The organism is Vibrio cincinnatiensis DSM 19608 (assembly GCF_900167345.1).
GTDB classification, from domain to species: Bacteria; Pseudomonadota; Gammaproteobacteria; order Enterobacterales; family Vibrionaceae; genus Vibrio; species Vibrio cincinnatiensis.
On record NZ_FUXB01000003.1, the window covers coordinates 173,014 to 230,684 of the forward strand.

At 43.2% G+C, this 57,671-nt stretch carries 48 protein-coding genes, 1 pseudogene and 1 riboswitch (2 of these 50 only partly in view); of the genes and pseudogenes, 16 read left to right on the forward strand and 33 right to left on the reverse strand.

What is annotated here, in order from left to right; translation table 11 throughout:
- From B5D54_RS03655 to B5D54_RS03680, 6 genes are all read right to left on the reverse strand, one after another.
- A protein-coding gene (locus B5D54_RS03655) for an NAD-glutamate dehydrogenase (RefSeq protein ID WP_078925123.1) crosses the window boundary here: on the reverse strand, positions 1 to 2,772 show its 5' portion. It extends 2,070 nt beyond the left edge of the window; the window shows 2,772 of its 4,842 coding nt (coding positions 1-2,772); the start codon lies at positions 2,770 to 2,772; its stop codon lies off the left edge, out of view.
- 188 nt (positions 2,773 to 2,960) lie between these two features.
- Positions 2,961 to 3,179 (reverse strand): DUF2835 domain-containing protein, encoded by a 219-nt coding sequence (locus tag B5D54_RS03660; RefSeq protein WP_078925124.1) that lies wholly within the window; start codon positions 3,177 to 3,179, stop codon positions 2,961 to 2,963.
- Positions 3,180 to 3,245: 66 nt separating this feature from the next.
- Positions 3,246 to 5,852 (reverse strand): aminopeptidase N, encoded by a 2,607-nt coding sequence (pepN, locus tag B5D54_RS03665; protein WP_078925125.1) that lies wholly within the window; start codon positions 5,850 to 5,852, stop codon positions 3,246 to 3,248.
- Positions 5,853 to 6,102: 250 nt separating this feature from the next.
- Positions 6,103 to 8,100 carry a carboxy terminal-processing peptidase gene (gene prc / locus B5D54_RS03670; protein WP_078925126.1) on the reverse strand — a complete coding sequence of 666 codons (1,998 nt, stop codon included), beginning with the start codon at positions 8,098 to 8,100 and terminating at the stop codon, positions 6,103 to 6,105.
- 17 nt (positions 8,101 to 8,117) lie between these two features.
- A complete protein-coding gene (gene proQ / locus B5D54_RS03675) occupies positions 8,118 to 8,741 on the reverse strand; it encodes an RNA chaperone ProQ (RefSeq protein ID WP_078925127.1) in 624 nt (207 codons plus the stop codon).
- A gap of 99 nt (positions 8,742 to 8,840) precedes the next feature.
- A complete protein-coding gene (locus B5D54_RS03680; protein ID WP_078925128.1) occupies positions 8,841 to 9,314 on the reverse strand; it encodes a GAF domain-containing protein in 474 nt (157 codons plus the stop codon).
- Positions 9,315 to 9,681: 367 nt separating this feature from the next.
- Here B5D54_RS03680 and B5D54_RS03685 point away from each other — a divergent pair, with 367 nt between their 5' ends.
- The 3 genes from B5D54_RS03685 to rsmF all read left to right on the forward strand — a co-directional run bounded on the left by B5D54_RS03685 (position 9,682) and on the right by rsmF (position 15,082).
- Complete coding sequence (locus tag B5D54_RS03685) at positions 9,682 to 10,935, forward strand: paraquat-inducible protein A (RefSeq protein WP_422398710.1); 1,254 nt, start codon at positions 9,682 to 9,684, stop codon at positions 10,933 to 10,935.
- Positions 10,928 to 13,570 carry a PqiB family protein gene (locus B5D54_RS03690; RefSeq protein ID WP_078925130.1) on the forward strand — a complete coding sequence of 881 codons (2,643 nt, stop codon included), beginning with the start codon at positions 10,928 to 10,930 and terminating at the stop codon, positions 13,568 to 13,570. The genes B5D54_RS03685 and B5D54_RS03690 overlap by 8 nt, the downstream gene beginning before the upstream one ends.
- Before the next feature lie 87 nt (positions 13,571 to 13,657).
- Positions 13,658 to 15,082, forward strand: coding sequence for a 16S rRNA (cytosine(1407)-C(5))-methyltransferase RsmF (gene rsmF / locus B5D54_RS03695; protein ID WP_078925131.1), 1,425 nt, complete (start codon positions 13,658 to 13,660; stop codon positions 15,080 to 15,082).
- Between the two features lie 214 nt (positions 15,083 to 15,296).
- Here the strand turns inward: rsmF and B5D54_RS03700 are convergent, their stop codons facing one another.
- Positions 15,297 to 16,130, reverse strand: a complete 834-nt coding sequence (locus B5D54_RS03700; protein ID WP_078925218.1) for a CvfB family protein — start codon at positions 16,128 to 16,130, stop codon at positions 15,297 to 15,299.
- A 101-nt stretch (positions 16,131 to 16,231) separates the two neighbouring features.
- Between B5D54_RS03700 and B5D54_RS03705 the strand changes: the two genes are divergently transcribed.
- Entirely contained in the window at positions 16,232 to 17,581 is a 1,350-nt protein-coding gene (locus B5D54_RS03705; protein ID WP_078925132.1) for a hypothetical protein, read from the forward strand.
- On the opposite strand, the gene B5D54_RS03710 is transcribed toward B5D54_RS03705, so the two are convergent.
- Positions 17,578 to 18,057 (reverse strand): PaaI family thioesterase, encoded by a 480-nt coding sequence (locus tag B5D54_RS03710; RefSeq protein WP_078925133.1) that lies wholly within the window; start codon positions 18,055 to 18,057, stop codon positions 17,578 to 17,580. The genes B5D54_RS03705 and B5D54_RS03710 overlap by 4 nt on opposite strands.
- A 190-nt stretch (positions 18,058 to 18,247) precedes the next feature.
- Complete coding sequence (locus B5D54_RS03715; RefSeq protein WP_078925134.1) at positions 18,248 to 19,135, reverse strand: putative PEP-binding protein; 888 nt, start codon at positions 19,133 to 19,135, stop codon at positions 18,248 to 18,250.
- Positions 19,136 to 19,341: 206 nt separating this feature from the next.
- On the opposite strand from B5D54_RS03715, the gene B5D54_RS03720 reads away from it, so the two are divergent.
- On the forward strand, positions 19,342 to 20,403 hold the full coding sequence (locus tag B5D54_RS03720; RefSeq protein ID WP_078925135.1) for a 3-deoxy-7-phosphoheptulonate synthase: 1,062 nt from the start codon (positions 19,342 to 19,344) through the stop codon (positions 20,401 to 20,403).
- A gap of 15 nt (positions 20,404 to 20,418) precedes the next feature.
- The gene (locus B5D54_RS03725) at positions 20,419 to 20,901 is read left to right on the forward strand and encodes a YajQ family cyclic di-GMP-binding protein (RefSeq protein WP_078925136.1); all 483 of its coding nucleotides are present in this window, start codon (positions 20,419 to 20,421) and stop codon (positions 20,899 to 20,901) included.
- Between the two features lie 73 nt (positions 20,902 to 20,974).
- Here B5D54_RS03725 and B5D54_RS03730 read toward each other — a convergent pair whose 3' ends face one another.
- Together B5D54_RS03730 and B5D54_RS17195 are read right to left on the reverse strand one after the other, a co-directional pair.
- Positions 20,975 to 21,706 (reverse strand): chromosome partitioning protein ParA, encoded by a 732-nt coding sequence (locus B5D54_RS03730; protein WP_078925137.1) that lies wholly within the window; start codon positions 21,704 to 21,706, stop codon positions 20,975 to 20,977.
- 19 nt (positions 21,707 to 21,725) lie between these two features.
- Entirely contained in the window at positions 21,726 to 21,884 is a 159-nt protein-coding gene (locus B5D54_RS17195) for a hypothetical protein (protein ID WP_167514854.1), read from the reverse strand.
- 506 nt (positions 21,885 to 22,390) lie between these two features.
- Positions 22,391 to 22,496: riboswitch (glycine riboswitch) on the forward strand.
- A 97-nt stretch (positions 22,497 to 22,593) separates the two neighbouring features.
- Between B5D54_RS17195 and B5D54_RS03735 the strand changes: the two genes are divergently transcribed.
- Positions 22,594 to 23,967, forward strand: a complete 1,374-nt coding sequence (locus B5D54_RS03735) for an alanine/glycine:cation symporter family protein (protein WP_078925138.1) — start codon at positions 22,594 to 22,596, stop codon at positions 23,965 to 23,967.
- Between the two features lie 44 nt (positions 23,968 to 24,011).
- On the opposite strand, the gene B5D54_RS03740 is transcribed toward B5D54_RS03735, so the two are convergent.
- The 4 genes from B5D54_RS03740 to B5D54_RS03755 form a co-directional block, all read right to left on the reverse strand.
- On the reverse strand, positions 24,012 to 24,647 hold the full coding sequence (locus tag B5D54_RS03740; protein ID WP_078925139.1) for a LysE family translocator: 636 nt from the start codon (positions 24,645 to 24,647) through the stop codon (positions 24,012 to 24,014).
- Positions 24,648 to 24,825: 178 nt separating this feature from the next.
- Positions 24,826 to 25,836, reverse strand: a complete 1,011-nt coding sequence (locus tag B5D54_RS03745; RefSeq protein WP_078925140.1) for an ArsA family ATPase — start codon at positions 25,834 to 25,836, stop codon at positions 24,826 to 24,828.
- Between the two features lie 36 nt (positions 25,837 to 25,872).
- Complete coding sequence (locus B5D54_RS03750) at positions 25,873 to 26,145, reverse strand: cory-CC-star protein (protein WP_078925141.1); 273 nt, start codon at positions 26,143 to 26,145, stop codon at positions 25,873 to 25,875.
- Positions 26,132 to 27,817 (reverse strand): carbon starvation CstA family protein, encoded by a 1,686-nt coding sequence (locus tag B5D54_RS03755; protein ID WP_078925142.1) that lies wholly within the window; start codon positions 27,815 to 27,817, stop codon positions 26,132 to 26,134. The genes B5D54_RS03750 and B5D54_RS03755 overlap by 14 nt, the downstream gene beginning before the upstream one ends.
- 325 nt (positions 27,818 to 28,142) lie before the next feature.
- Between B5D54_RS03755 and B5D54_RS03760 the strand changes: the two genes are divergently transcribed.
- Entirely contained in the window at positions 28,143 to 29,357 is a 1,215-nt protein-coding gene (locus B5D54_RS03760; protein ID WP_078925143.1) for a GGDEF domain-containing response regulator, read from the forward strand.
- Between the two features lie 146 nt (positions 29,358 to 29,503).
- Here the strand turns inward: B5D54_RS03760 and B5D54_RS17490 are convergent, their stop codons facing one another.
- Positions 29,504 to 29,929, reverse strand: a complete 426-nt coding sequence (locus B5D54_RS17490) for a methyl-accepting chemotaxis protein (RefSeq protein WP_407835075.1) — start codon at positions 29,927 to 29,929, stop codon at positions 29,504 to 29,506.
- 108 nt (positions 29,930 to 30,037) lie between these two features.
- Positions 30,038 to 30,820, reverse strand: a pseudogene (locus B5D54_RS17495) (PAS domain-containing protein); the annotation flags it as partial.
- Between the two features lie 145 nt (positions 30,821 to 30,965).
- On the opposite strand from B5D54_RS17495, the gene B5D54_RS03770 reads away from it, so the two are divergent.
- On the forward strand, positions 30,966 to 31,352 hold the full coding sequence (locus B5D54_RS03770; RefSeq protein WP_139364771.1) for a hypothetical protein: 387 nt from the start codon (positions 30,966 to 30,968) through the stop codon (positions 31,350 to 31,352).
- Between the two features lie 53 nt (positions 31,353 to 31,405).
- The gene (locus B5D54_RS03775) at positions 31,406 to 32,089 is read left to right on the forward strand and encodes a DedA family protein (RefSeq protein ID WP_115173916.1); all 684 of its coding nucleotides are present in this window, start codon (positions 31,406 to 31,408) and stop codon (positions 32,087 to 32,089) included.
- 77 nt (positions 32,090 to 32,166) lie between these two features.
- Here B5D54_RS03775 and B5D54_RS03780 read toward each other — a convergent pair whose 3' ends face one another.
- The 6 genes from B5D54_RS03780 to B5D54_RS03805 all read right to left on the reverse strand — a co-directional run bounded on the left by B5D54_RS03780 (position 32,167) and on the right by B5D54_RS03805 (position 40,782).
- On the reverse strand, positions 32,167 to 34,044 hold the full coding sequence (locus B5D54_RS03780) for a propionyl-CoA synthetase (RefSeq protein ID WP_078925147.1): 1,878 nt from the start codon (positions 34,042 to 34,044) through the stop codon (positions 32,167 to 32,169).
- 11 nt (positions 34,045 to 34,055) lie between these two features.
- Positions 34,056 to 35,252, reverse strand: a complete 1,197-nt coding sequence (gene prpF, locus B5D54_RS03785; protein ID WP_078925148.1) for a 2-methylaconitate cis-trans isomerase PrpF — start codon at positions 35,250 to 35,252, stop codon at positions 34,056 to 34,058.
- 11 nt (positions 35,253 to 35,263) lie between these two features.
- On the reverse strand, positions 35,264 to 37,846 hold the full coding sequence (gene acnD / locus B5D54_RS03790) for a Fe/S-dependent 2-methylisocitrate dehydratase AcnD (RefSeq protein ID WP_078925149.1): 2,583 nt from the start codon (positions 37,844 to 37,846) through the stop codon (positions 35,264 to 35,266).
- 59 nt (positions 37,847 to 37,905) lie between these two features.
- The gene (gene prpC, locus B5D54_RS03795) at positions 37,906 to 39,036 is read right to left on the reverse strand and encodes a bifunctional 2-methylcitrate synthase/citrate synthase (protein WP_078925150.1); all 1,131 of its coding nucleotides are present in this window, start codon (positions 39,034 to 39,036) and stop codon (positions 37,906 to 37,908) included.
- 140 nt (positions 39,037 to 39,176) lie between these two features.
- Positions 39,177 to 40,076 carry a methylisocitrate lyase gene (gene prpB / locus B5D54_RS03800; protein ID WP_078925151.1) on the reverse strand — a complete coding sequence of 300 codons (900 nt, stop codon included), beginning with the start codon at positions 40,074 to 40,076 and terminating at the stop codon, positions 39,177 to 39,179.
- Between the two features lie 16 nt (positions 40,077 to 40,092).
- On the reverse strand, positions 40,093 to 40,782 hold the full coding sequence (locus B5D54_RS03805; protein ID WP_078925152.1) for a GntR family transcriptional regulator: 690 nt from the start codon (positions 40,780 to 40,782) through the stop codon (positions 40,093 to 40,095).
- 393 nt (positions 40,783 to 41,175) lie between these two features.
- Between B5D54_RS03805 and B5D54_RS03810 the strand changes: the two genes are divergently transcribed.
- Both B5D54_RS03810 and nqrM read left to right on the forward strand, forming a co-directional pair.
- Positions 41,176 to 41,643, forward strand: a complete 468-nt coding sequence (locus tag B5D54_RS03810; protein ID WP_078925153.1) for a NifB/NifX family molybdenum-iron cluster-binding protein — start codon at positions 41,176 to 41,178, stop codon at positions 41,641 to 41,643.
- 14 nt (positions 41,644 to 41,657) lie between these two features.
- Positions 41,658 to 41,870 (forward strand): (Na+)-NQR maturation NqrM, encoded by a 213-nt coding sequence (gene nqrM / locus B5D54_RS03815; RefSeq protein WP_078925219.1) that lies wholly within the window; start codon positions 41,658 to 41,660, stop codon positions 41,868 to 41,870.
- A 49-nt stretch (positions 41,871 to 41,919) separates the two neighbouring features.
- Here the strand turns inward: nqrM and B5D54_RS03820 are convergent, their stop codons facing one another.
- The 3 genes from B5D54_RS03820 to B5D54_RS03830 are packed head-to-tail and all read right to left on the reverse strand — an operon-like array spanning position 41,920 to position 45,159.
- A complete protein-coding gene (locus B5D54_RS03820; protein ID WP_078925154.1) occupies positions 41,920 to 42,393 on the reverse strand; it encodes a response regulator in 474 nt (157 codons plus the stop codon).
- Positions 42,380 to 43,714 carry an ATP-binding protein gene (locus B5D54_RS03825; protein WP_078925155.1) on the reverse strand — a complete coding sequence of 445 codons (1,335 nt, stop codon included), beginning with the start codon at positions 43,712 to 43,714 and terminating at the stop codon, positions 42,380 to 42,382. Before B5D54_RS03825 ends, B5D54_RS03820 begins: the two co-directional genes overlap by 14 nt.
- 23 nt (positions 43,715 to 43,737) lie before the next feature.
- Positions 43,738 to 45,159 (reverse strand): SLC13 family permease, encoded by a 1,422-nt coding sequence (locus B5D54_RS03830; RefSeq protein WP_078925156.1) that lies wholly within the window; start codon positions 45,157 to 45,159, stop codon positions 43,738 to 43,740.
- Between the two features lie 454 nt (positions 45,160 to 45,613).
- Here B5D54_RS03830 and B5D54_RS03835 point away from each other — a divergent pair, with 454 nt between their 5' ends.
- The 3 genes from B5D54_RS03835 to B5D54_RS03845 all read left to right on the forward strand — a co-directional run bounded on the left by B5D54_RS03835 (position 45,614) and on the right by B5D54_RS03845 (position 49,731).
- Entirely contained in the window at positions 45,614 to 47,245 is a 1,632-nt protein-coding gene (locus B5D54_RS03835; RefSeq protein WP_078925157.1) for a methyl-accepting chemotaxis protein, read from the forward strand.
- A 132-nt stretch (positions 47,246 to 47,377) separates the two neighbouring features.
- Positions 47,378 to 48,601: an alanine racemase gene (gene alr, locus B5D54_RS03840; protein WP_078925158.1), complete on the forward strand. Its 1,224-nt coding sequence runs from the start codon at positions 47,378 to 47,380 to the stop codon at positions 48,599 to 48,601.
- A 263-nt stretch (positions 48,602 to 48,864) separates the two neighbouring features.
- Positions 48,865 to 49,731, forward strand: a complete 867-nt coding sequence (locus B5D54_RS03845; RefSeq protein ID WP_078925159.1) for an EamA family transporter — start codon at positions 48,865 to 48,867, stop codon at positions 49,729 to 49,731.
- A 95-nt stretch (positions 49,732 to 49,826) separates the two neighbouring features.
- Here B5D54_RS03845 and B5D54_RS03850 read toward each other — a convergent pair whose 3' ends face one another.
- From B5D54_RS03850 to B5D54_RS03880, 7 genes are all read right to left on the reverse strand, one after another.
- Entirely contained in the window at positions 49,827 to 50,300 is a 474-nt protein-coding gene (locus tag B5D54_RS03850) for a DUF2947 domain-containing protein (protein ID WP_078925160.1), read from the reverse strand.
- Between the two features lie 56 nt (positions 50,301 to 50,356).
- On the reverse strand, positions 50,357 to 50,938 hold the full coding sequence (rimJ, locus tag B5D54_RS03855) for a ribosomal protein S5-alanine N-acetyltransferase (RefSeq protein WP_078925161.1): 582 nt from the start codon (positions 50,936 to 50,938) through the stop codon (positions 50,357 to 50,359).
- Entirely contained in the window at positions 50,938 to 52,482 is a 1,545-nt protein-coding gene (gene tyrR, locus B5D54_RS03860) for a transcriptional regulator TyrR (protein WP_078925162.1), read from the reverse strand. Before tyrR ends, rimJ begins: the two co-directional genes overlap by 1 nt.
- A 122-nt stretch (positions 52,483 to 52,604) precedes the next feature.
- Positions 52,605 to 53,627, reverse strand: a complete 1,023-nt coding sequence (locus B5D54_RS03865) for a YcjF family protein (protein WP_078925163.1) — start codon at positions 53,625 to 53,627, stop codon at positions 52,605 to 52,607.
- Positions 53,624 to 55,003, reverse strand: a complete 1,380-nt coding sequence (locus B5D54_RS03870; RefSeq protein ID WP_078925164.1) for a YcjX family GTP-binding protein — start codon at positions 55,001 to 55,003, stop codon at positions 53,624 to 53,626. Before B5D54_RS03870 ends, B5D54_RS03865 begins: the two co-directional genes overlap by 4 nt.
- Before the next feature lie 241 nt (positions 55,004 to 55,244).
- Positions 55,245 to 55,430, reverse strand: coding sequence for a hypothetical protein (locus B5D54_RS03875; protein ID WP_078925165.1), 186 nt, complete (start codon positions 55,428 to 55,430; stop codon positions 55,245 to 55,247).
- 122 nt (positions 55,431 to 55,552) lie between these two features.
- On the reverse strand, positions 55,553 to 57,070 hold the full coding sequence (locus tag B5D54_RS03880) for a fumarate hydratase (protein WP_078925166.1): 1,518 nt from the start codon (positions 57,068 to 57,070) through the stop codon (positions 55,553 to 55,555).
- Between the two features lie 257 nt (positions 57,071 to 57,327).
- Between B5D54_RS03880 and pabB the strand changes: the two genes are divergently transcribed.
- Positions 57,328 to 57,671, forward strand: partial view of an aminodeoxychorismate synthase component 1 gene (gene pabB, locus B5D54_RS03885; RefSeq protein ID WP_115173918.1) — the 5' end (the start) only. The gene runs 1,021 nt beyond the window's last position; 344 of the gene's 1,365 nt are visible here — the first part of the coding sequence; it begins with the start codon at positions 57,328 to 57,330; the stop codon falls past the right edge of the window.

Here is a 57,671-nt window from a genome sequence, read left to right on the forward strand (position 1 = left end):
CGAGATGGAATTTGCTAAATCAGAGAAAGTTGCCGTACCTTTATCCGCGGCAACAACAAAGTAAGGATCATCCTCATCATGGCGAATAACATGACTAGGTGCGGTAATCTGCCCATCCACAATATTATCTGTAACATCTAATAACGCTTGAATAAAACGTTTATAACAGCGTTGCCCTTCTGAAAAGATTTCATCTCGCTGAGTCAAGAGTGGCTGCCTTTTACAGATAAATCCCCCTTTGGCCCCCACGGGTACAATGACGGTATTTTTTACTTGTTGTGCTTTAACAAGCCCTAAAATTTCGGTACGGAAATCTTCTTGTCGATCAGACCAACGTAAACCGCCACGGGCAACTTTACCTCCTCTCAGGTGTACACCTTCAAGATCTGGGGCATAGACAAAGATTTCAAAAGCGGGTACGGGTGCGGGGATATCTGGAATCTCTCGTGGTGTTAACTTTAGAGCAAGACAAGTTTTAGGTTTTTCATTGTTATCCAACTGGAAATAGTTGGTGCGTACCGTTGCACCGATCATGTCCATATAACGGCGCAAAATACGATCATCATCTAAGCTTTCAACATGATCCAATTGCTCGGTTAATGTTTGGATGAACTCGGCTTGCGCTTTTTCTCTCCCCTTACAACTAGGATCAAAACGGCACAGGAATAAGGCGACAAGAGCTTTAGCCAGATCCGGATAATGATTCAAGGTTTCTTCAATATACTGCTGGCTAAAAGGAAAACCGACTTGACGCATATAACGGGCATAAGCTCTTAAAATAGAGACTTCTCTTCCTGTTAATGCCGCCCCTAACACAAGGCGGTTAAATCCATCACTTTCTAACTCACCTTGCCAAATGGCAGAAAAAGCTTGCTGAAAACGCTCTTTGGCTTCACGAAGATCCACGTCATTGTCGCTTTTATGCAACATGGAAAAGTCTAAGATCCAATACCTTTGGCCATTGTTTTTTCTGATTTCATAGGGGGACTCTCCAATGACACGCAAACCAAGGTTCTCCAGCATTGGCATAACATCAGACAGATGGATGGGTTCATCACGATGGTAAAGTTTAAGTCTAACGGCCTTTGAGGTTTTTTGTTCTTCTTGAGGTCGATAGAAGAGCATGCCTAATCGATTTTCTTCACTTAACGCTTCAAGATATTCGAGATCAGAAACCGCAGAGCCAGGCATTACACTTTCTTTATAGGAACGAGGAAAGGCACTTAAATAGGCTTTAGCCAGAGGAAGCCCTTGGCTTTCTCCAAAATTGGCGATAATCGCTTGAGAGAGTCGGTCATCCCAACTGGTTGATGCTTCCATTAAATTCTGCTCTATTTTTTTTACATCAATATTGGCATTATTGTTTTCAACCCGCACAATATAGTGCGTTCTTGCCAGGGGACTTTCTGAGAAAAAAGTTGTAAATTCAACATCTTGCTTACAACCAAAATAATCTTTTAAAATACGTTGAGTCTGTCGCCTTAACTCGGTGTTATAACGCTCTTTGCTAACATAGACCATACAACTGAAGAAGCGTCCAAAAGGATCTCTTCGCACAAAAAGACGAATGAGATCTCTATCTTGCATTTGGACAACCCCCATCCCGACCTCTAATAGATCATTCTCATTCGCTTGAAGCAGTTCATCACGGGGATAATTTTCTAAAATATTATGTAACGCTTTATAGGCATAGGAACCGGTTCGGTATCCACTGGCAGATAAGATTCGCTGCACTTTTTCTCGAATAAGGGGAATACTTTCTACCGTTTGATTGTAAACGGCGGAAGTGTATAACCCAGTAAAACGATGCTCTCCAATCACCTTACCGTGTTCATCAAATTTTTTTATTCCAATATAGTCGGTATAGGCTGGGCGATGAATGCGTGACTGTTTATTCCCTTTGGTCAAAATCAACAAAAATGGTTTTTTTGCTTCCACGCGTGCAGCATCAGAAAATTCAGAGAGCTTCACTTTACGCACCCGTTTCTTCTCTGAAAATAGCCCTAAACCGACTTCTTGTGTCGGGTGCAACTCGGTGTCCCCTTCCACATTAACTAAATCAAACTCTTTGTACCCCATAAAGGTAAAGTTGTGATTACCAAGCCAACGTAGAAAGTTTAGGGTTTCTTGATAATGCGAAGCTTCAACTGGAATCTCTTTTTTCTGCTGTTCGAGCTGTTCAATTACTTGGTTAAGTTTACTCGCCATCGGTTTCCAATCTCGAACAACCAGTGTCACATCTCTTAGCATGTTTAATAGCTCATCTTGCAACGCAAGCATCTCTTTTTCACTGGATAACTTATCAACTTCTATGTGAAATAGAGATTGTAATGAACCTTTCCCCTGATTAAGGCTATTAACCGATCCTTTTTTATCATATTCAATATGAGTGGGACCATTAAGCATCAGGTGACAAGTTAACCCCTGACGGCTTAAGGCCATCTTAATTGAATCCACTAAAAATGGGCTATCGGGTAAAACAATTTCCACAATGGTATGAGTCGATTGCCAGCCATGTTTACTCACCGTAGGGTTAAATACACGAACCGACAAGGCTTCTGAATTTTTTTCACTGATATGGTGCCAAAGGCTCACTAAAGCACCATAGAGATCCGATTCATTTCGTTTAGCTAAATCATCTTGTGCCACATTACTAAATAGATGCTCTCCAAGTTGATTAACCAGAGGCTGTTGATCAAGCTCAAGTTTGTCTTGAATGAGCTGATAAACTTTTTCAAGGAGAACCGGCATCAAACCTTCACGCGCAGTCATAAGCGACTCCAAATATTAGAATTATAAACAGGTAGGGTATGAGGTAAGCATAGTTGCTACTTACGGTAATGCGATGAATATTGTAAAGGTTTGCTAACCGAACGTTAACAATTCTCGCGGGCAGTTAGTAGTGAAAGGTTTGAGAATGTGCGCCAAATATCAATTTAAATAACTATAGAAACTAAAAATCACAGCATTTCGAGCTTCACAAATTTATGGTGTTGATCCGTCGTTAAACGAAATCGACCTTTGATACCAAGTTGGCTGAGAAATGGTCGCAATTTTGCCGCAGACAATTGCAGCTTCAGGCCATTCTCAGTCATAACAATCACGTAACTGGCAACACCAGAATAGTGTGCTAGAAAGGTTTGATAAGAAATATTAAGCGAAAAAAAATAGTAATTCATTGTGAATGGGGCTGTTAAGCCGCACCGAGGAGTATAAACGCTCCTCCTTGGCGCGACTCCTTATGATTATTGATCTAACGCCTTGGTCAATTTTTCAAAAAGATCGTTGGCTAAATTATCCAAGTTCTTTAATGCATCGAGCTCTTTCTTCATCAAGGTTTGACGATGTTGATCATAGAGGCGGAACTTAAGTAGTGGATCAATTAACCGTGAAGCAACCTGAGGATTACTGGTATTCAATTCTCGTAAGATCTCTCCTGCAAACTGATACCCTTCCCCTGTTTTTGCATGAAATCGTACCGGATTCATGGTTAAGAAAGATCCAATAAGGCTACGAATACGGTTAGGGTTTTTCATACTAAACGCTGGATGCTGCATAGTGCGTTTAATCACCAACAGCACATCCTCCGCCGGGTTTGTTCCTTGTAGTGCAAACCATTTATCCATGACTAAGCCATCATGTTGCCATTGAGCGCTGAAATCATCCATCAGTGTTTCTCGGCATGGCAACTGAGCAGCATTGGCTGCGCTCATGGCCGCCATGGTATCAGTCATGTTATTAGCTTGGCGATATTGACGATAAACTAAACCTTCACCCTGTTCTGTATAAGCGAGATAACTTAAACAGGTATTGCGCAAAGCACGCTGTCCAATCGCTTTATGATCAATCGAATATTCTTCTTGCTTCAGTAAGTGGTAAATAACACTCAATTCATCTACAAGCGCTGTAGCCAAAATGACTTTGAATTGATGTAAAACTTGTGCAATGGCATCCACATCCACCTGTTTATACCAACCAGACACTTCATTATGATTGGGTAGCGTCAGCATTTCAGCAACAAAAGCGGGCTCTAATGTTTCATTGAGTAGAATACCGCGGAAAGCATCAATCACCGCATCGGGAAGCTCAATACTTTTACCTTGCTGTACCGATTCCACATGGATTCGAATATATTTTGCCAGTAACATTTGCCCGGCATCCCAACGAGCAAACTCATTTGTTGCATGAACCATAAGAAAGCTCAGCTCTTGATCCGTATAATCATACTCAAGCTTAACTGGCGCTGAAAATTCACGTAATAACGATGGAATTGGTCTTTCTGGCACATTGTCAAAGACAAAAATCTGCTTGGGTTGTGTAACACTCAGTACATGATGAACAGCCTCCCCGTTACATTGTAACGGAACAATCGTTCCATCTTGTTGATACAGTTCGATATCAAAGGGAATGTGTAGTGGCTGCTTATCAGGTTGATCCGCCGTTGGTTCCGTTGTTTGCTCAACCGTTAGAGTATAACTCTCCGATGAGGCTTGATAATCACTGCTGATTTTTAACAACGGTGTGCCCGACTGGCTATACCAAAGACGGAATTGCTGTAAATCAATACCGCTGGCCTCTTCCATAGCAAGCACAAAATCTTCACAGGTTGCCGCCGTTCCATCATGACGTGAAATATACCGTTTCATCCCTTTCTGAAAATCTTGTTCACCGAGTAAAGTATGCAACATACGAATAACTTCACTGCCCTTTTCATACACGGTCAAGGTATAGAAATTATTCATTTCTATCACTTTATCAGGGCGAATTGGGTGAGACATTGGGCTGGCATCTTCTGCAAATTGTGGCCCACGAATAATACGAACATTATGAATGCGATTGACGGCTCGAGAACCAAGATCAGAGGAGAATTCTTGATCTCGAAAAACGGTTAACCCTTCTTTTAAACTCAGTTGGAACCAATCTCGACATGTCACACGGTTTCCCGTCCAGTTGTGAAAGTATTCATGCCCAATGACCGATTCAATACCTAAGTAATCCATATCGGTTGCCGTTTTTTCATTGGCTAACACAAATTTGGAGTTAAAAATATTTAACCCTTTGTTCTCCATGGCACCCATATTGAAGAAATCAACCGCTACAATCATGTAAATATCAAGATCGTATTCCAATCCAAAGCGTTGCTCATCCCACCGCATTGAATTTTTAAGCGATACCATGGCGTGATTGGCTCTGTCTAAGTTTCCTTTATCCACAAAAATCTCTAAATCCACTTTGCGTCCAGAGCCTGTAACAAAGTGATCGCGTAATACATCAAAATCCCCCGCCACTAATGCAAAAAGATAAGCGGGTTTGGGATGAGGATCTTGCCACTTAACCCAATGTCTACCGTTCTCTAACTCGCCTTCTGCGAGCTTATTACCATTACTTAATAAAAATGGATAAAGGGTTTTATCTGCTGTAATCGTTGTTGTGTATTTAGCCAGAACATCCGGTCTATCAAGATAGTAGGTAATACGACGAAATCCTTCAGCTTCACACTGAGTGCAAAAAGCTCCACCAGACTTATACAAACCTTCTAAAGCGGTGTTCGCTTGAGGGTCAATTTGAGTGATGATGGTTAAAGTAAACAGCTCTGGTAGCTGGTGAAGCGTCAAACTTGATTCGCTTTGGGTATAGTCTACCCAATCAACCCCATTCACTTTAACGGATTGTAAAGTAAGCCCTTCGCCATCAAGTACCAAGGTGGTGCTTTCTGACTGTTGATGAACATGAGAAACTGCGGTTACTAGAGTTTGGTTATCGTGGAGATCAAAGAATAATTCAATATCACTGATGGTATGCGTGGGCGCTTGATAATCTTTACGATATTTGGCTTGTGGGCTTGTCGCCATGGTCGAGATCCTTTTTGACGTAGTCACTGTGGCTGGTAAAGTTAATCACCTTTATCATTATCTTATGATCTTAAGCCTGTCAGCGTTAATAACAACCCCCAAAATAGAAAAAATACAGATATTCTTCTTGTTCCGTATCACGTGAAGTTCACCATCAACCTTTAAAAATGGGGGTTAAGAACCCTTTTGGCATGAAAATAAAAAAGCGGGCCTATAAAAGCCCGCTCATCATTCATCAAATAACCGTAAATTAAAGCTTGAGCATATCAACCATAATTGCCACTGATTCATTCAGATATGCATCTGGCGTTTCGTAGTCTTTAGGCACATCACTCAACTGAGCAAATGGCTTTTGACCTAAAGCTTGTTGGCGAATGTTAATACGATCTAACCGTTGTTGATCCGCCTTATCCATTTCATCTTTACGTATTTTTTCATTTAAAGATAATAAGTTATCATCTTTTTCTGCTTTATATTTTTCAATATCTTGCAGAATGAAGCCAAACTCACGATCAGACATCACACGTGTTTGATGCTGCTGAGTCAGCGTTTTTATCACTGGGGAAAAGTCATACAGCTTCTCGTATTTTGCTTGTTCTATACGATCCCAAGGCAAAGCATTATCTTCCACGCTCTCTCCAGTCTCTTCTGGATCAACCGGCGTTGGAAAAGCAATATCTGGGATCACGCCTCGATTTTGCGTACTTCCCCCATCAATTCGATAAAACTTTTGAATGGTGTACTGTACATAACCCAATTCTTTCTCAAATAAATCATAGATATGATTCAACGCACGATGCTGCTGTACGGTACCTTTACCAAACGAGTTTTCACCCAAAACAATGGCACGACCATAATCTTGCATTGCCGCCGCAAAAATTTCTGAAGCCGATGCACTATAGCGATTAATTAATACCATCATCGGGCCTTGATAGCTGATTTTCCCGTCCATGTCACTATTGACGTTGACACGTCCATAGCTATCACGAACTTGCACCACTGGGCCACTCGTAATAAATAGGCCAGAAAGCGCCGTGGCTTCGGTTAAAGCACCACCACCATTATTGCGAAGATCAACAATAATCCCATCGACCCCGGCCGTTTTCAGCTCAGTAATCAGTTTGTCCGTGTCTTGTGATAACCCCACATAGAAACTAGGAACTTCTAACACACCGATTTTCTTACCGTTTTCTTCAATAATCTGAGATTTAACGGCTCTATCTTCTAGACGAATCTTATCTCGAACAATAGTAACAATGTGACTTTTAGCTTCTTTCCCCTCAGGCAGTATTTGCAACTTAACCTTAGTGCCTTTTGGTCCTTTGATTAGCTGCACAACGTCATCTAATCGCCATCCGATAACATCAACAATTTCGCCTTTTTCCTGTCCGACACCAATAATTCGATCACCTTCCCCCAGTTGTTTACTGCTTGCCGCTGGCCCACCCACAACAAGGGAACGAATCACTGTGTAATCATCCGTCATTTGTAATACCGCTCCAATCCCTTCGAGCGATAGGCTCATTTCGGATTGAAACTGTGCAGCATTGCGAGGAGATAAATAGCTGGTATGCGGATCAATCTGACGAGCAAAAGCATTCATATAAACTTGAAAGACGTCTTCACTGTGTGTTTGTGTCAAACGTTTGATGGCATTGTTATAACGTTTGGCTAACGTTTCTTGAATTTCCGGCCATGCTTTTCCAGCCAATTTCAAGTTCAATGCATCAAATTTAACCCGTTGTTGCCACAATGAATCAACCTCGGCTTGATCTTTCGGCCAAGGCGATTTGGTGCGATCTTGCTCAATAAAATCGTCGGTATCAAAGGTGATCTCTTCATCTAATAAAGAAAGCGCATACTGGAATCGCTCAAATCGTTTACGCATGGATAAGTTGTAAAGATCAAAAGCAATTTGGTTATTACCCGCTTTCAACTGATCATCCAGTTGTAATGACCATGCTTTAAAGGAATCAATATCCGCTTGAGTAAAGAGGTTACGGTTATAATCCAACATTCCAATATAGCGTTCGAAGATAGCTTGAGAAAACGCATCATCAAGAGAGAAATGCTTATAATGAGAACGAGTAAACCGAGAGGTCACCCTCTTACTTGCCGTTTCATGTTGAATTTCAGGCGTTAAATGAGGAAGATCTTCAATTTTGAGGTTGGCTTCAAGAGCCTGAACAGAAAAAGCTGCCAGCAATAAGCCAGCAGCAATTGATGTTAATTTTGAACGGCATTTCATGCGTAGGAATGTCTCCTTTATGCGCGTAAGTGCTCCGTCTTCACAACCATTTGTAGGCCGTTACCGAGCTGGACACGCACATCTTCCTTATTAATCTCAACAATGGTCGCAGCCATGTTGCCTTTACCCATGTTCACGTTTACTTGTTTGCCAACACTGAGCTCATCAGCTTGTAAAGCGCGAGTTTCCACTGATTTTTTCTCAGCTTTGGGTGCAGAAGCTTGAGCACGACGAGCCTGAGGCTTTTTCGCTTTAGGTTTTGCTTTCGTCTCTTCACGCACTTTTTTCGCTTGCTCTTTACGGCGAGCATCTACTCGCGCTTTGCTCTCGGCTAATGCAGCTTGCGCATGTTCAACATGTTGCTCTTCTAGCTCACCGCAAGCATTGCCATCAAGATCAATACGAACCGCACCAGCTTTCACTCCATGTAGATAACGCCACGACGAAGTATACTGTCTTAGCGCAGCACGAAGCTGAGTTTTACTTACTTTAGGATCTTCATTAAGACGTTCAGCAAGATCTTGAAAAATACCAATTTTTAGAGGCTTTGCCTCACCTTCTAAAGTAAAGCATTTAGGGAAACATTCAGCAATATACGCAATCACTTCTTTGCTGTTTTTTAACTTTTCAGTGTTTTCCATGAGGATTCCTGGTTGATGCGGCTGGTCCGCGGGCATTAAATGTAAATATGTTCGGTATTATAGTGACCTGACAACGAAAAACCACAGGCAAAGATGAAATTATGCCTTGTTCGCGTGTGAATTGAGCAGCTTTTCTACCTCTGTCATTAAAAAAACCAATCCTTGTTGGTCTGTTTCTGAAAAGCGAGCCATCGTTGGGCTATCAATATCGAGAACTCCGACCACTTGATTATTGATAGAAAAAGGAATGACTAACTCTGAATTACTGGCCGCATCACAAGCTATATGACCAGGAAAAGCATGAACATCATCGACTCGCTGAACCGAATTCGTTGCAATAGCCGTCCCACAAACCCCTTGTCCTACCGGAATTCTGACACAAGCAGGTTTACCTTGAAAAGGTCCTAAAACTAACTCATTGTCGTGCAATAAATAGAATCCAATCCAATTGATGTCTTGTAACTCCAGATTCAACAACGCGCTTAGGTTAGCAAGATTCGCCACTATGTGAGTTTCTGATTCTAATAATGCGATGGCTTGCTTAGTTAAGCGTTGGTAATCATTTGTATTCATTTAAAATTCCAATTAAAAACTTGACTTAGTAAAGGGGATTTATCACGACGATAAAATGACGATATTCTACTTATCCTTCGCCATTACTAAATATTCTTATCTGCTCTACTGGAATAACTCAAGGAAAAATCTCTTTTTTCCTACCTAAATAAAGGAAAAGCATTGAGATTTCTCTCTGACAATCGATTAAAATCGGCTACACTTACTGGACATCATTATTGTCAGTTATTTCAACCTTAAGACACGACGACATGAATCCCCCATCACCATCAATCTCTCGTCCTCTGAATCCATTTGAACAACAAACCGCGCTTGTCACGTTAGAAACAAAAAGTGACAACGTCACTATAATCGTTTTAGAGTTATGATGCAGATAAAAGCGATCTCACAACCAGAAACTCCACTTGTTCGCTTATGTCAGGGTTGTGAACTTCCTATCAGAGAAGTAGAGGTTAAACGTGGAGAGAGTGCTTATTGCCCTCGATGTGGCACGCAGTTGTATCGTGGAGGAAACCCTTCTTTATCAGGAAATCTTGCAATAACCCTTACCTGTTTACTCCTCCTTATTCCTGCTCATTATTTTAATTTTTTAACCATACGTCTGGTTGGTGTGATGATCCCCGCCTCCTTGCCTGCTGGAATATGGGCTTTGGCTTCAGATGGTTATCCCGCATTAGCTCTGCTTATCTTTTTTTGTAGCTCACTAGCTCCGCTATTCGTGCTAAGCGCTATTGTTGTTGCTCATGTTGCCTTACATTATCGTTGGTTTAACGCTTTTCGTTATTCACTACTGATCACTCAAAAATTAAAGCCATGGTCTATGATCGACGTTTTTCTGGTTAGCGTGGCCGTCTCGTGCTTTAAGCTCACCGATTATGCGGATATTTTTATTGGGCCTGCACTCTATAGCTTAGTGCTATTGCAAATTTTAACGGTGTTACTCATCAGCCGTGTAAGCATTCAACGCTACTGGGAAGCATGGAAACCCGAGAACCAATTCAATACCGTTGCGAATAAACAGATGCACTGCCACTATTGTCATTTGTCACAATGTAAGCATGATCACTGTGTTCGATGTAGGCAACGGCTTCATCACCGAAAACCGCAATCTATCGAACGAACATGGGCTTATACATTAGCGGCTGCCGTGGCGATTATTCCTGCAAACCTGATCCCTATCTCCGTTTTTATTACCAATGGACAACGCTTAGAAGACACTATTTTTTCAGGGGTTGCCTCACTGGTTAACAGTGGTATGTATGGGATTGCTGCCATTATTTTTATTGCCAGCATTGTCGTCCCAGTCGTAAAAATTTTAGGCCTTATTTATTTATTGTTGGCGATTCAATTCCAACGACATCGGTATCATCGTCAACGGATGACGATTTATTATGTGATTAAATGGATTGGTAAGTGGTCAGTGATGGATCTGTTCGTGATATCTATCATGCTGACCTTAATCGATCGAGGTCAATTACTGGATTTTACACCCGGTTATGGCGCTGTCGCCTTTGGTTGTGTCATCATTTTAACCATGTTAGCGGCGGAAAGCCTAGACTCCCGTTTGATATGGGACTCGAATTCGGTTAAAGAAAAATATAGTGAGTCTTCTAATGAATGAGCACCCCATGAAGCAATCCCCCGTCACTCCGGAAATAAAGCCCCATAAAGGAATTTCACCCTTATGGATATTACCCATCCTCACCATATTGCTTGCTGGCTGGTTAGTGGCTAGAGCCATTCATGATTCCGGTGAACGTATCCAAATTTACTTCTCTAATGCTCAAGGACTTGTTGCTGGACGAACAACGATTCGTTATCAAGGGCTGGAAGTCGGAATGGTCAGAGAAATAAAACTCGCCCCTGAGCTTGACCGTATTTATGTAGAAGCGGATATCTACCCTAATGCAACCCGCTTACTCTCTAACTCAACACGTTTTTGGTTAGTCAAGCCCACGGCGAGTTTGTCTGGAGTTTCCGGCCTCGATGCGCTAGTTTCCGGTAACTATATTGCGATTCATCCCGGTAACGAAAACGAAGCGGAAGAAGAGCATCCATCGATCTTTTATGCGTTAGATAATGCACCATCAGATTTAGTCTCTAACGGTGGATTAATCATATCGCTACAAGCCAATGATTTAGGTGGTCTATCCATTGGGTCTCAAATTTTCTATAAGAAAATCCCTGTCGGAGAAGTGTTCAGCTATCAACTTGACGAAAGCGCTCAATCGGTTCTCATTCAAACTTCAATCAAAGAAGAATATCGACATTTAATTACTTCTAAGAGCCGATTTTGGAATGTCAGTGGTGTCGGAACCAGCTTAGGTTTTGATGGTATTGATGTTCATTTGGAAAGTTTAAGTGCTATGATTGGCGGAGCTATTGCCGTTGATTCTCCTGATGGAGGAGAACCCGTTGCACAACACAGCCAATTTAAACTTTACAAGGACTTAAAAACCGCAGGTCGTGGTATTCCCATCACTATTACCTTACCCGACGAAAATGGAATAAACCCATCCGGTACGTCGATTATGTATCGAGGTATAGAAATTGGCCAAGTTACGCACTTACAACTGAGTGATGATCACACTCAAATTCTCGCACATGCTGCTATTCAGCCCTCATTTAGTAACCTGTTAACTCATGGCAGTCAGTTCATTTTACAAGAAACTAAGCTTTCTCTTTCCGGTATAGAGAATCTTCCTAATCTTGTGAAAGGTAATTACCTCACACTGGTGCCTGGCGATGGTGAACGCACCCGTCACTTTACAGCATTACGCAAAGCTGACTATCAAAAGTTACAGTCTCATACGATCGAATTGGCCTTGATTGCAGAAAGTGCCTATGGCCTTAGCGAAGGTGCCCCATTGCTGTTTCGTGGCGTAAAGATTGGATCCATTAAAGCTATTGTATTAACAGAAAAACAGGTAGAGTTTCAACTCACCCTTGACCAGCAATATGAATCACTGATCCGTTCTCAAAACCGTTTCTATGTCACCAGCTCAGTTAGAGCAGAGCTCAACGCTTCGGCCATTAATGTGACACTGTCCCCAGTAAAACAGCTCATCACCGGTTCCATCAGCTTTATTAGCGAAGGCGATAAAAAGATCCAACCTCAATATTCATTGTATGCCAATCAATCTCTTGCTGAATTAGCCCAATATCAGCAATCTGGATCGCAAACCCTTTATCTCAGTGCACAAACACACCCACCAGTACAAGCAGGAAGTCCCCTACTTTACCGCAACTTAATGGTTGGAAAAGTGGAACGTTTCTCCCTAAAACCCAACGGTGTAGAGATTGCCGTTAATATTGATAACCAATATCGTCACCTCATTAGTGATGATACGGTTTTCTGGAATCAATCAGGTGTAGAAATTAACGCATCGCTGGCAGGTATTCAGGTTCAAGCAGGCCCCTTGCAAAGTTTATTACAAGGCGGTATCGCCTTTGATAGGCTGCCTGGTATCGAAAATAGAAACGGTCAATTCTGGAAATTGTACGACAGTTACCAACAGGCAGAAAAGTTTGGAGAGGCCATTACCCTATTTGCTAAAACAAACTCAGGTATCATTCAAGGCACCCCCATAAAATATCAAGGGGTTCAAGTGGGAGAAGTGACAAAAGTATTACCCAGTTTTACCGAACCACAGGTCACCTTTTCCGCACGAATTCAGCCTGAGTATGCCCCTTTCATTACCCGTTCAAACTCTGTATTTTGGGTAGCAGAAGCCAAAGTTGGGTTAAATGGGATCACAAATTTAGACAACTTACTCACCAAAACGATCGAAGTAAAACCGGGGGAAGGAAAAACCACCCACACCTTTACCTTGGCCGAACAGCCTTATCATCCTGAAGGTGTTCGTTTTTCTCTACAAAGTGAAGAGAAAGGCTCTATTTCCGTTGATACTCCTGTATTTTATCGAGGCATGGAAGTGGGTAGAGTCACCAATATTCAGTTGGGAGCCTTTGCTGATCGGGTCATTTCCACGATAGAGATAGCCCCACAATATGCCTATCTTATTCGTAAGAATACGGTGTTCTGGAATACTTCTGGGGTTGATGTCTCTATCGGTTTATCCGGAGCGAATATTAAGTCTGGCACCTTTGATAGCCTTGTTCGCGGTGGTATTGCCTTTTCAACACCGGAACAAAAACAACTTCAGGCCCCGGCGCAATCAGGCGATGCTTTCTATCTTCACCCCAGTGCACAAGACAGCTGGAAACATTGGAAAACCGCGATACCACAACCCTAGTAACAGCCGTTAGGGTGATTGCAACTTCTCCTCGGGCCGTGATGGGTATATAATCGCGGCCCTAAAATTTTCAACCGAGACTCCGTTTTGCATTCTAACGTTGCCCTACCTGAAGAATTTCTGTCTACCATTGCTGCCATTCTTCCTTCTCATCTAACTTTGTCAGACTTCATTCAAGCCTGCCAAAAACCATTACGAAAAAGTATCCGAGTCAATACATTGAAAAACTCGGTACCAGAGTTTATTGAGCGGGCAAAGAATAAAGGCTGGCAATTAGAGCCGGTACCTTGGTGTGAACAGGGTTTTTGGATCTCGGCTGACGAAAGTGAAGTCTCTCTTGGGAATACGGCTGAACATATGGCTGGATTATTTTATATCCAAGAAGCCAGTTCAATGATGCCCGTTTCAGCTTTATTTATGCAGCAAGAAACCCCTGTGAATACGGTGTTAGATATGGCGGCAGCTCCGGGTTCAAAAACCACTCAGATAGCCGCCATGATGAATAATCACGGTGTGTTAGTTGCCAATGAATATTCAGCGAGTCGGGTAAAAATTCTCCATGCTAATATCGAGCGTTGTGGAATACGGAACGTCGCTTTAAGTAATTTCGATGGTCAAGTTTTTGGTGGTTGGCTACCTGAACAATTTGATGCCGTACTGTTGGACGCCCCTTGTTCAGGAGAAGGCACGGTTCGTAAAGATCCCGATGCCATGAAAAATTGGAGCAAGGAGTCTGTACTTTCTATTGCCAGTACTCAAAAAAACTTAATCGAAAGTGCTTTCCAAGCCTTAAAAGTAGGGGGAGTCATGGTCTATTCAACTTGCACGTTGAGCCGTGAAGAGAACCAAGAGGTTTGCTGGCATTTGAAACAGATATATGGTGACGCCGTAAGCTTTGAGCCACTCGATTCACTTTTTGAACAAGCCTCTCAGGCCGTCACCGACGAAGGTTTCTTACACATATTTCCTCAACTATATGATTGTGAAGGTTTTTTTGTTGCTCGCATCAGAAAGCATGCTTCCGTTCCTTCGCCGGAAGTAAAAAAACGGTTAGGCAAGTTTCCGTTTGAAAAAGCGAGCCCGAAAGTGTGTGCAGAAATCAGTGAACACTTGGAAAGATCATTAGGCATTACCTTGCCAGAAGCCAGCACAGTATGGCAACGAGATAATGATGTTTGGCTATTTCCAACAGCACTAGAACCCATGTTGAATGAACTCAGGTTTTCTCGAATGGGAATAAAAATTGCGGAATCTCATAAGCATGGCTATCGCTGGCAGCACCAAGTGGCCTCCACTCTCGCCGAGGGTAATAGCATTCATCGTGTAACCCTAACAAAAGAAGAAGCGAGAGAGTGGTTTATGGGCCGAGATATCCGACCTCAACAAACCGTCGGTCAAGGCGAAACCGTTGTCTATTATGATGGCTATGCCATTGGGTTAGGCAAGTGGGTGGGGAATCGACTTAAAAATGGGCTACCAAGAGAGCGAGTCAAAGATAACAATCTCTTTTAATGCCAAACATCCTGATATGTGACGATCATTGCTCGGCCTTCTACCATTTTAGATAAAAATGGCATGGATTTTTTCATCAATATCCATAAGAAGGCTATACTTTAATGGTTATTCTCAAACAATGGAAAAAGATTCAGAGAATAATGCTGTTCCCTTATCAAGTACTTCCCCTAAGGCCCGAACCTCTTGTTCTGGGCCTTTTTTTGTCTGGGCATTAAACTAAACGAATCCCCTCTTGTTCAATGATAATTTTGCCTTGCTTAAACAAATTTCCAATGCTTTTTTTAAACGTCCCTTTACTGGTTCGAAAAGTAGCAAAAATAGCTTCAGGAGAAGATTTATCACACAAAGGGAGAAATCCCCCTTTCTTCTCTAAGGTTTCCAAGATTTTTGAACTCAGTTCATCCATCTTCTCTACCCCAATTTTCTGTAGAGCAAGATCAATTTTACCGTCGGGGCGAATGGCCTTAATGTATCCCTTCAGTTTTTTACCAATAAACAATTTTCCAAAAACATCGGAAGGAAAAATCATTCCCCAGTGAGCACCGTTAATGATGGCTTTATATCCTAGCTCTGAACGCTCGGCGATCAGGAGATCCACTTGTTGGTTACGCGTATAGTTTGCCGGAGTTTTATCCAACCACTTATTAAACTTAGTGGTTCCCACGATTCGCCCAGAAGCTTTATCGGTATAGACATAAACTAAAATCGTTTGCCCGACCGAAAAACGAGCACGCTGCTCACTAAATGGAATTAATAGATCTTTATCTTTAATCCCCCAGTTAACAAAAACACCCGTACTGTTGACACCATCCACCTTCATTAACCCCCATTCACCCACTTGAGCAATTGGCGTTTCCGTTGTCGCTGCCAGTTGGTTTTCTGAATCAAAAAACAAGAACACGTCAATAAACTGTCCTAATTCAATACCTTCTGGAACATAACGTTTGGGTAACAGCGTTGTACCAAATTCTCCTGCATCTAAAAAGACACCAAAGTCTGTTGTCTTTACTACTTCTAAACTATTAATCTGGCCAATGTTAATCATGTAAAACAGTCTCACAGCAAATTTGCAGAGATTATACGTGATCTCTGATATGCTTGCCCCATTGTACAGAGAAAATTCAGTAATTTTTTCAGGAGCTTTCATTGATCATTGTAGATAAACATGATGCCGTGACTTTAAAAATTTCTACCGAAATGTCAGAAAGTAAAAAATTGGATCTGGATGCCTATTTATTTATTCCTGGAGAGCTTGGTTTAACACCCGAAGTCATGTCTGAATCTGAGTTTTTCTACAGTTCTATTCATCAAAAACGCTCTTATTACAGTGATAAAATTCTTCTTCCCTTAGTCCATAGCCGACTGGCTCAGCGAGGTCGGCTCTCATCTGCTCAGTATCGTGTCAGCCTCAGTCTTTTCGCTTATCAATATGTCATTGCTTTAGATAGAGCGGTAAGCCAACTCAACTCAACGAGTGACACTGTCACACCCGATGAGGTGGATACCGTCATTGAACTCTCACTCGATATTCTTAAACGGCTACGGCGTACCATTCCTTACGAAGAAAGCATCAAACGTTATTATGCGAATATTGATAACTACCTTTCTTGGTACACTGAGCAAAAATTCCTTTCCATTATTGCTCACTTAACCCGCGACAGTGACTATAAAACCATTAAAGAGCGGTTAATCACTTTAGTTGAGAAGGAACAGGCTCATCGAGCGCTCAACCACTACAATTCTGCCAAAGCGGATACGGATATCACTCGGCTCAGTAATAAAATGCGTTTATTACGGCGTCTGATTGAGCATCCCATTATTCTCAATGAGAAAGTCACCTCTTTAGGCAATAATATGAAGCGAGCCGTTAAAGGGATTGCGACGGGTTTAATCATGGTAGTGGTTACCATTACCGCGATTTCTGCACGTGATTATTGGGGAGAAATTACCGCCTCTTTTATCATCGCTATGTCGTTTATTTATGCTTTGCGGGAAATTTTTAAAGATGATCTGCGTGATATACTTTGGCGCTGGATCCGCAAAGGCAAACCCAAGTGGCGTCGCCGCTATTTCGATCCAAGTACAGGTAAACAAGTAGGACAAAAAGATGAATGGCTCGATTATAGAAGCCTTTCTACACTGCCAGAGAAAATCCAAAATATTCGAAAAAAACGCGTTGTTCAGCGTGAAGAACAAATTTTGCATTATCGATCTGAAGTCGAAATGTCTACATCTCGATTTATGAGTGGTTATGAAGAGACCAGAGAGTCGCTGATGATCGATCTTCGGCCAATCACTCGCCTAATGGATAAGGGATCTAACCGAATTTATCAATTAAATAACGGCCAAGTTAGCCGCGAATCTGTCGAAAAACGCCACCTTATCAACTTGATTGTGAGAGAAAACGATCATCAGCATCCACCAACCTACTACCGTTGGAAAATTGTTCTTAACCGAAGCAAAATTGTCGATATTGAATCCATCGCACTGGATTAAGGCTTAATGCATTTTAATGATAACGTAAGCCAAAATTCCGCCATGGGTTCATCCCCATTCTGCGATGGGCAGGTGGCAATGATCTTTACGGCTTTATTGATTCGCTGTCCCGTTGCAAGGGTTTCATCCAGCATACGATCAATCACCTCACCTTCATCACAGTGAAAGTGAACCGCACCTTCTGGGCGTTTAAAAAATTCGGCTTTGACCCCTTTAAACGCCAAAGAAATCGGCTTTCCTCGCTGCTGAGCTTTATGCATTGCCATAAAGCCGCCTGCGACATCTGCCCCCACGGCCAACACACCAAAATACATGCTATTGAGATGATTTTTATTACGGCGTTTCAAAGGAATACGAATTTCTACGGACTGTTCATTTAATGATAAGATTTTTGGCCGACAGTACCAAATTAAAGGCACTTTTAGAAAACCAAAATAACTGAGGTAAAAATTCGCTTTGGTAAGAGTTGAAAGCATCGTCATTCATCCTTGTTAACTTGTCCGACCAGTAGATTCCAAGGTGAAAGAAATGTCAATTGAATGTTAATAAAACTAAGAGTTCCATGTTGCTTTTAGCCTATTACCATAAAGATAATGGCGTTTTTTTAACCTTCCCGATAACTTAATGAAGTATCGGGAAGGTTGTTGAATCGACTTTTCTCAGTGTTTAAAAATTATAGACAGATTCAGATTGTGCGGTCTCAGTTAGGAAAGTTTGCAGTTTAGGAAAGTCTTGTAATGAATAGGTTATCATCAACAGAGGCTTTTTCGCTTGATGGGCAGCTTTAATCACGACTTCAGCTAATAGTGTAATGGCTTCGCTATCTGGGTTGTATAGATAATCTAGCTCACTATTCGCTTTATCCACACCTAAGGTAAATTGTGATAAATCCTGCCAATCAATCATTACCCCATCAAAGTATTGCAGCAAACGATCAGCCAGCATCGCAGCAGAAGGGACATTACACACATACAACACTTTCAGCCCATTGAGCCCACGAGGTAGCCCTTGCTCAGCTAAACGATCAATAATGGTGGCGGCATCACTCAATGCACGAACAAATGGGACAACAATTTCAATATGATGCCCTTTCTCCTGCAATGTTTTGATCACGCGGCATTCCAACGCAAATGCGTTAGCATAGGCATGAGAAGCAAATCTAGAAACACCTCGAACCCCCATCGCTGGGTTTTGTTCTACTGGCTCTATGTCTCCCCCTATCAAAGTATGAAACTGGGCACTGTCTATTCCACTCAAGCAGACTCGAATAACCTTATGGTGCGGAGTAATTCCCTGCTCGATCCGAGTCACTAAGGTTTCGACAAAGTGTTCTTCGACCGTTTTCCCATCCAATAATGCAAGTAGTGAGTTTTTCTCCAACTCAGTTAATGAAGAATCTTCAACAGAGACCGCTGGATGATAAAAAACACTTTCGGCAATCAGCTCAGAAAGAGAAACAAACAAATCCGAGCTCGGCGTTTGGGTCGAGATTTGAGGTAACGTATTTCCTAGTACCAATTGTGGCAAGATCGTGGGTTGTTGTTCTAAACTCATTACAGCTCCGGTCATCCTTAAAATCGATAAGATTGAAAATACCGACATACTAGGGAAAAAACAAGTAAATAATTAAATATTTATCCACTTAAAGTGAATAAATTTTCACAAAATGGATTGTATTCCTTCCTTTTGTGCTAAGTGGTTTATTCTAGCGGTCAAATTCGTTATCTTTAGCGCTTCGCAATAAGAAAACAGGCAATCTTATGCCACTTAAAACAGATGAATTACGCACCCAAGCATTGGGTCCAATGCCAACACCGGCTGAACTAAGCCAGGCTTATCCCCTTACCGATGATATCGCAACTCATATCGCGCATTCTCGACAACAGATAGAACAGATTCTGACTGGCAAAGATGATCGCCTATTGGTGATTGTTGGCCCATGCTCGGTACATGATACCAACGCCGCTCTCGACTATGCACATCGTCTAAGCCAAATTCAAAAAGACTACGACAAAGAACTGTTCATTGTCATGCGTACCTACTTTGAAAAACCACGTACCGTCGTTGGGTGGAAAGGGTTAATTACCGACCCAAATCTTGACGGTTCCTACGCACTGGAAGACGGTCTAAATCAAGCGCGCCAATTACTACTCAATATCAATAAACTCGGCTTGGCAACAGCCACTGAGTTTCTTGATATGATCACAGGGCAATATATTGCTGATCTTATTAGTTGGGGAGCGATTGGAGCGAGAACAACAGAATCACAAATACATAGAGAAATGGCCTCAGCTCTTTCTTGCCCCGTCGGTTTTAAAAATGGAACTAACGGCAATATAAAAATAGCCATTGACGCGATCCGAGCTTCTCAAGCCTCTCATTATTTTTATTCTCCCGATAAAAATGGGCGAATGACAGTTTACCGAACCAGTGGAAATCCCTTTGGTCATGTCATTTTACGAGGAGGGGAAACGGGGCCTAACTTTGATCAAGACTCGGTTGAAGATGCCTGTCTGCAATTAGCGCAATTTGATTTACCACAACGCTTAGTGGTAGATTTTAGCCATGCCAATTGTCAAAAACAGCACCGTAAACAACTTGAAGTAGCGGAAGTGGTTTGTCAACAAATAGAGTCCGGCAGTTCAAAAGTTGCTGGAATCATGGCTGAAAGTTTTATTGTCGATGGTAATCAACCGATGGATGATTTAAATAGTCTCACTTATGGGCAATCCATTACTGACCCGTGTTTAAGCTGGGAAGACACCACTGCGATGATCACCCGATTAGCCCAAGCAGTAAAAGTAAAACGAGCTCGTAAATAATAAGGAAACAAAACCATGCCTTCTTTTGATATCGTTTCAGAAGTCGATACTGTTGAGCTGCGTAATGCAGTCGATAACTCTAACCGTGAATTGGCGACGCGCTTTGATTTTCGAAACGTAGAAGCCAGCTTTGAGATAAAAGATGAAACGGTCAAGTTAGTGGCGGAAGGTGAATTTCAACTTAGCCAAATGATGGATATCCTACGCAACAATTTAGCTAAACGAGGCGTGGATGTACGCTCAATGGAATTGAAAGATTCCGTTCATTCCGGTAAAAAATGGTATAAAGAAGTCGTATTGAAGCAAGGGATTGAAACGTTATTGGCCAAAAAAGTGGTCAAAATGATCAAAGATGCCAAACTGAAAGTTCAAGCGGCGATTCAAGGGGATAAAGTTCGAGTGACGGGCAAAAAACGGGATGATTTGCAATCGGTCATCACTTTATTACGAGAATCCGATCTAGAGCAACCTTTTCAATACAACAACTTCCGAGACTAACACCGCTATTATTTCCATTATGTAAGAATCCAACCTGAGCTCGTTATCGGGTTGGATTCTTATTAAGAAACTTTTATAACCCTAACTCTTCTGATAATGCTTTTATTTGCTCTAAATCCATTTGATGCACTCGGAGCATTTGATCTATCTGACTCAGCCTTGAGTTGGCATCATCTTGCCGATCACAGGCATCCGATTTTGCATCCCAAGATTGTCCTTTCAAGTAAATATCACACTCTTTTTTCAGATCTTCAGCCACTTTGAGTAATTGCTGCTGCTCTTTCTGCAATTGAGCAATCTCTTGTTTCACTTTAAGTTCTTTCTGAAAAACTTCACGAGAGCGCTCAAAGAGAACAGCTTGCATGTCCGCTTGGCGGTTTAACCGGGAATTTTGCGCATCGGCAGCTTGCAGGGCACTTTTCTGTTTATCCAACTGCTGTTCAAGCGAGAGATTGACTTTTTCCAGCTCCATCAATTGTTTCTCTACCTGTTGAAGTTTGGTCTGATATTCTTGTTGCTGAGCTTCAAGCTGTGACTGTAATGTGGCTTCCCATTCTTGTGCTATTTGCTCGGTGTTTTGCCGCTTTTCAGTCTTGCGTTGCAGGGCTTCATCTTGCCAGTGTTGAAACTGAGTCTGTAATGTTACATAGTTAGCTTCCCACTTTGCCGCGGTTAAAGATGCACCAATCAACCCACCAAGAGCCATCCCTAAAACGGCAGCAATAGCGATGTATAAATAGCTGCGTTTATCACGCTCTTCAATGATGACAACATCATCATGTTCATCTGTTTTTTTCTGATTCACATACACTCCCAGCGATACTTCAGCGGATTAATTCAGTCACAACAAGCGAAACCGTATAGAAAGCAAAACTTGTCAATAAGACAATTACCACCCATTTTTGAAGTTTGGCATTCGTTCCATAACGAATCAGCAAAAATGCTAAAACAATCAACACTCCAATTGCGATTAATCGACCCATCGTTCACTCCCTAGTTTCTTTGTATACCACTTACCTAAGCTTAGGCATAAAATACCTTTTCCACGTCAAGCGATGTTAATGATATTCGCTCTTCATCACACCGTTAGCTATTTCCATTTATGTTACCTAACGACGGCTTCCAGTTGTTTGGTATAACCTTTGCTATTTTATACCATTTATTGTTCCTCAATAGTCAGAGAAAAGTTGATTATCTTTATTCAGGATCAAGAAGTTACCTTCTACTAACCATCGAATTGCTCAATAAGTGAGCCATAGGCTCTGTGAACGAATAAATTATCTTTTCCTTTATATTTGTAGATGACATCACAATTTTTTTTCGTTAGTATCGCAAAGCAAATTATCACAGCATTAGATAATTGTTCCGATGAAGACTGCAGGAGAGAGGTTGTTAACCTATTTATAACATATAGGTCAAACAAACCCGCCGAAGAAGTAAATCTTTCAGGTGCTTTATTCTTCTTAGAAGAATTGCGAGGACTGTAGTTGGAGGAACCTCTGGAGAGAACCGTTGAATCGGTCGCCGAAGGAGCAAGCTCTGCTTACCCAATGAAGTAGAGTGAAACTCTCAGGCAAAAGGACAGAGGAGTGAAAGGTCATTTGATAAGTAAGCCTCTGGGCTTTCTTTTTTTGAGCTCTATGCTTTATCCCTTTCCTCTTCTCCTTAGATATCATTTATTAAGGGGAATACATGAGTAACCTACCATCACTGCTACAAACTATTGACCACTTTATCTGGGGGCCTCCCCTTCTTATTTTACTCGTCGGTACGGGTATCTATTTTACTTTTCGTTTAGGCCTACTCCAGTTTCGCCATTTACCCTCTGCAATAAAGATGGTTTTCAGTAAAGAACCGGGCGAAAAACAAGGCGATGTCTCTAGTTTTGCCGCTTTATGTACCGCTCTTTCTGCCACCATCGGTACCGGAAATATTGTCGGCGTTGCCACGGCCATTAAGCTCGGTGGCCCAGGTGCTTTATTCTGGATGTGGCTTGCTGCTTTATTTGGTATGGCGACCAAATATGCCGAATGTTTACTTGCGGTTAAATACCGGAAGGTCGATGACAAAGGGCAAATGGTCGGTGGACCAATGTACTACTTACGCGATGGCGTCGGGTCAAAAACACTCGCAGTTTTATTTGCGGTGTTTGCTCTTGGCGTCGCTTGCTTTGGTATCGGTACTTTTCCACAAGTTAACGCTATTCTCGATGCCAGTGAGATCTCTTTTGGTTTATCTCGAGAACTCTCTGCTGTCGTGCTCACGCTTTTAGTTGCTTTTGTCACCATAGGCGGTATTCAGTCTATCGCTAAAGTTGCTGGGAAAGTGGTTCCTGTTATGGCTGTTTTTTATATTGTAGCTTGTCTTAGCGTCATCATTAGCCATGCTGATCAACTCGTTAACGCCCTACAATTGGTGCTTGTGTCTGCCTTTACTCCGACAGCAGCCAGTGGCGGTTTCTTAGGCGCAAGTATTATGCTAGCCATTCAGTCAGGGATCGCTCGTGGTGTTTTCTCTAATGAATCAGGCCTTGGTAGCGCCCCGATGGCTGCCGCCGCTGCAAAAACAGACTCTTGTGTCAGACAAGGGCTCATTTCCATGACGGGAACCTTTTTCGATACCATCATTATTTGTACCATGACGGGGCTTGCCTTAATTTTAACGGGAGCATGGCAAAGTGATCTAGCCGGTGCGGCGATGACGACTCATGCTTTTGCCACAGGCCTTCAAGCGCAAACACTTGGACCCATGTTGGTATCGATTGGGTTGATCTTTTTTGCTTTTACTACAATTTTAGGTTGGAACTATTACGGTGAACGTTGTGTTGTCTTCTTGTGGGGAACCAAAGCTATCTTACCGTATAAGGTGATTTTTATTGGTTTGATCGCTTCAGGGGCTTTCTTGCATTTAGACTTAATCTGGATCATTGCTGATATAGTGAATGGACTTATGGCCATTCCCAACCTCATTGGTTTAATCGCTCTACGACAGATTGTCATCCAAGAAACCAAGCTTTATTTTGATGCACAGCTTCCATCGATGAAAAGAGTCAAAGCGAAAGCGTAATACTTAAAACCGCAGATCATTCTGCGGTTTTTTTATCGCCTTTTTTATACGGAATCGTCCGTCATCAATTTAATACCAAGTCCGACTAATACCACCCCCGTTGCTCCTTCCATCCAACGCATAAAGGTATTATTTTTCAGTAAGTTTTTAGCTGAACTTAATGCTCCAGCTAACCCACACTGCCAAACCATAGCGATCATAAAATGAAGTCCAGCCATAAATAGAGATTGCAGTAAAGGAGAGTGCTCGGGATTAATGAACTGAGGAAGGAAAGCAAGATAAAACACCGCAGTTTTAGGATTTAATACATTAGACAAAAAACCTTCACGCAATGAACGCCGGATCTTTAATTGAGTATGTGACAAGCTGGTTACCTGCATCCCTTGGCCAGCTTTAGATAAAGAACGTAGGCTAGAAAAACCCAACCAAATTAAATACCCTGCCCCGGCCATTTTAATGATGTGAAACAGCTCTGCCGACTGAGTTAAGATAGCCGAAATACCAATAGCGGAAAAGGTGGCATGAACAAACAAACCAACACAAATGCCTAAGCTGGTTACGCAACCATCTGCCATTCCTGCACGAGAGGTATTGCGGATCACTAAGGCGGTATCCAGTCCTGGGGTTAACGTTAAAATAGTAATAGCAATCAGAAAAGCTTCAAAATTTTGAATATACATAATGACTCACCCAATCGATCAAAATAGGGCGAGCAAGTTTTCACTCTAAAACGAGCAATACGTTGACGTCCCTATCAACCCATATTTTTGTTACTTCACTTCGACACCAGCATTCACAACCAGTAAACCGAATTTTCTTTTGTTATACCTGAGTTGATGAATCTTGTCTGTATTATTTTTATAGCCCTGCTTGCTCAAGCCACTGAGTCATCAATGTTAATTGATCAATACCTTGAATATCGGTTGCCTGCAAAGGAATCGGATAACGCGCTAATTGTGCAAACTGTTTATTGATCTCTTGCAAATGCTGCTGCTCTTGCTGACGGCGTAACGCTAAAAACTCACCATCAGCATGGGCAGGCAAAACCCGATTAATGACAATACCCGCAACAGGAAGTTTTTCAGCCTGTAATGACTGAACTGCTCGCGCTGTTTCTAATATGGGCAGTTTTTCTGGTGTGAGTACAAATAAAATAGCCGTTTTCGAAACATCGAGAAATGTTTCTCGAGTCCGTTGCAATAAACGTTGCCGATTAAGCAAAATATCAGCAATCGCTTTATGCCTTTCATCTAAACCACTTGTAGCATGCTCTTGCGGACTAATTAATGGGTTATCAATATCTTTACCCGCTTTTGGCGTTAGATGATCAAGAACCTTGCTGAATTTATCCGACTGTTCGTTACTTTTAAGTAGACCTTGCGTCCACGCTGCCATCGCTTCGGGTAGAGCCAATAGCCGTAATGTATGCCCTGTAGGTGCAGTGTCGAAGATAACAAGATCATAGCGTTCTAGCCCCTCTTCTAATGTACGAGCGATACATTCCAGCAAAGCCGCTTCTTGCGCTCCTGGAGACTGTCCCGTTAGGCGGATCTGCCGCTCAACGGCACCATAAAGCTCAGGGCGAGTAAAGCGTTTTAACTGCGTAGTTACTTGAGAGAGATGACGAACGACCTCTTGATCCGGGTCGATCTCTAATCCATCTAAATTCGGTGCTAAACACGTTATTTTATCACCGATGGGTCGATCAAAAGCATCCGCTAGGCTGTGTGCAGGATCGGTCGAGACAATTAAAACACGTTTATTTCTCGAAGCCGCTAATAATGCAAGCGTTGAAGAGGTGGTGGTTTTCCCCACCCCTCCCTTACCACCGACCAAAATTACTCGTTTATCTGTCAGTTGTGATGACACTCGTCTTCTCCTCTCCCCAACATAAGCAATGGGAAATCAACAGCACTTAAATTGATCGAGTGGTGAATGAGGCATCCCCATACGGAGATGCCAATCATGAAAACGTTCAATTAAGATCGGTTGTAATTCCAACGTGTAATAACTTGCGGGATTAGGCACTCCCATCATTTCAGAAAATATCAATAACATGAACAAGTCATCTTGCTCGCGCTTAGCGCGAGCAATCGCTGCACGATAAGGTGCGTTATAAATCTCTTCTGCATAATGATTAGCAAGTTTAAAACATGCACGAATCTTACTCAGTTTCATCGACAACCTGTACCTTCTTCGCTTTCAATAATTTATTCAGGCTAGAGCTGCACTCTAAAGTAATTAAAATAGCAGCAATCAGCACAACAATATCTAAGCTGAACAGGAACCAATCTTGTTTATCGTAAAAGCTTTTTAACTGAATCAATAAGCCTAATGTGGTCATGATCAGTAAGAAAACTAGTGGAATCAAGGTGTAATACATCGGGCGTCCTAACCGAACTAACATCACCGTAATCACCAATAATGTTAAGCCCGCCAGTAATTGGTTCGTCGTACCAAAAAGAGGCCAGATGAGCAAACCACCAGAACCATCTCCACCCGCACCAAAAGCAAGCAACACACAAGAACCTACGGCTAATAAAGTGGCAGGAAAAGCTTTTTGCATCCAACCAATGTTATAAATAGAACCCCATTCTTGGAAAATATAACGCTGTAATCGCAACCCGGTATCCATCGTCGTTCCCGCAAAGAGCACCACCATCACGGTCAATAAGGTTTGTGATAACGTGGTATCCAACCCAAGCCCTTGTTGCAAGATATTGGCACCGCCATTAATAAAAGCACCAACCCCGCCTTGGCCAAAACCACTATAAATACTTTGCCAATCCGCAAAAGTAGCAAACCCTGCGGTTGCTGCAATAATCGCGGCTAACGCTAACGATCCTTCCCCAATCGCACCAAAATAACCCACAAATCGAACATCGGGTTCTTTATCAAGTTGCTTCGATGTTGTACCACTTGAAACCAATCCATGAAAACCGGAAATAGCTCCACAGGCAATCGTCACGAACAGTAAAGGAATTAACGAAGGTGTTCCTGCTGGCAAATCGGTATTAAAAGCTGGAGCCACCACTTCTGGGCCAGAAATCACCACCGCCAAATACAACAAGAAAAGGCCGACGAAAAGTTGAATGCCATTGATGTAGTCACGGGGTTGTAACAACATCCACACGGGTAGCAATGAAGCAATCGCCGCATAAACAAACAAAATAACAATCCAACTCTGTGTTGGATTTAACCCCATAATGGAATCGGGTAAAGAGAGCGGCAACATTGGGCCAACATAGATCATCGCATACAAAGCAATAACACCTAAGAGAGACACCATCGCTAAGCCAATATAACGGCGATAGATTAACTGTCCAATAACAAGAGCCACCAAGATGGCTCCCCATACAGGAATAGTTGCACTGGGGAAGCTAATCAACTGACGAGCAATAACTACAGCAAAAACGGCATTCACCATCAAAAGCACTAAGAAAATGACAATCATAAAAAGGCTACGTGCTCTCGGCCCGATAATATCACCAGTCAGTGCCCCGACTGATTTTGCTTTATTACGGTTACTGGCCCAAATAGCACCGGCATCGTGTACTCCCGCAAAGAAAATCGTACCAAATACAACCCATAAAAAAGCAGGAACCCATCCCCAGATAACCGCAATCGCAGGGCCAATAATCGGAGCAGCACCCGCAACGGAGGTAAAATGGTGCCCCCACAATACATATTTATTCGTAGGGACATAATCGATCCCATCATTCAGTTCATGTGCAGGAGTCCGAAAATGAGGATCCACTTTAAAGATTTTTTCGCAAATAAATTTTGAATAAAAGATATAGCCTAGAGCCATGGCCCCTAGGCCCATCAGCATCAGGAATATAGCGTTCATGCCTACCTCCACTGTATACATAGTTGCAACACGCATCTAACATACTAATCTTATTAAAAAATTTATAACCTCATCCAACACATAAGTTTGACAATGATCTCTTACCAGTTACATTGTTAGTGACCAAACTCCCATTAAAATGAAACAAAACCGTTAACATCATGACTTAAAGCAGAGAAACCTCAAATACCGATGAAAAAACAGCATTAGAAACTTTCGCATCATTAAGTATGGTTGATGAAAATGAGAAATCTCCTACACGCTTACCTCTTACAGAAGAAGGTATAATTATGTACGGTAAATATTTTTAATTAAGGATTTCCATTTGAATAATAGGATATTAGTTGTCGATGATAGTATCGTTTTTCGAAATTATCTCGTTCATCGCCTTTCCGCTTTAAACTTTGAAATTATAGTCGCATCAAGTTATGAAGAAACACAGCGGATAATGGAAGATAATCCAAACTTTTTCTTTGCTATCATGGACTATTGTTTACCTGATGCTCAAGATGGCGAAGCGATTAAACTGTTAATTCAGCATAAACAAAAAACTATTGTTTTAACTGGTAAGTTTGATGAAGAAACAAGAAAAAGCTTTTTAAAGATGGGTGTCCTCGACTATATTTTAAAAGAAAATCATGCATCAATATCCTATATATTAGAATTAGCACAGCGATTAAAGAATAACACCCATCATCATGCCCTTGTTGTTGATGATTCTCTTGTGGCTCGAAAACAGATTTCTCAACTCTTAGAGAATCACTATATAAAAACCACATTAGCCATGGATGGATGTGAAGCGATAGAAATATTGAAATCTAATAAAGATATTACATTTATTATCACGGATAACTACATGCCCCAAAAAGATGGGATTGCGATGGTACGTGAGTTACGTAAGTCATATAGCAACACAGTACTTCCTATTCTCGGTCTATCTTCGGAAAGCGAGAAAAACATCACCCCTATTTTCTTGAAATCGGGAGCCAATGATTTTCTTCATAAACCCTTTCATCAAGAAGAATTTTACTGTCGTGTACACCAACTGTTAAATATTAAAGAATCCAATGACAACCTATTTAAACTCGCTAATGAAGATGCCTTAACTGGATTATGGAACAGACGATATCTTTTTGGTGAAATATGTAAAGGTATGGGGCATAGAAATGTCGCCATGATAGATATCGATTTTTTTAAGAAAGTCAATGATCGTTATGGGCATGATGGTGGTGATGAAGTCATAAAAATGGTTGCTCGTTTATTTAAAAAACATTTCTCGAGCGACATTATTTCAAGGCTAGGCGGGGAAGAGTTTTTTATATACTCTAAATTGTCGATTGAAGATTTTTTATCTAAGTTGGAAACATTACGACTTCATATTGCAACCACCCCTGTCATTCATCAAGATCAAGTTATAGAAATCACCATTAGTATTGGAGTTTCTAGTTTAAATGGCACCTTAGACGAACAAATTAAACAAGCAGATATACGACTATACCTATCAAAAGAAAATGGACGAAATAGAGTTACGTATCAATAATGATAAATAGCCTTTTCAGTTTCTTATGTTATGAAGGCGATTGAATTTAGCTCAATATCTGCTTTATTAATAATAAATAATCGTCTCTTCTTATTTGAAGTCACTCACCATTAAAATGGAGAGTGACACCTTAACAATCAGAAAATTCACAATTTTTGGCTAAATTGGCTAATCGCATCAACCACTTTCTGAGCTCCCATCTGTACATCTTCCATCAATTGACCCGCTTGAGTGGACAGTGTTAGTGTCTCTCCGGCTTGTGACTGACAGGCCGCAATCAGCTCCACCGCTTTAGTCGTTCTTCGCAAATTTTCAGCAACAACCGTCACAATCTCTTCTGTAGTATTATTCGTTCTTGAAGCCAATTGTCGCACTTCATCGGCGACGACTGCAAAGCCGCGCCCCTGTTCACCCGCTCTTGCCGCTTCAATGGCGGCATTAAGGGCCAACAAATTCGTTTGATCCGCAATTCCACTAATACTTTCCACTAATTTACTGATTTTTTGAGAATGTACATTCAGCGACTCAATATCCATCATCGCCTGCTTCATCTGTTTAACCAAGTTATCCATCTTATCAATAATGGCGGTAACCACTTGTTGCCCTTCCAGGGTTTGCTGTCCGGTTTTTTCTGAAACAGCATAAGCAATATTTGCCGCTTCTGAGACAGCCTGTTCTTGATTCACTTGCTCGGTGATCACCGTGGCGAACTTCACCACTTTATAAAGTTCACCCAAATCGTTATGAATGGGGTTATAAGAGGCCTCTAACCATACAATCTGGCCAGCGCTATCCACTCGTTTAAACCGCTCAGAAACATATTGCCCACTGGCTAACTTTTTCCAAAATGCAGCATAGGCTGGTGAGTTTGCTTCTTCCTCTTCACAAAAAATACGGTGGTGTTTTCCAGCAATCTGTTCGTTACTGCGGTATTTCATAGTACGAAGAAAGTTATCATTGGCTCGTATAATTTTTCCATCCAAAGTAAATTCAATCACCGCTGTTGAACGGTTTAGTGCATTGAGCATGTCTTCATGCTCGCGTGATGCTGTAATGGTACGAGTCAACTCCGTTGCAAAAACAAAAAAGCGTAATAGCTGCCCTTGACTATTAATAATGGGTTGTAAAATGATACGCAGCCAAGCTTCCTCTCCATTAGATTTGGCTATTTGAAGCGCCCCGTTCCAATGTTTTCTCTGCTCTAAGGCGGTTTTCATTCGATTAAAGTGTGGGGTTTTTCTCGCTTTAGGTGGCACTAAATTGGTTAAGTGGACCCCATCAATGGTATTAAAAACAATACCAAGTTCTTGCTCAAAATTGTTATTAATGGAAACGATATGACCTTGGGGATCCAACGTGATTCTTAGCATATCGCTATCAAGGCTTTCTCGTACCTGTTCCAATGAATACAAGTGATCTTTTAATTGTTGATTTTCTTTTTGAAGTGATTGATTGAAAAACATATGAACCTGCTAAGTTTATTCATTGCCTTTATGGATATTAGCATAAAAGAATAGAATCCCTGCTGGGGTATTGTTCATATTGATTAATCACTTTACAGATGAAGAGAGAGACCGCATACTCGCACCATTACGACTTCGATTAGTGATGAGCATGATTCAACCACTGCTTTTTACCTTATTCATTGCCATCTTAAGTTCGGTATCTTTACTGAATGTAGCACCGAGTTCGCTTGTTACTTCGGTCAGTACAGAATCAGAAAGTCGTACAACATCATTGTCTCATCAGCGTATCCATCACCCTAATACGGCCGCGTTAGTGAGTTCTCGCCTTGAATCACCTCGTTTAAATCCAACACCATCGCCGTTAGATGAAAATGAGCACACCTTAGCTGAAGCTAATACTTACCTCGCGCTTATTCATCAGCGCCTCATTGTATTGGTGTCCACCACCATAACTGTATGGTCTGCCCCTCTTTTTCTTCGTAAAGATCTTCAATTCTTAAACCTTTACTCGCGGTTTGCTCACGCTTAACAACGTCATCAATACACGGATTTATTTGATATTGACTGATTGAGGAAAGCGATGTGAGTGCTTTACTGTCCATTTTTTCAGCCTTATGGCATCAAGATCTGCTGGCTTTGCAACAGGTCGATCTTTCTCTACTCTACCTTTGTGTCGGGTTACTTATTTTTGTTGAGAGTGCGTTCATTCCCGCTGCGCCATTACCATGCGATAGTGTGATTGTGCTTTGTGGCAGCCTTGCGGCGTTAGGAATATTAAATCTTTACATTATTATTGGCGTTCTTGTGCTAGCTGGTTGGCTAGGAAGTGCTGCTGCCTTTTATCAGGGACACCAGCTTAAAGAGTGGCGAGTTGTGTCGATTTGGCTCGGTAAAGTATCCGATAAACAGTGGCAAACGACCGATCGTCTTATCCAGAAATATGGCTTATTGGCGATGTTTTTTGCGCGCTTTATCCCAGTTGTTCGCTCTTTATTACCGATGGTGATGGGGCTAAGAAATGCGGTTCTTCCTTTTCGCTTCTTACTGGCCTCACCATGGAGTGCTCTGACATGGATTTTATTTCTGATTTTCTCGGGATATGGCATTTCGCTGTTACCCGATAACCTGTCTAAGATCGCCAATCAACTGTTGATGCTAGCCCCAATGGTGACTCTGTTTATTGCTCTGTCTAGCCTTGCCATCGGTGGTTGGATGCGGCGGCGTGCCAAGTATAAAGCACTGAGGGTAAAACAGATTAAAGAGTAAACAGGATAAAACGAGCCAGTCACTAAGGATATGCCTTAATGGCTGACTTTTTATGAAAAGTCAGCCACCAATAGCGATTAATGCTGAAGAATTTTCTCTAATTCACTCAAGCTTGTGGGATCATCAATGGTGGATGGCACCGTATAACTTTCCCCATCGGCAATTTGCCGGATGATACGCCGTAAAATTTTACCGGAACGGGTTTTCGGTAAACGTTCAACGACTAAGGCGTGTTTAAAGCAAGCCACTGCACCAATTTGGCTACGAACCTGACTGATTAACTCTTCCTCTAGAGTCTGCGCATCAATTTTAACACCATCTTTTAATACAACGAAACCGAGTGGAAGCTGACCTTTTAATTCATCATGTACTCCCACGACAGCACATTCCGCGATGGCGGGATGTGCGCCGAGAATTTCTTCCATTTCCCCCGTGGAAAGACGGTGCCCCGCTACATTAATCACGTCATCAATACGTCCCATAATAAACAGGTAGCCGTCTTCATCCAGATATCCCCCATCCCCCGAAACATAGTAACCCGGAAATTGAGCTAAATAGCCGGATTCAAACCTGTCATGATTTCGCCAAACTGTGGTTAAACAGCTTGGAGGCAGTGGACGCTTGAGGGCGACAAAGCCTTGTTGATTAGCTGGTAAAGGTTCCCCCAATTCATTCAGTATTTCTACTTGATATCCGGGTATCGCTTTCGTCGCAGATCCCGCTTTTACTGGCATGAATTCAAGCCCTAAGGTATTCCCCGCAATCGCCCAACCCGTTTCCGTCTGCCACCAGTGATCAATCACAGGTTTATGGGTATGCTTTTCGACCCATGCGAGTGTTGGTGGATCTAATCGCTCACCAGCCATAAAAATCGTACTTAGGTGTGATAAATCATATTGCTTGAGAAGCGCTCCATTTGGATCTTCTTTTTTGATCGCCCGAAAGGCGGTTGGCGCTGAGAATAAGGTGTCGACTTTATATTCTTGGCACACACGCCAGAATGCCCCTGGGTCTGGTGTTCGCACGGGTTTCCCTTCATACAAAATCGTCGTACAACCGTGAATAAGTGGTGCATAAATAATGTAAGAATGCCCAACCACCCATCCCACATCAGAGGCTGCCCAAAATACGCCTTCTTGAGGTTGACGATAAATCGTATGCATCGAATATTTCAAAGCAACGGCATGTCCCCCATTATCCCGAACCACACCTTTCGGTTTTCCCGTCGTTCCAGAAGTATAAAGAATGTAAAGCGGGTCGGTAGCCAACACTGGCACACACGCCCTAGGAATGGCATGTTGTAGCAAACTGCTCCAATCAACATCCCGCTCATGGCTAAGATCAGCAAGGCACTCTGGCCGTTGATAAACCACGACTTTTTCAGGTTTCCAACGACTATCCATGATGGCTTTATCCACCATAGGCTTATAGGGAATCACTTTATTGACTTCGATGCCACAAGAAGCGGTCATGATCACTTTCGGTTCGGCATCTTCAATCCGAACGGCAAGCTCATTCGGCGCAAAACCGCCAAAAACGACAGAGTGGATAGCCCCTAGCCGAGCACAAGCCAACATAGCCATGGCAGCTTGAGGAATCATCGGCATATAGATGATGACTCGATCTCCTTTACTTACCCCTTGATCTGCCAACATGCCAGCCACACGCGCGACACTGTCACGTAGTGCATTATAGCTATAACGTTGCTTTTTCCCGGTAACGGGGGAATCATAAATTAATGCCGTATGATCACCGCGTCCTTGCTCACAATGATAATCTAATGCAAGCCAACACGTGTTCATCACCCCATCCGAAAACCAACGTTCAATCCCGTTGTCATCGGTTGAGAGAATGGTGTTAGGGAACTCGAACCAATCAATCTGCTGAGCTTGAGCTTTCCAGAACGCTTCCGGTTGCTCCTTTGCCCATGAATATTCCTTTAAATATGCCGACATCGTGCCTCTCCTTATTCGTTCTTTAGGCTTTCAGCTGGAACTCGAACCCAACCTTCCATCAAAATACGTGCACTGCGGCTCATGACCGCTTTTTCAACTCGCCATCCTTGCTCTGAATGGCAAGCTTTCGCCCCTACTTTTAATGTGCCCGATGGATGACCAAAAACCACTTGCGTTTTTTCTCCGCCGCCTGCGGCTTCATTCACGATGGTTCCCGGTACACAAGCAGCGGCAGCAATCGCAACCGCCGCCGTTCCCATCATGGCGTGATGTAATTTTCCCATCGACAAGGCACGCACCAGCAAATCAACCTGCTGCTGAGTGACGGTTTTACCACTGGAAGTGAGATAGTTTTGGGGGGGAGAAACAAAGGCAATTTTGGGAGTATGTTGCCGAACCTTTGCTTCCTCTAAGTCGGTGATTAATCCCATTTTCAGCGCGCCGTAAGCTCGTAACGTTTCAAATCGAGCCAATGCGTGAGGATCGTTATTAATTTCATCTTGTAACTCACAACCACCATAGCCGATAGCGTGCGCATCAATAAAGATGGTTGGAATACCCGCATTAATTAGCGTCACTTGTAAAGGCTCAAATCCCGGAATCTCTAACGTATCGCGCAAGTTCCCCGTTGGAAACATCGACCCTTCACCTTCTGCGGGATCGAGAAAATCGACTTGGATTTCTGCCGCAGGAAACGTTACACCATCGAGTTCAAACAGACCCACTTCCTGCACTTCGCCATTGATGATGGGAACGTGAACAACGATGCTCTTTTGAATATTGACTTGCCAGACTTTGACGTCAACAACCCCATGCTCAGGAATACGTTGTGGATCTATCAATCCGGCGTGAATGGCAAAGGGGCCAACCGCAGCAGAAAGGTTGCCACAATTACCACTCCAATCAACAAAAGGTTTGTCTATCGATACCTGACCAAAGAGGTAATCAACATCATGCCCTTCTTTTTCACTTTTGGAGACAATCACCGTTTTACTGGTACTGGATGTCGCCCCTCCCATTCCATCAATCTGTTTACCATAGGCATCTGGGCTGCCGATGATTCTTAATAACAACTTGTCGCGTGCCTCTCCGGGTACTTGTGCCGCAAGTGGGAGATCAGACAACTTAAAAAACACCCCTTTACTGGTTCCCCCCCGTAAGTAAGTGGCGGGAATTTTTAGCTGTGGCGCGATATTGACATGACTCATAACTGCACTCCTTACTGGGCCAGAAAATCTTGCGCAAAACGCTGTAAAACCCCACCGGCGTTATACACATGCACTTCATCAGCCGTGTCAAGGCGGCAGATGACCGGAACCAAGAACTGCTCACCAGTTTTACGAGTCACACGCAGCGTGAGATCTACGCCGGGTTGAATATCCCCTTCAACATCAAAAAGTTCACTACCCTCAATGCCCAAGGTTAAACGGTTGGTTCCCTGCTTGAATTGCAAAGGTAACACACCCATACCCACCAAATTGGTTCGATGAATTCGCTCAAAACCTTCGGCAACAATGGCTTCAACCCCCGCCAGACGTACCCCTTTTGCCGCCCAATCACGAGACGAACCTTGCCCATAATCCGCTCCTGCAATGATGATCAAAGGCTGTTTACGCTGCATATAAGTTTCAATGGCTTCCCACATTCGCATCACTTGACCTTCTGGCTCAAGCCGAGTGAGCGAACCTTGTACCACTTGTCCATTTTCCTTCACCATTTCATTCAATAGTTTTGGATTAGCAAACGTCGCCCGCTGAGCGGTTAAGTGGTCTCCACGATGGGTCGCATAAGAGTTAAAATCTTCTTCAGGGACTCCCATTTGAGTGAGATATTCCCCCGCAGCACTGGTGGCGAGAATGGCATTAGAAGGGGAAAGATGATCGGTGGTAATGTTGTCACCTAAAACGGCCAGTGGCCGCATGGCGTTGAGTGATCGTTCTCCCGCGAGAGCACCCTCCCAATAAGGAGGTCGGCGAATGTATGTACTCATTGGCCGCCAGTCATACAGTGGACTGGTGTGATGTTTCGTGTCATCCAATTTAAACATCTGGATATACACTTGGTTAAATTGCTCAGGCTTAACGCAACTTTCTACGACCGTATCGATTTCTTCATCACTTGGCCAAATATCCTGCAAATAGATGGGGTTGCCCTTGTTATCGAAACCCAATGCATCACGCTCAATATCAAATCGAATGGATCCTGCCAATGCATAAGCGACCACCAGCGGAGGTGAAGCAAGAAACGCCTGTTTCGCATAAGGATGAATACGGCCATCAAAATTGCGATTGCCTGACAACACCGCAGTAGCATAAAGATCGCGCTCTATAATTTCTTGTTGAATGTTGGGATCAAGCGCGCCACTCATACCATTACAAGTGGTACACGCATAAGCAACGATGCCAAACCCCAGCTTTTCCAGCTCCGATAATAAATTAGCTTCTTCTAAATAAAGCTTGGCCACTTTTGAACCGGGGGCAAACGAACTTTTTACCCAAGGCTTACGCACCAGCCCCAGTTGGTTGGCTTTTTTTGCCAGAAGACCAGCGGCAACCACATTGCGAGGGTTGCTGGTATTCGTACAAGAGGTGATCGCAGCAATAATGACTGCACCGTCTGGCAGTTGACCCTCCTCTTGAGGTAAGCCATGCTCAGCGATACCACGTTCGACCAACTGCGAGGTCGGTAAACGACGATGAGGGTTAGAAGGGCCAGCCATGTTACGTTCAACCAGTGAAAGGTTAAATTCCAGTACTCGCTCATACTGTGCGGTTTCTAATGCATCAGCCCATAACCCTGTTTGTTTGGCATACCGCTCAACCAATGCCACTTGTTCAGGCTCTCGACCCGTTAGTTTCAAGTATTGAATCGTCTGATCATCAATGTAGAACATGCCCGCACTAGCGCCATATTCTGGTGTCATATTGGAAATCGTGGCACGATCACCAATTGTTAACGCTTTCGCACCTTCCCCAAAAAATTCAAGATAGCTCGACACCACTCGCTCATGGCGCAAAAATTCGGTGAGTGCCAACACAATATCTGTCGCCGTGATCCCTGATTGACGCTTACCGGTTAATTTCACACCGACAATATCGGGTAAGCGCATCATAGAAGGGCGTCCAAGCATGACGGTTTCAGCCTCTAGCCCCCCAACGCCAATAGCAATCACGCCCAAAGCATCCACATGCGGTGTATGGCTATCGGTACCCACACACGTATCAGGATAAGCAACACCCTCTTTGAGTTGAATCACTGGCGACATTTTTTCCAGATTGATCTGGTGCATAATGCCATTACCTGCCGGAATGACGTTGACATTCTTAAAGGCACTTTTACACCATTCGATAAAGTGGAAACGGTCTTCATTACGACGATCTTCAATGGCTCGATTTTTCTCAAAAGCGTCAACCTCAAATCCGGCATGTTCGACCGCAAGTGAGTGGTCAACAATCAACTGCGTTTCTACTACAGGGTTCACATTGGCCGGATCGCCACCTTGATCGGCAATGGCATCCCGTAGTCCAGCTAAATCCACCAAAGCGGTTTGCCCTAAAATGTCATGGCACACCACCCGAGCGGGATACCACGGAAAATCAAGATCACGCTTACGTTCGATCAACTGCTTGAGTGAATCAACCAAGGTTTGTGGATCACAACGCCGCACCAAGTTTTCAGCAAGAACACGAGACGTATAAGGGAGCGTTTCATAGGCACCGGGAGTAATGGCATTAACGGCTTCACGGGCATCAAAATACTCAATTTGACTACCGGGTAATGTTTTTTTGTATTGATTATTCATCATCGTTCTTTCCCAAAATCATCAAAGACGGGCTAGCAATAACCAGTCACTCCCGCACACTAACCACGCTGTTCAATGGGGACCCATTGCTGGTGATCTGGCCCGATATAATCGGCGCTCGGACGAATAATGCGATTGTTAGCACGTTGCTCATAGAGGTGTGCCGCCCATCCAGTTAAACGGCTCATAACAAAAATAGGCGTAAATAATTTGGTCGGGATCCCCATAAAATGGTAGGCCGAGGCATGAAAAAAATCGGCATTACAGAACAGATTTTTCTCCCGCTTCATCACCGCTTCCACCCTTTCCGACACCGCATAAAGATGCGTATCTCCAACGTGTTCGGATAACGCTTTTGACCAGCATTTAATCAGCGCATTACGCGGGTCACTTTCTCGGTAAATCGCGTGACCAAAGCCCATGATCTTCTCTTTGTTCTCCAACATTTGTAGGATCTCTTGCTCCGCTTCATCTGGCGTTAACCACGGCTCAATCATCGCCATGGCGGCTTCATTCGCCCCGCCATGGAGTGGACCTCGCAAGGTCCCTATCGCCCCAGTAATACAAGAGTGCAAATCCGATAACGTTGAAGCGCAAACACGAGCTGAAAAAGTCGAGGCATTAAACTCATGCTCAGCGTATAAGATCAGTGAGCAGTGCATGACTTGTTTGAATAAGTCACAGGGGGCCTCATCGGTCAGCATCTTTAAGAAATAGCCACCGAGGGAATCTTCACTAGTATCTTCCGTATCAATGCGCACTCCATCATGACTGAATCGATACCAATAACAGATAATGGCTGGAAATAGTGCCAGTAGGCGTTCTGTCGCCGCCAACTGCTGAGAAAAATCTTGCTCTGTCTCTAAATTGCCTAACATAGAGCATCCGGTACGCATCACATCCATGGGATGTGCTTGGGGCGGGATTTTCTCCAAAACGTCTTTTAACGCTTGGGGTAAGCCACGTAGACTGATAAGGCGTGTTTTATATTGATCCAGTTCGGTTTGCGTGGGTAGGTGCCCCACCAACAGCAAATGGGCAACTTCTTCGAATTGAGCATATTTGGCAAGATCCGTGATGTCATAACCACGGTAGGTTAAGCCTGTTCCGGTCTTTCCGACCGTACATAGAGCGGTGCTTCCAGCGCTTTGACCACGCAGGCCTGCGCCACCTAATGAAGTAGAAGGCATGTTGAACTCCTTTTCTTGCTACACTTCGGATTCTTTGATGAATCAGCCTCTTTGGGCTTAGCATTTTGCTCGATAGCGCAGCGGTTTCACGTTATTGGATTAAGTGATTGAATGGTGAATCTCTTTTTAAGTCTTCCTATTTAGCGATTGTTTTCAGAAAAAAGTTGATCGAGTTTTTCTTCATAACGGTGATAATTGAGGTACTCATACAACTCACTGCGGGTTTGCATCGTCTCAAGTAAGGCTTCTTGATTGCCCTGCTCTAACAAATGGCGATAGACCGTTTCTGCCGCTTTGTTCATCGCTCGAAACGCACTAAGTGGGTACAGCACCATGTCCACCTTCACTTTGGCAAGTTGCTCAGTGCTGTAAAGTGGTGTCTGCCCAAACTCGGTAATATTGGCTAAAATGGGTACACGCTTCCCTGTTGCGGCATGTAATGCGGTTGAAAACTGTTCATACTGCTTTAATTCGGTCATCGCTTCAGGAAAAATCATATCTGCCCCTGCTTGTACGTAGGCAATCGCTCGTTCAATGGCACCATCCATCCCTTCGACTGCCAGAGCATCTGTACGCGCCATAATGACAAATTCTGGGTTATCACGCGCATCAACGGCAGCTTTAATTCGATCCACCATTTCTTGGGGACTCACAATGGCTTTATTAGGACGATGGCCACAACGTTTCTGGGCCACCTGATCTTCCATATGTACTGCGGCTGCCCCAGCTTTTTCTATTAGCTTAATGGTGCGAGCAATATTAAAAGCACCACCGAAGCCGGTGTCAATGTCCACCAACAAAGGTAAATCACAAGCATTGGTAATTCGTTCGACATCGACCAATACATCATTGAGCGTGGTGATCCCAAGATCGGGTAAACCATAAGACGCATTAGCAATTCCCCCACCCGAGAGATAAATCGCTTGATGCCCCAGCTTTTTTGCCATCATGGCACAGTATGGATTGACCGTACCGACAATTTGCAAAGGGTGATGGGACTGAATAGCGAGCCTGAATTTGGCTCCTGGACTTAAACTCATAGGATTCTCCTTAATTTTAGGTTTCATAATGTATCTGTTGTTCAATCAAACGACGACTGTAGGCAATGTGTCTACGCATCAACATCTCGGCTAACTCTTCATCACGATTACGGATCGCCTGTAGAATAAATTTATGTTCTTCTAATGCTTCCACCGGGCGAGAATGTGCCCGAGGCGATTGATAACGATACATTCGTAACAAATGGTAAAGCTCATCACATAACAGCGCGATCAACTGATGATTTCGACTGGCTTTAATAATCCTATAATGAAAATCAAAATCGCCTTGTTGATGAAAATAAGAAGCGCCGTCCACTTGATCAATATGTTCAGAATGTGTCGACAATAAAGTATCTAAACCCGCTAACTCAATATCACTGATATGACGAGCGGCTAAGCGAGCCGCCATGCCCTCCAATGCTTCACGAACCGCATAAAGGTCAAGCAGCTTCTCACGAGAAAATTGAATAACCCGAGCGCCGACATGAGGAATCCGTTCAATAAGTCCTAACCCTTCTACCCGCATCAGAGCTTCACGTAATGGGCCTCGGCTAACTTGAAAATGCTTTGCTAACTCAGGCTCGGAGATTTTACTGCCCGGCACCATCTCGCCCGCCACAATCGCTTCAATCAGAAATTCCGTGAGACTTTCTGATTTGGTGTACTCTTTGTCACAAGTTTGGCGTTTCGTTAATTCACGGTTCATTTTTACTTAGCTTCTCTTTGGTAAGTCATCGTTCCAATCTTGTTCACGACCAATAATCAACATAGCGCTAACATAATCGATCAAATTGTCGACAATCAAGCAAATTGTCGACAATTTAGACTAAGGTCGTATGAATGCCTCTTTGTTTCATAAAGTGAGAAAAGAGTCACCATAAGGTAACCTTATATATTTCAATTACAGTGACTCATTCTCTTTCATTATCAAGATCACCCCCGACAGACCACATCATTACATTGTCAACAATCTTATTTATTTCAGCATCCTCATGGCGCAATTCTCCTTCTATTCATGACAAAATCTCAGAAAATTATTGGCATATGCTAATAATTGGCGCACAATGTTGCCTATATTATTGGATGAAGGAAATGAACCATGATTTATGCAATTCCCTGTCGAGATAATCAACTGAGTAATCATTTTTCTAAAGCACCCGCATTTCTGCTGATTGACTCAGACAATCAGCAGCGTCAACTCATTCATATTCCAGAAACGTTAGATGAGGGGGAAAAACATTGTGGGAAAAAATCAGTGCGCCTGAACTTATTGCAACAACACCAAGTTCAAGCCATTGTGGTCAAAAATATTGGTCAAGCGATGTTATCAACGCTCTTTAAAATGGGGATGAAGGTCTTTGCTTACCCACAACGCTGTCCATTGGATGCGTTAGATCTCAGTCAGCTTCAAGAAGTCACCGATATGAGTTATGCACGCCCATCTCCTAATAAAACGTCGCACTCTTGCTGCCATGTAAAATCTGCCTGTACCTCAAGCGTTTCTGCCACTAAACTAAACCCAAGAACGTTAGATAAATTACAGCGTATTTTTAATATTCATCGATAGATGAGAGTGGAATGATGATTTACTTAATTACTGTGGGATTTTTTTTACTGATGATAGCCTTGATGAGCCTCGGGGTTATGGCTCGTCGTAAACCGATTCAAGGAAGCTGCGGCGGGCTATCTAGCGTTGGGGTTGATAAGGAATGTAATTGTAAAACAACGTGCGACGCACACCAAACAACCTTGTATCAGATTCAAGAGCCGCAAGAAAAATCGAAAAAGGAATAACCCGCACCTCAGCGTGAAGAAGTTGACCTCACGCTGGGGTTTCTGGGGATCAGCGTAGTCGATTTAAAACAACGTTTTGATCCAACTCTTGATGCCATTCGGTATAATCAAGCCCTTTATCAAAGATAAACTCCGTCACCAGTTGTTTCACACAAGCTATCAACTCTTCGGCTCGCCATGGTTTATCAAAGTAACGATGAATACCTGCCGTATTAATCGCGTTGATGGTATCGCTGTGTGTGGCTTGCCCTGTGAGCAATACTTTCTTAGTGCCAATAAAACGAGGATCTTGGTTAATTTCACTGAGTAGTTCTACCCCAGTTTTCCCCGGCATGACATGGTCAGAAACCACTAAAGCCACATACTCTCCTTGTGCATCCAACTCATCCATCAATTCCAGCACTTCATCGGCTGATTCACAATCTTCAATCTGTAACCAGTGGGCCAGTGGTTGTAAATCTTGCAGTACTGCACTGAGCACTTCCCTTTGGTCATCAACACAAATGATATTAAGCTTCTCCATTTCCATCCTCGACTGGTAATTTGATCCTAAAAATCGTTTTCTCATCATTGCTCTTAACAGCAATGCTTCCCCCATAACTGGTTGCTATTCGTTTCACAATGGCTAACCCCAAGCCAAGGCCAAACGACAACCCACCTTTCTTGGTGGTAAAACTCGGTTGGAAAATTTTCCGCCTAGTGGCTTCATTGATCTCCGGACCGTTATTGGCAATCGTGATGAGAATCCGTTGTTTGTTGTAACGTGTATGAATATCAATTTCAGGGTTTTGAGTTTGAGCCATTGCATCACACGCATTTTTAATGATATTGACCCATACCTGTACCCATTCTGTCTGTGAACCTTTTAAAATAGGCAAAGCCCCCGGACGCATCCGAACCGACACTCGACGCAAATCACTTTGCAATAAGGCTAATGCTCGGTTTAACGTTTCATTAAAGTCCAGCTCTTCATCAAAATGAATTTCGCTACGTCCTAACTGTTTAACCGACTTGACAATGCCAACCACATGTTTAGACGCAAGGCGCAAATCATGAAGATCTCGCCCCATTTGCCAGTAACGAATCGCCAAATGCGGGTTATTGAGCCAGTGCTGAGAGAGCGTTTCCTCTGGCACCGCTCGGGCAAGATCTCTAGCAACATTTGATGCAAGTTGATAACGACGAGCGAACTGAGCACCTTTTGCTCTTGCTTCACTCGACGATACTTTTTGACCATGCAGTAAGCCAAAATCAAAAAATTGGCTGGCTTCAGGGTGAACCTCTTGCAGCAAATCAATAAATAAAGACTCTAAACGTTCCGTCTTACTACTCACCACCCCAATGGCGTTATTCAGCTCATGAGAAATACCGGCAGCTAATTGCCCTAATGTGGACATTTGTTCAGCCATATGTAACCGCTCTAGTGCTTTCTCTTTGGCAACCGCTTCTTGCATCGCTCGTCTTTGGCGACGAGAAAGCTCTGCAACAATGACTGGCATAAACTGAGAACTCAATGAACCAAACAGGGCTTCGTCAACCGCAGGCGTTTGTCTATCGATCCATCCTAACTCCACCTCTGTTTGAGCCACCACCGTTGAAGAGGCAATCCAATGCCCAGAGAAAAAACTGTGTACACCAATAAAAGCTCCAGCCGAGGCTGAAAATACGGTAATGGGTTTACCCTCTTTCTCACAAAATTGCCCAAGTAGCTCTCCCGACTTTACATAGTAAAGTCGGTCGTTATAGCCATTTTGTTGAAGTACAATCGAACCACTTGGCAGCATCACTCTACGCTGTTCGCTGTCAAAATATCGTTCAACTAAAGCCTGTACTTGTGGATTCATATATCCTACCTAGGTCACTTCATTTAACCAATGTGGCCAACAACATGCAGTAACCAAATCATGACAAAACTCATTAATACACCGACAATCCCTAAAATAACCCCGACACGCGCCATCTGGCTACTTTCTACATTACCGGTAGCATGGGCCAAAGCATTCGGAGGGGTACTGATCGGCAATGACATCCCAAGCGATGCAGCAAAGGTAACCACAAGGATTAACGTGACCTCTCCTCCTAATGGCGCTAATGAGATCATAGAAGCACCTAAAGCCGCCATGATAGGCATCAACAAGTTTGCCGTGGCCGTATGTGACATAAAGTTAGCCATAAGTAGGCATAAAAAGGCGGCACCAAAAAGAACGATATAGGGTGAGTATTGATCAAACGGGATACTATGGACCATCAAATGAGCGAGTCCTGTTTTATCCAGTGCTAAACCTAAAGCAATACCACCAGAAACCAACCACAACACATCCCAAGAGATCTTTTTCAAATCTTCTTTATTGATAATCCCAGTCACAGAAAAAACCGCGACAGGAATCAATGCTACGGTATACGAATCCATCCCATGCATGGAACCCAATAGCCATAGCAGTATCGTCGCAGCAAAGGTGATATAAACAATGATCGCTTTTGGCGTCTTTAAAAACTTCCCTTTAATGGTGAGCTCAATGGATTTTTGTTCAGCTCGGTATAGTGAGCCAATCAACACCCAAGCTAAAGCCATCAAAATAATCACGAACGGTACACCAAAGGCCATCCATTCACCAAACGTGATAAGGTTATCCCCCACCAGATATTTTAAAGCAATGGCGTTAGGCGGGGTGCCAATCGGTGTTCCGATACCCCCAATATTTGCTGCAACGGGAATGCATAATGCAAATGCTACACGGCCGGGATCTTTCGGGCCAAACACCGCAATAACGGGGGTTAAAATGGAGAGCATCATCGCGGTCGTTGCCGTATTCGACATAAACATAGAGAAAATACCGGTGATCAGCATCAACCCCAACATCACAAACTTAGGATCTTTCCCAAAAGGTTTAAGCAACACACGAGCTAAGTTGACATCAAGACGATATTTCGTCGCTGCCATAGCAAGGAAAAAGCCCCCTAAAAAAAGCATAATAATGGGGCTCGCAAATGTTGCCATAATTTCACTGTGCCGGAGTAAACCACCAAACTCAGGAAGGTGTTGCTGGGTTTTAAATACCCACAGTCCTTTATCTGATAACATCAACAACTCTAAAACAATAATAACCACGGAAGTGGCATAGATAGGAATAGGCTCAAAGACCCACAGCAATGCGGCCAGTAGGAAGATGGCAATTACCCGTTGCTGAATGATGGTTAGCCCGTCAAAGGGAAAAGCCGACAAAGGCAACCATAAAATCAATAGTGGAATCGCTATCGGGATTATAAACTTGAGATAAGGACGTATCATATTCACTCTTCCTGAGAACATTTATGCAAAGATCCGTTCATGATGGCCTGAATGGTTTTCCAATGGCTCCACCACTTTGGGATATGCTCTATACCTCACAACGATGTATTTTTTAGAGCATGGATTAATTATGCCGAAGGAAAAAAGAAATACTTAGGTGTAGATCAACGAATATCTATAACTTTCAATAAGTAGTAAAAATTTATCGTTCTTATCTCTTTTCCTCTCACAATTGCTCACATTTTATCTATCTGAGTTTACGGAAAAAGCCCATTCATTAGCTATGGTTATATTTATCACTACTCATAATAAAACACGTGATAATATGCACAATTTCCTAGCTGAAAATCAGAATAACGGATACCTAATTGGTGATTTTCACCCAAATGGACAGGTTTACGAAGGAGTTGTGTTTGGTATTCATGGAATTTTCCCAAACTAAGGTAACTTATTCATGTTTCTAAAAAATATGCCTATTAGTAAAAAATTAGCCACTGGATTTGGACTGATCGCCCTCATCAATATCGTCTTCGCATGGTTTTTGCACACAGAACATCTAGAAATTCAAAATCAATTGCTGAATTTCACAGAAGATACCTTCCCTGCTTATGAAACGGTTGATGAAATAGAATCCAACCTCTCCTACTGGCGTCGAAGTCAATTTGCTTCTTTACTCACCAACGATTCCTCCGAGATCCAGCGGCGGCTGAATCAAAGCCGACAACTGCAACAAACGATTGATACGGCACTAAAAACCTATGGAGAAGACGTTTGGCCCGGTGAAGAAGAACGAATTTTCAAACGCTTAATGGAACAATGGCAAAGTTACAATCGAATCATGACTCAGTTTAACCAAGCCTTATCAGAAATGAATCAAGCCCAAACCCAGCGTCTTCTGGACCAATCGCTTACCGATTTCAATGCGTTAGAGAGCAGTATTAAGCAATTATCTGGCGTTTTAAAACAGGCAATGGATGGGAATAAGCAATACATTATTTCAGCGGTGGAACGCCTTAATACAAGCTCAGGGATCATAAATCTCTTCATTGTAATTTTTATGGTAGCGATCACCTATTTTTTAACACGTATTATTTGCCAACCGCTAAAATTGGTGGTCGACCAATCACTTTTGATTGCAAAAGGAGATCTTTCGCACAAACTGGACCGCTCAGCAATTGGTCATGATGAGTTAGGAGAACTTGCGGATGCTTCTATCGCTATGCAAGAAAACTTACGTCAGTTGATTGAAGAAAGTATTTCTGCCGTTACACAACTCAGTAGTGCCGTAGAAGAGATGTCACAGATTTCGTCTCTATCAGCTCAAGGTATGCGTGAGCAACAAGATCAAATCACACAAGTTGCGACCGCAATGAGTGAGATGAAAGCTGCCGTTGCTGATGTCGCTAGCAATACAGAAAATACGGCGGAAGAGATCGACCAAACCAATCGACGCGTCCAAGAAGGTGCAAAAGACAATAAAGAGATGGTCTCATCCATTATTAAGGTGGCCGATGTCATCACAAAAACGGGGGAAACGGTCTCGGAGTTAGAACACCAATCTAACCAAGTGAATATGATTGTTGATGTCATTCGAAGCATTGCCGACCAAACCAATCTTTTAGCGCTAAACGCAGCCATTGAAGCGGCTCGAGCGGGTGAGTCTGGGCGTGGGTTTGCCGTGGTGGCCGATGAAGTGAGAACTCTAGCAGCTAGAACTCAAGCTTCTACTGGAGAGATTACTAACATCATTGAAAAATTACAGTCCATGGCAAAAGAGGCCAAAGAAGGAACGGAGCGCTCTTGTCATAGTATTGAAAACTGTGTGGAGCAAGGAAACCACTCCCAACAACTTATGCATACCATTGAGCAATCCATTGCACAAGTCGCTGACATGGGAGCACAAATCGCCAGTGCTTGTAGCCAACAAGATTCCGTGGCCGATGAGCTCACTCGTAATATTGAAAATATTCATTTAGCCTCGCAGGAAGTGGCAGAAGGCGCGAATCAAACCGCTCAAGCCTGTAATGAGTTAGCTCAACTTTCAATATCCTTACAAAATGCGATGGTCCGCTTTAAGCTGAAATAATCAGATTCCTACTACCGAGATCGCCAGCCCCCGTTAGGGAGCTGGCGATGATTCTTTTTATTCGCCGTTTCATATAGTGTTAATATTAAAAACTTCATGACAAACAATGAACGCTCATCACGAGGAGATTTTATGCGTTTTAACGCCACCGTGCTTTCACTGGCTATTGCTGCCACCGTCACTCCCATTTTAGGCCAATCCGCCCCACTCTCATTATCGGAATCCTTATCTTCCACATCGGAGGTTGCTCAGTCCAATGCTTGGTTAGAAATCAGTCTCTCTCAATTTTCAGCCAATATTGAACGTTTCAAGTCTCATATCCAACCAAGCAGTAAAATCTGTGCGGTGATGAAAGCTGACGCCTACGGGAATGGTATTCGAGGGCTTATGCCAACCATCATTGAACAGGGGATCCCCTGTGTCGCTATTACCAGTAATGCCGAAGCTCGTGCAGTTCGTGAAAGTGGTTTTACTGGGCAACTCATGCGTGTTCGGTCGGCAACTCTGGATGAAATTAAAGCAGTTACCGAACTCCATGTTGAAGAATTGATTGGGACAAAATCTCAAGCCGAACAACTTGCTCAATTAGGAAAACAACTCGCCTCTCCTATTAAAGTTCATCTTGCCTTAAATGATGGTGGAATGGGACGAAATGGTATTGATATGAGCGATGATAAAGGGCGGAAAGAAGCAAGAGATATCGTTAATGCCAAAGGATTGCAGATTGTTGGGATCATGACCCATTTCCCGAACTACAATCCCGATGATATCCATGAAAAACTAGCGAGTTTTCATCAACATGCCAATTGGTTAGTGGATCAAAGCCCACTAATACGTGAACAAGTATTATTCCATGTAGCCAACTCATACACGGCACTGAATGTTCCAGAAGCACAGCTAGATATGGTTCGTCCTGGTGGGGTTCTTTATGGGGATTTACCAACAAATCCAGAGTATCCCTCTATCCTGTCATTTAAAACACGTATCGCTTCGCTTCACCAAGTACCGGCGGGGACAACGGTCGGCTATGACAGCACGTATACCACACAGAGCGACAGAGTCTTAGCCAACCTTCCCATCGGTTACTCGGACGGTTATCCACGTAAAATGGGGAATAAAGCTCAAGTATTGGTGAATGGACAATGGGCCAAGGTTGTGGGTGTCACCTCTATGAATACGACCATGATCGATGTATCAGAAGTGAAAGGCGTACAACCCGGACAAGAGGTGGTTCTATTTGGGTCTCAGGGTAAAAACCGGATCACCGCCGAACGAATGGAAGAAGACAGTGAGGTTATTCTTCCTGAATTGTACACCATCTGGGGAAGCGCTAATCCCCGCCTCTACGTAAAATAAGCCCCGCACAATGATTCAAGCCTCAGCCTAAGTATTTCCTTATTAGACTGAGGCTTTTCCCAATGACAGACAACTCGGCTTTACATTGCCATTTATTTAAATTCAGGCAAAATAGATTTTTATCTATATTTGGCTTCACTCTTAGTATTGAAACCATAAAATAGCATCAAAAGTAGAGCGTCCGTTCAATTCCTGACAGAAAACAGGGATAACCTCTTTCCGTTCCCCATCACTGATAATAGGATTTCAAATCAAAGAGTACTATGACCCTAAAATCCCCAATATTCATCGCCGTTGGCTACCTACTGGTTGCCATGATGGCCATCCAATCTGGCTCTTCACTTGCTAAACAGCTGTTCCCCATTGTTGGCCCAGGGGGAACGGTCGCACTTCGGATTAGTCTTGCAGCACTCATTCTATTGATGGTATTTCGTCCTTGGCGTATATCCCTCACACTCTCGCAGTGGCGTTCTATGATCATCTATGGCACCAGCTTAGGTGGAATGCAGATCCTATTTTATTTTGCCATTGAACGTATTCCATTAGGAATTGGGGTCGCACTTGAATTCTCAGGCCCACTACTTCTTGCGCTCTTTTCTTCAAAACGGAAACTCGACATCGTCTGGGTGGCCTTTGCGATTTGCGGCATGTTGTTACTACTACCAGATATGACGGGAGTCGATGCCTTAGATCCTATCGGAGTGTTATTGGCACTCAGCGCTGGCGGTTGCTGGGCAGGGTATATTTGGTTTGGTCAACGAGCAGGCAGTGTTGGCTCTGGTGGAATGACGGTCGCCATTGGCATGACGATAGCGGCAATCATTATCTTTCCTATTGGTGCAATGACCGCCACATCAAGTATTTTTACATGGTCCGTGTTACCCATGGCACTAACCATTGCTCTGCTCTCCAGTGCACTCCCATACAGCCTAGAGATGCTAGCGTTAAAACGACTTTCTACTCAACATTTCAGTGTCATGATGAGTTTAGAACCTGCGATAGCTGCCATGGCGGGCTTTCTCATTTTGAGTGAACAACTCGCACTCTCACAATGGTTGGCGATTGGCCTTATCATCAGCGCCTCCATGGGAAGTACACTAAGTGCACAGAGGAAAAAAACAGACGGTTAGGTCGTTTTTCCTTATCAAATTATCAAATTTCCAACAAAAAAGCCGAGAATAAACATCTCGGCTTTTTGACAATACTTATATTCGATTAACCCTATTTATTTTCGATGACCCAGTTTCACCGTACCATCGGTTTGGAACCAAAGAGTCTCGGTCCGACGACGCCCCAATAAGATTGGCCCATCATCATAGAAAAGAAAATTTTTCCAGTTTCTTTTAAACACAGACCATTTGGTTTCAATCACATTATATTTCTCATAGCAGAAATAGATCGTAACATCATCTTGCCAATCAATATGCGCTAAAATGGCTTGTGGTAACTCAGCTTCATCACTTTCCCACTCAGCCATCCAATCCACCTGTTCTGTCCAACTGCCGGGTTTACTTGGCCAATCTTGAGAACTGAATCGATCGGCATCAGGGCTCTGAGCACTGACATTTTCTTTCCAAAACTGAGCAGAACGCATGGGCGTCATGGGCTTAATCTGTGCCAATTCTGGCTCTGATATCGGCATTGACTGATGAGTAAAAATCCATTTCCTTGGGTATTGTTCCAAAGGCAAATACGACATGAAATGTCCTTAGATGTTAATCCACCCCACATTGGGTCGGAGAGAATAAATAAACATTATTTCGGTAAATTGGCTTGCCAATTTGGGTTTATTAATGAAGTGAGTATATGGTCTTGCCACTGGCCATCAATCAGTAAGTAATCTTTTGCTAAGCCTTCACGCACAAAGCCTAATCGCTCCAATACCGCAGCACTACGGGTATTATGAGGCATGTAAGCCGCCATAATGCGGTGCATATTTTGCTGTTCAAACAAATACTGACATGCCAGAGTCAACGCTCTTGTCATGATATAACGACCTTGTGCATTTTCGGCTAATGAGTAACCAACATGACACGCGTAAAAAGGAAATCGCGTCAAGTTACTAAACGAAATTGTCCCCAACATAGCTTGGCTTTTTGCATCAATAATGAGCAGGTAGTAGCCTAGAGCCAGCTTATGCAGCTCATCAAGCTTAAGCAATTTTTGCTGCCATCCCGTCACTTGAAAAAAGCCCGCTTCTCGTTTGGGTTCCCAAGGCTTGAGATAGTCACGATTATCGGTAAAGTATTGGACGATCATCAACGCGTCCTCTCGCCTTGCGGTTCGGACAATGATCTCCCCATCGGTTTGATAAACGGAGTACAATGATGTGTCCATCAACGTTTCCTTATCCCATAATCCCGTAATTTATTGGCCACTGACGTATGTGACACATTCAGTCTTTTAGCTAACTTACGGCTAGAAGGGAACGATTGATATAACTTATCAAGAATTTGTGCTTCATACGCTTTCATGATTTCATCCAGAGGACCATCAAGGTTTACACTCGCCAAACCAGAAGTGCCCGCTTCCAGTGGTGGAAGGTGGAAATAATCGACACGTAAAAAATTATCTGGCATTTCAGTTAAAGCCCGTAAAACCATATTATCTAACTGGCGTATGTTACCCGGCCAAGGGTAATGGGTAAGTTGGTCAAGCAGATCGTCAGCCAGTTCAGGTTTAACCATACCTAACTTCTGTGTATGCTTCGCAATAAAGAGTTCTAACAAAGGCTGAATATCACTCGGACGTTCACGTAATGGCGGAATACGTACGGTCAGCACGTTCAATCGATAGAAGAGATCTTCCCGAAAACGACCAGATTCAGCGAGGTCGGCGAGATGGTGGCGCGTAGACGCGATAACTCGCACGTCGACATGCATTTCATGCTCTTCTCCCACCCGACGGAAAGTACCATCTTGTAAAAAACGCAGCAGTTTAATTTGCAGATGTGGGCTCATTTCACCGATTTCATCAAGAAAAACGGTTCCCCCATTCGCCTGCTCAAAAATACCTTTGTGCCCTTGTTGATGGTTGAACGAACCGGGGGCATGACCAAATAGCTCGGTTTCTGCCACATCGTCGGGCATAGAAGCACAGCTCAATACTAAAAAAGGGGAATTAGAACGATGGGAACGATGATGGCAAGCCCGAGCTAGCATCTCTTTTCCTGTTCCGGTTTCTCCTTCTAACAAGAGCGGTTGATCTAACATCGCCAGCTTTTTCGCATAATTCATTAATGACTTATGGCGGTTAGATACCCCAACAAAGTGTTCAAAACCTAAGTTATTATGAACAGGTAGGTGACTATCTTGCTGAGAAGAGGCCAATTGAACACGTAAAATCATCATGCAACTGGCAAGTGTAGATTGTTGGGACTCATCACGAATATAAACGGGCATCAGCTCCATTCTATAATCCAGCCCTTCAATCACCACCTCTTCTCGAATTCGAGCTTTACTGCCTTCGACCCATCGTGAAAAATTAAATGAAGGCAACAGCTGAGTGATTTGCCGACCAATCACTTCGTCGCTATTTTTATTAAATAGGGCTAGTGCACTTTGATTCGCCATGTCAACCGCCCCCTTTAAGTCGATAGCTAGTACAGCATCAGGAAGATTATCAAGCAGTGAGATAAGCTCTGTATTATGTCTTTCCATCGGCATAAACTGGATTTTACGAACATCTTTGACCCCAGAAATACGACGAATTTCAGCCATCAGTTCACTGAAAGTATCAAAATCAATATCGGGGCAGTTGAGGTAAATAATCCCTACGACATCAATTTCGATGCCTCGAAGATCGATGTTTTTCGAGGCGAGAATATCAAGCAGCTCTCGAGTTAACCCAAGTCTGTCTTCACAAAAAACTTCAAGGCGCACTGAATTGTATCCTAGTCAGAAAGTGTCACGAAAAGTTGACACTAGTGTCTATCAAGGTATAAAAAGCGTCAAGCGATTCTCTGCAAAATCCCTAGGAAATCCCACACAAAACCCACTATCGATTATTTAGACACCAAAGCCGTTATCTTGGCGACAATCTGCTGACGAATTTCACGCAGCTTCACCCTACGCTCTGTTTGCCAAGGTAAAGGACGCAGTAAGGCCATCGCTTTTAATCCTAACCGAGCCGTCAGCAGACCTACCCCTAATCCTTGCCCAGCTCGAGCAGAAACTTTCTTAGTAAAATCCATCGAAAGCAGATCCATACTTACGTCAATAGCCACTTCACTCACTCCCGCCAACGCCATATTGACCAACACCGCCTTAAACAGTTGTATGCGCGACCAGTACCCTAATTCTATCCCGTATACTTTCGCTAATTGATCAATCATTTTAAAGTTACGCCATGCAACAAACAGCATATCGACTAATGCCAATGGGCTGATGGCAACCAAGACCGCGGCTTCAGTCGCATGGCGTGAGACAATTTGGGTTGCCTTTTTATCTTGCTCACTCACCACCATCGCGTCATACAATTCTATAATATCGGCATCACTGTGGCTGTCATTGACACTATTTAACCAACGCTGATAAACCTCGCTCTGCTGATTAATATGCGCGTGCTGGGCTAAGTTTTCACAAAAACGGAGGCCTTCTCCCACTGCATCCTGTAAAATCAGACTTTCAGCCTGCTCTTGAACTGAGAAATGCTGACGAAGCTTACGCAGCTTCCACAATTCTCGACTTATACTGCCGATCCCCAATCCCGCTAACCCAGCCAGAAAACCACTCCATGCGAGAGCAAGCCAATCGGCAGTTTGAATCGATGTCCAGATAGAATCCATGGCTTGCCAGCCAATCAAACCAGAAAACAGCATTAACAGAGTAACGATACCCCCTTTTCTTCTTTTAGAAGGGCGAATAATCTGCTCAAGTTTAACTTCAGTCTCCCCCTCTTCTTCCACCGTCACTTCAGGCACAAACTGCACAGACTCCGTAAACGCAATTTGAGTCGTCAATGTTTCTGTTACGTCAGCCTGTTTTAACGGCTGGTTAAAGACTTGCTTACTTTTTAAATCACTCATTTCAGCTTATCTCCTAATAACGTTTCTAACGCTTTATCCATCCGAATATGCAGGCAAGGTTGATCGACATTGCTAGGCATAGGACGAAAGGCGACGAAATCAAACGAATGTTGCTGCCAATAATCTGGACTAGGCAATTTCTTAGGCACTTCTCCCGGGAAAAGGGTGATACTCTCGCCCGTCAAGCGGGTTCCCTGAATGGCGGATATGGGATTCTGGGCAGTTTCAATGTATCCAGACTGAGTGGCTCGGATTGAAGCCAAACTTAGGCAACTCATGGCAATATTTTCATAAGCAGCGTGCTGCCATGCAGGATGGATCATCTGCTGTAATAATGAAACCATATTGGGATGTTGATCTGGCGTGACGTGATCCGCTTTGGTTGCCGCAAACACGATTTTATCTATTTTGGGGGCAAACAAACGGTTAAGTAAGCCATTTCGTCCATAACGGAAACTATGCATAATTTGTTCAATCGCACCACGCATATCCATGAATGACTCATAACCCGAGTTTAAAGGCGATAAGCAATCAACTAAGACGATTTGTCGGTCAAACGTTGAGAAATGATGCTTATAAAATCGCTTAACCACTTTACTTTGGTACTCTTGATAACGAGCATTAAGTAAATCGAACATCGAATGTTTCGCAATTTTGCCATCCTCCTTGACGGCTAGGCATGGAAAAAATTGCAAAACAGGAGCCCCCGCCAGCTCTCCCGGTAAAACAAAGCGCCCAGGCTGCACCCAATGTAGCCCTTGTTGCTTACATTGATGAAGATAATCGGTATACAAGGCCGCAATATGCGCTAAAGTTTTTTCATCTGCCTCTTGATTCAGATCTAAGGCGTTGAGTTCACGTAACCAAGGTTGAGCTAACTCGGCTCGGATGCCATGCAAAGCGTTTATCTGCAATGCTGACCACGTCATAAAATCTATACCCAACATCGGTAAATCCAATAGCCATTCACCGGGGTAATCAACAATATCGAGATATAATGTGGCGGTACTTCCGAGCAGCCGTTTGCTACGTTTTTCAGGACGATACTTAATAGCTAAGCGGATTTCACTCACATCTCGGGTTGGTACAGGCCACATGGGAGGCGATTGATGCAGTTGATCCATCGCTTCATCATAACTAAAACGAGGAATCATTAAATTACTTTGTGGAACACGTTTCGCACCAATAATACGCTTGTCTCTCGCCGCGGAAAATAGAGGCAAGTGATCATGAGTGGAGGTGTGCAGCAGTTGATTGACTAAGGAACCGATAAACGCCGTTTTACCTGCTCGAGAAAGCCCTGTCACCGCTAAACGGACATGAGAATCTAAACCTCGATGAATAAAATCACTGACTTCTTGACCAATGCGCTTCATGAATAACTCAGACCTCGCTGGTGAGATTTTATTGTAAAAATTAAAATAAAGATGCGGTAACGTGGAGAAGCAAAAAACGATTAACGACTCTCAGCGAAACCACAATGATAGTGTGCATAATAACTTGGTAATGCAAGAGAAGAATAAAAAGCCTCTGAAATGCTTCAAAGGCTTCATTTCCATACTCAGCACACACTCAAGTTAAATGGCACACTATGGCATATCGTGAACGCAGTACGTTTTAATCATCTTCAATTAACTTGTAAATAACGAACAAACTAATCTGTAGTATGACGAACAATACAATCGAAATGATCACATATCTATTATCAAATAGACTGACTCCGTGAAGGACTAAATCATACATTAGAAAGATGCCGATAATAATGGCAATCGCCATTTGTAAAATTCGTATAAAGCGTGGCATTTTCTTCTCCTGAGAATTCAATTAGTTGCTCTAGTATATACTCAACAGGCCTTAATACACAAAAGGTGTAGCCATCGCTACACCTTTTGGTTACTTCAAACTCAGTTGTCAATAAATTGAAGTTACTTTGCAGCTTCCGCAATTTTTACCCGCCAAGTATCAGGGCCAATTTGATGGGCATTTGCCCCTGTTGAATCAACCGCAACACTCACGGGCATATCTTCAACTTCAAATTCGTAAATCGCTTCCATCCCCAAATCTTCAAAAGCCACAACACGAGCCTTTTTAATCGCTTTCGCCACTAAGTAAGCCGCTCCACCAACGGCCATCAGATAAACCGCTTTGTTTTTCTTAATGGATTCTACGGTTGCAGGGCCACGCTCGGCTTTCCCGATCATGCCCATCACCCCAACTTCTTCCAGCATCATATCGGTAAATTTATCCATGCGGGTAGAGGTTGTTGGACCAGCAGGCCCCACCACTTCATCACCCACCGCGTCAACAGGGCCAACGTAGTAGATAAATTTACCTTTCAAATCGACACCTTCTGGCAAGCTTTCACCATTTTGTAGCATCGTTTGAATACGTTTATGTGCCGCATCTCGACCCGTCAAAATTTTACCAGAAAGCAGTACTGTTTCTCCGGTTTTCCAAGTCTCGATTTCTTGCTGTGTAACCGTATCCAGATTCACTCGACGAGTATTTTCACCCGCTTCCCAAGTGATTTGTGGCCAGTCTTCTAACTTAGGTGGCGTTAATTCTGCGGGGCCAGAACCGTCTAGCGTAAAATGTACATGACGCGTTGCTGCACAGTTCGGGATTAAACACACCGGTTTTGATGCCGCATGGGTTGGCGCTGTTTTGATTTTTACGTCAACGACCGTGGTTAGCCCACCCAGCCCTTGTGCACCAATACCGAGCTTATTCACTCGGTTAAAGATGTCTAACCGAAGCTCTTCTTCTGCATTCTGTGGGCCGCGCTCAATTAACTCTTGAATATCGATGTGCTCCATCAAAGACTCTTTGGCTAAAACGGCCGCTTTTTCAGCCGTTCCACCAATGCCGATCCCTAGCATACCGGGAGGACACCAGCCCGCACCCATGGTTGGTAGCGTTTTTTCTACCCATTCAGCAATATCGTCCGATGGATTCAGCATCGCCATTTTCGTTTTGTTTTCACTACCACCACCTTTGGCGGCGATTTGAATCTCAACTTTATCTCCCGGTACCATGTTAATGTGTACAACGGCTGGCGTATTGTCTTTTGTGTTGATGCGTTTACCCGCAGGATCCATCAATACAGATGCTCGTAGCGGATTATCGGGATTCGTATAAGCCTGACGAACCCCTTCATCAACCATTTGTTGCACGGTCATATCGGTCGCGTCCCATTGAACGTCCATACCAATATTGACAAAACAAGTCACAATCCCGGTATCTTGACAAATCGGACGATGCCCTTCAGCTGACATTCTTGAGTTAATCAGAATTTGTGCAATCGCATCTTTTGCCGCTTGGCTTTCTTCACGGTAGTAGGCTTGTTCTAGTGCTTGAATAAAATCCAGAGGGTGGTAGTAAGAAATGTACTGAAGAGCATCAGCAACACTGCTGATCACATCTTGCTTGCGTATAACCGTCATTGCATGCCTCGTTATCATTATGCTTCCATGGGCCAGCGCTTAAATAATGGTGTACTCGAGCGTCAGTAATGCCAGAAGGCGAAAATCGACTGAATTGAACACATTACATCAAATAGCAACTTTTAGAGTTTTATACTCTTACAACCTCAAGAAATCCGCTTGTTTTGCTCACGGCTTGAGGTTATGCCTCTATATGATACTCTTGCTTTCCTCAACACGCTATGCAGTGAAGTGTCCCTTTGTCACAAATTACACAAATGAATACCAACGAACCAAAAACCGTGCAAATTCAGTCTATCGGCTACCAAAAAAACCTTGCGCATCAGATTTTTTCACACATTGAGCATTTACCTTGGGCGATGTTATTACGCTCTCCATCAGAGCAGCATGAAGACAGCCGATTTGATATTCTGGTCGCTAATCCTATTGTAACCTTGACCACCTTTGCGGATACAACAGAAATTCGAGAACCCGAAGGTGTGACATTGTCACAAACAGATCCTTTTACACTCCTCGCTCAATTACAAGCCCTCTATTTACCTAGTTTGGCTATTCAAGAGGAACTCCCTTTCGTGGGAGGAGCCGTTGGCTATTTTAGTTA

Excerpts from the sequence above, each read along its gene's own strand:
- B5D54_RS03690 (WP_078925130.1), top strand. The coding sequence starts at position 10,928 with ATGAATGAGCACCCCATGAAGCAATCCCCCGTCACTCCGGAAATAAAG.
- acnD (WP_078925149.1), bottom strand. The coding sequence starts at position 37,846 with ATGAATAATCAATACAAAAAAACATTACCCGGTAGTCAAATTGAGTAT.
- B5D54_RS03770 (WP_139364771.1), top strand. The coding sequence starts at position 30,966 with ATGAGCATGATTCAACCACTGCTTTTTACCTTATTCATTGCCATCTTA.
- B5D54_RS03780 (WP_078925147.1), bottom strand. The coding sequence starts at position 34,044 with ATGTCGGCATATTTAAAGGAATATTCATGGGCAAAGGAGCAACCGGAA.
- proQ (WP_078925127.1), bottom strand. The coding sequence starts at position 8,741 with ATGGAAAACACTGAAAAGTTAAAAAACAGCAAAGAAGTGATTGCGTAT.
- B5D54_RS03835 (WP_078925157.1), top strand. The coding sequence starts at position 45,614 with ATGTTTCTAAAAAATATGCCTATTAGTAAAAAATTAGCCACTGGATTT.
- B5D54_RS03850 (WP_078925160.1), bottom strand. The coding sequence starts at position 50,300 with ATGTCGTATTTGCCTTTGGAACAATACCCAAGGAAATGGATTTTTACT.
- B5D54_RS03680 (WP_078925128.1), bottom strand. The coding sequence starts at position 9,314 with ATGAATACAAATGATTACCAACGCTTAACTAAGCAAGCCATCGCATTA.
- B5D54_RS17195 (WP_167514854.1), bottom strand. The coding sequence starts at position 21,884 with ATGGGTCGATTAATCGCAATTGGAGTGTTGATTGTTTTAGCATTTTTG.
- alr (WP_078925158.1), top strand. The coding sequence starts at position 47,378 with ATGCGTTTTAACGCCACCGTGCTTTCACTGGCTATTGCTGCCACCGTC.
- B5D54_RS03735 (WP_078925138.1), top strand. The coding sequence starts at position 22,594 with ATGAGTAACCTACCATCACTGCTACAAACTATTGACCACTTTATCTGG.
- B5D54_RS17490 (WP_407835075.1), bottom strand. The coding sequence starts at position 29,929 with ATGGATAACTTGGTTAAACAGATGAAGCAGGCGATGATGGATATTGAG.
- prpB (WP_078925151.1), bottom strand. The coding sequence starts at position 40,076 with ATGAGTTTAAGTCCAGGAGCCAAATTCAGGCTCGCTATTCAGTCCCAT.
- B5D54_RS03685 (WP_422398710.1), top strand. The coding sequence starts at position 9,682 with ATGCAGATAAAAGCGATCTCACAACCAGAAACTCCACTTGTTCGCTTA.
- B5D54_RS03750 (WP_078925141.1), bottom strand. The coding sequence starts at position 26,145 with ATGAAACTGAGTAAGATTCGTGCATGTTTTAAACTTGCTAATCATTAT.
- nqrM (WP_078925219.1), top strand. The coding sequence starts at position 41,658 with ATGATTTACTTAATTACTGTGGGATTTTTTTTACTGATGATAGCCTTG.
- pepN (WP_078925125.1), bottom strand. The coding sequence starts at position 5,852 with ATGGCGACAAGCCCACAAGCCAAATATCGTAAAGATTATCAAGCGCCC.
- B5D54_RS03660 (WP_078925124.1), bottom strand. The coding sequence starts at position 3,179 with ATGAATTACTATTTTTTTTCGCTTAATATTTCTTATCAAACCTTTCTA.
- B5D54_RS03805 (WP_078925152.1), bottom strand. The coding sequence starts at position 40,782 with ATGAACCGTGAATTAACGAAACGCCAAACTTGTGACAAAGAGTACACC.
- rimJ (WP_078925161.1), bottom strand. The coding sequence starts at position 50,938 with ATGGACACATCATTGTACTCCGTTTATCAAACCGATGGGGAGATCATT.
- B5D54_RS03825 (WP_078925155.1), bottom strand. The coding sequence starts at position 43,714 with ATGAATCCACAAGTACAGGCTTTAGTTGAACGATATTTTGACAGCGAA.
- B5D54_RS03725 (WP_078925136.1), top strand. The coding sequence starts at position 20,419 with ATGCCTTCTTTTGATATCGTTTCAGAAGTCGATACTGTTGAGCTGCGT.
- B5D54_RS03820 (WP_078925154.1), bottom strand. The coding sequence starts at position 42,393 with ATGGAGAAGCTTAATATCATTTGTGTTGATGACCAAAGGGAAGTGCTC.
- prpF (WP_078925148.1), bottom strand. The coding sequence starts at position 35,252 with ATGAGTCATGTCAATATCGCGCCACAGCTAAAAATTCCCGCCACTTAC.
- B5D54_RS03715 (WP_078925134.1), bottom strand. The coding sequence starts at position 19,135 with ATGAGTTTAGAACAACAACCCACGATCTTGCCACAATTGGTACTAGGA.
- B5D54_RS03810 (WP_078925153.1), top strand. The coding sequence starts at position 41,176 with ATGATTTATGCAATTCCCTGTCGAGATAATCAACTGAGTAATCATTTT.
- B5D54_RS03845 (WP_078925159.1), top strand. The coding sequence starts at position 48,865 with ATGACCCTAAAATCCCCAATATTCATCGCCGTTGGCTACCTACTGGTT.
- B5D54_RS03740 (WP_078925139.1), bottom strand. The coding sequence starts at position 24,647 with ATGTATATTCAAAATTTTGAAGCTTTTCTGATTGCTATTACTATTTTA.
- B5D54_RS03710 (WP_078925133.1), bottom strand. The coding sequence starts at position 18,057 with ATGCTTTCAACTCTTACCAAAGCGAATTTTTACCTCAGTTATTTTGGT.
- prpC (WP_078925150.1), bottom strand. The coding sequence starts at position 39,036 with ATGCCTTCTACTTCATTAGGTGGCGCAGGCCTGCGTGGTCAAAGCGCT.
- B5D54_RS03830 (WP_078925156.1), bottom strand. The coding sequence starts at position 45,159 with ATGATACGTCCTTATCTCAAGTTTATAATCCCGATAGCGATTCCACTA.
- B5D54_RS03870 (WP_078925164.1), bottom strand. The coding sequence starts at position 55,003 with ATGAAGCGCATTGGTCAAGAAGTCAGTGATTTTATTCATCGAGGTTTA.
- prc (WP_078925126.1), bottom strand. The coding sequence starts at position 8,100 with ATGAAATGCCGTTCAAAATTAACATCAATTGCTGCTGGCTTATTGCTG.
- B5D54_RS03720 (WP_078925135.1), top strand. The coding sequence starts at position 19,342 with ATGCCACTTAAAACAGATGAATTACGCACCCAAGCATTGGGTCCAATG.
- B5D54_RS03875 (WP_078925165.1), bottom strand. The coding sequence starts at position 55,430 with ATGCCACGCTTTATACGAATTTTACAAATGGCGATTGCCATTATTATC.
- B5D54_RS03755 (WP_078925142.1), bottom strand. The coding sequence starts at position 27,817 with ATGAACGCTATATTCCTGATGCTGATGGGCCTAGGGGCCATGGCTCTA.
- B5D54_RS03880 (WP_078925166.1), bottom strand. The coding sequence starts at position 57,070 with ATGACGGTTATACGCAAGCAAGATGTGATCAGCAGTGTTGCTGATGCT.
- B5D54_RS03700 (WP_078925218.1), bottom strand. The coding sequence starts at position 16,130 with ATGATTAACATTGGCCAGATTAATAGTTTAGAAGTAGTAAAGACAACA.
- B5D54_RS03865 (WP_078925163.1), bottom strand. The coding sequence starts at position 53,627 with ATGAGTGATTTAAAAAGTAAGCAAGTCTTTAACCAGCCGTTAAAACAG.